The sequence below is a fragment of the Bacillus sp. JJ783 genome, assembly GCF_036963225.1.
Lineage (GTDB): Bacteria > Bacillota > Bacilli > Bacillales > Bacillaceae_G > Bacillus_A > Bacillus_A cereus_U.
The window spans coordinates 35344-81759 of the sequence record NZ_JBALMG010000007.1; the positions used below are offsets into that span (position 1 = coordinate 35344).

Here is a 46416-nt window from a genome sequence, read left to right on the forward strand (position 1 = left end):
GCCGCTTCTGCTTTTAGATGTTATCTAGCTCCAGCGGCTAGAACAGTCGGCCATTTCGCGCCTTCCTGTGAGGCAAAAAGCGCCTCACAGGAAGGAGCTCCAATGACCTCCTGTTCTGAACGAGCCGCTTCCGCTTTTAAATTAAAATACTTGTTCGACTTCGATAACGCCTGGTACTTCTTCAAGTAGTGCGCGTTCGATACCAGCTTTTAGTGTGATTGTAGAACTTGGGCAGCTTCCGCATGCACCCATAAGGCGTAGTTTTACGATACCTTCTTCAATGTCTACTAATTCAACGTCTCCGCCATCGCGAAGTAAGAATGGACGTAATTTATCTAATACTTCTAGTACTTGTTCTTGCATATGTGGGTTTTCCATTTTTATCGACTCCTTTCATCAGTTTTATTATAATCAAGATAGAGGGGAAAATCTATTTTTTCTGTTCTTGTTTTATTGTCGAAATATTTTATCATGTGTACAACGTGTTTTTTCAGTATAGGGGTATGGAATAAGTTTGTAAAATGATGTGCTTATGCAATAAGACATCTGAATATACTGTTAGAACGAGAAATGGGGGAGAAGAAATGGTTAATGTTCAAGTGTATGGGACGAAAGTAATTTGTGCGAGCTGCGTTGGAATGCCATCTTCAACAGAAACGTTTGAGTGGTTACAAGCGGCGATTGGTCGTAAATATGAAGGACAAGAAAATAAATTTAAGTTTGAGTATATTGATTTTCAAGAAGAACAAGAAGATGAAGATAAAAAAACATTCGCAGAGCGAGTAGTGGAGGAAGATTTATTTTATCCAGTCGTTCTTGTAAATGGAGAAATTGTTGGAGAAGGAAATCCTCGTTTGAAGGATGTTTACGAAGAAATCGAGAAATATTTATAAATCAGGAAGCCTTTGCGAATTTGCGAAGGCTTTTTTTTATTGGAGGGATCGACGTGGAGAATGGAATAAAACATGCTTTACCAGGAGAAGTGAAACAGTTAATGGAGCAGTACATAGTAGAATTAAAAGAAATTTTTTCGGATGAAAAAATAGTCGGGGTATACATTTACGGATCCATCGCGCTAGGAGTATTTCATATAGAAACGAGCGATGTTGATTTTGTTACGGTAATAAGTGATTCCGTGAATGAAGCTGAAAAACAGCAAATTATAGAACTGCATAAAAAAATTAGGAAAAGTACGTTAGGTAAAAGAATGGACGGTATGTATATTCCGCTTGATGACTTAGGGAAATACAATCATGAAATCAATGAGTACGTGTATTGTGCAGATGGTAAGGCTGATATTGGTCATTGGGATATTAACGCGGTAACATGGTGGACATTGAAAAACCAAGGCATTACAGTTATCGGGAAAGAAGCAGAAGACCTTCCCTTTCAAATAAAATGGGACGATGTAGTAAATACAATGAAATATAACGTAGAACATTATTGGCTTGAAAAAGCGAAGCGTCCTTATTTATTTTTCATAGAAGAATGGGTAGAATCAGCTGTCGTTACGATGGGACGCATTTTATATACGTTAGATCATAAAACAATCGTTTCAAAAGATAGAGGATTGCAATATATGTTGGAACTTTACTCTCATAAGTGGGAGCCTTTATTAAGAGAAGTAGAGCGAATACGGTATAATCCAAAGGGAAAGCGAAAGATCTCTAGTTGGAGACGGGCTGATATGACGAAGCGGTATTTACTTAGTGTGATTGAAGAGTGCAGGGAGAAGTGGTAGGTGAATAGTAAAAGCATCCTTCATATAAAGGATGCTTTTACTATTTTTATATAATGAAAAAGTACTTTACAAGGAATGAGAAGTCGGAAGATAATATTCAAAAACATATATATGCGGGGGAAGAGAATGAGTAAATATAACTTTCATATAAGTAAAGAACAACTATGGAAAGGATGTATTTTAAGATCGATTGCAGATGCAATTTTTGTAGCACATGCTCCTGATTTCTCACATGAAAGTTCGTGGGATGGTTTTAACTATAGTGTGCAAGATAGTCAAGGCGGAAGAGGTACAATTACCTTTCATCCGAAGTACACAATCGTATGTCTTCAAGATGTAAATAGTGAGAGAATTGATGAGTGGATTGATGCGGCAAATTATTTTGAAGGGGCACCTTCGGAAGTGATAGAAATTGCTAAAGAGGAAGCACTCCAATACGTATTAGAAGAGGTAGAGGGGGAAACAGTGCCTTTCATTACGACAGCATTTTGGATTGAGGATAACGGTGCATATTCAATCGATTCATTTGAAGAGATGGAAGAGAACGGTGGATTCTTATTAGAAATCCCATTACTTGATACGGAATCTGCAATTGAAAGATTGGAAGAAGAGTATGAACTGACAGAGGAGCAAATAGAACTTTTACAATTAGTGTATGAGAGAAAAATCGAAAATCCAAACGAGGGAATTACGTTGTCTAAAGAAGAAGTAGCGATGATTGGAACGGATGATGACGAAGGGTTGGAAGTGAGTAAGGAGTCATTTGAAGAAATGAATATTACTTGGGCGTTGTAGGGAGGATATAAAAGGGGACTAAATATGTAGAACTGTGATAAAAAACTAGTAGAAAACAAATTGTGTTTTCTACTAGTTTTTTCATATGAAGCCCACATTTGAACCTAATCGAAAATGATAGAAAAATAATACGAAATATGGGAAGTTTCATGTGAAACATTTTTTATTATAAAATATGTAAAATGTTTAACTTAGTGTATTAAATGCATCATTCATAAGTATTTTAATATATTTAAAAGTAAAATGAAATAAGAAACAGGTAATTGTCGGAATATATTCGATTTTCGTTCAATTTTATGAAATATAACTACTTTTTGTTAGATTACTTTGTTTTATTTCTTTACAATAAAATTTATATAGAAATAAGAGAAGGATGATGTACGTGAAAGACACTGTTTTACAAGAAACAATTTCTCCGCAAGAGTTACATAAAGTTGTTCAAAAGAATACAGCTTATTATGACTTTAAATGGGGCAAAGTAGAAAATCCAGCGCAAGGAAATACATGGAATTGGGTAGCCTTTTTCTTCCCATATTTTTGGCTAGCTTATCGAAAAATGTATAAGTTGTTTATTATACTTACATTATTGTCGGTACCTAGTATAGTTGTACCTCCTTTTATAGATATTTCAGATGGAATTTATTTATCTTTAAATTTAGTTCTTCATTTAGGAGTTATGATATTTACTGGATGGCAAGGAAACCGTTTATATTATAAGCACGCTGTTCGTATTTTACATAAGGCAGAAGATATGCCTGATCATGAGAAGGCGTATTACTTACAATCAAAGGGTGGCGCTAGTGTTGCTGGTATGATTGGTTTACAAGTTATAGTGGGGATAGTGTTTGGCGGGGCTATGTTCGGACTCTCCCTTTTACCAACTGAACCAAATATAAAAAATGTTGTTCGTTCAAGTGATGAAGGATTTACTTTAGAGGTTATGACTGATAATCCAACTTGGAAGTTTGTAAAGAAAGAAAAGGATTATGACGTAGTAGAGTTTACTGGTTATGACTATACAGAGAAGAAAAAAGTGAAAATTAAATTTGCTGTTTATTTCAGTGAAGATTATTTTGAATGGCAAGAAGTATATGAAAACAATAAGAAGTTAAGTGAAGAAGAAGCAGAAGAGTATCAAATTTACATTGAAGAAAATAGTTGGGGTTTCTAGAGAGAACTCGTTTATTTGGAAAAGAAGAATCTTGTGAAGGTTCTTCTTTTTGTTTATAAGAATCTGTAACATAATGGTAGGGGTGCGGCATACTACTTGAAATTTTGTAAAATACAATAAAAAATGAGAATTTGAGGTAGGCTTGTCAATAACGTGAGACTGTGGCAGTATAAAGAAATGCTATACAAATTTTATTTATCGACATGTAAACATCAGAAGTGATTTTTACGTATAAATAATGAACGGAGGAAATGAATTTATGGCTACTTTACCAAATTGTCCAAAATGTAATTCAGAATATACGTATGAGGATGGCGCTCTTTTCGTATGTCCAGAATGTGCCCATGAGTGGGGCCAAGAAGCGGAAGCTGAAAATAATGATGGTGCAAAAGTTGTAAAAGATGCGAACGGAAACGTTCTTCAAGATGGCGATGCTGTTACTGTAATTAAAGATTTAAAAGTAAAAGGAACTTCTTCAGTTGTGAAGATTGGTACGAAAGTAAAGAGTATCCGTCTAGTTGAGGGAGATCACGATATCGATTGCAAAATCGACGGTTTCGGAGCTATGAAGTTAAAATCACAGTTCGTTAAGAAGGCGTAAGTAAATAAAAAGAGGAGGCGAGTAGCCTCCTCTTTTTTTATTGTCAGTTTTTGTCGGTAAATCGATATTTCTAATAGAGTCGTTGATATATTTGGAGTTACGATAGATATATTTGAAAAATCGTTGATATATTGTAAGTTATGATAGATATATTGAAAAAATCGTTGATATAATTTCATTTACCTCGGCGCGCAACACTTAGTTTATGATTGTACTTCAACTTCTTTCAACTGACACCGCTTATTAAAGAACGTTTTATACCCAAGCTGTAAGAAGATAATAACAGAGAAAGCTGTACTTCCAGAAATGCCAAGTATAATCGCAATTTGATATTGGATAGCTGTAAATGGTGATACACCGGATAAAATTTGTCCTGTCATCATGCCGGGAAGACTTATAATTCCCATTCCGACCATAGAATTAATTGTTGGTAAAATAGCAGAATCGAAAGCATCCCGTATAAGCGGGGCGGCTGCTTGTTTTGGAGTTGCGCCAAGCATAAGTGCACCTTCAATATGGTCTCTTTGTGATTTCATACTGTTTAAAAAGGTGTTTGCCCCGAGGCAAATACCTGTCATAGCATTACCAATTAGCATGCCGGCAATAGGAACGATATACTGCGGAGCATACCAAGGATCGTGTCCGATAATGACAAAGATAAATAGTAGAAGAGGGCCAATTGATCCAGCAATCATGGAGAGGGCGGCTACTCGTTTTAATTCTTTTGACATTGGAATATTAATTCGTTTATAAATATTAAAAATTGCAAATGTAGTAATAGAAGTAATGAGAGCTATTGTATAAAACGGATTACTATTTTCAAATATGTATGTAAGAACATAGGCGACTAGTACAAGTTGAATCGTCATACGTAATGTAGCAATTGTAATTTGTTTCTCACGTGGTATTCCTTTTAATTTCACAAGCCCGATTAAAATAAGGATGAAAATATATGCAGCTGCAAGTTGCCAAATTTGTAATTCAATAACGCCCTTCAATTGATAGCACTTCCTTTCTAGTTGCACCGTTTGTTTTACTAATTTCAATAATATCGTCTGCAATTTCTTCCGGAAGTTGTTGTGAGTGTGTAATGAAGATAACTGTTTTTTTCTTTTCTCTTGCTAGTAGAGTGAATTGTTTCATAACGCGGCGTTCTGTATCACCATCTAGTGCCGAAGTTGGTTCATCTAATAAATAGACGGGCGGATCCATTAGTATAATGCGAGCGAAAGCAAGTCTTTGTTTTTCGCCACCTGATAAAGAAGAGGCGTTATCTTCTAATTTTTTATCTAGACTAACAGTCGTTAATGCGTCCCGCAGGGCATCGTCATTTGGAAATGGCTTTTCAGAAAATCGAAGTCCCATTAATAAATTATCTTTAATTGTTCCATCAAAAATAGGCGGAGTTTGTCCGAGCATGACAACTTCACGGCGTAATTGAATGGGAGGATAATCTAAAATAGATTTTCCGTTATATTCAATTGTGCCAGATGTTGGCGATTGTAAATCGTTTAACATACGAAGTAATGTGCTTTTTCCGCTACCACTTTCACCGATAATACAAGTTATTTTTTCTTGTTGAATTTGTAAGTAAGGAATGTGTAGAATATCTTTATATTTGATGTCTTTTAATATAAACATAAATTGCTCCTTTCTAAATAGACGTGAAAAGGCTGACTACATAGTAGACAGCCCTTAAAGTATTAACCCTTATGATATTTGTACATCCAAAGAAGACCGGATTTTAATAATCTCGGTACACGCCCCATTAATGGTTGGTTTGCTAGTAAACCAAATCCGTGTTTTTTACCGAGAGAACCGAGGACACCTTTTAATTTAATAACAGGAAGTTCATCAGGAAGTGGTTCGTTATTCCAACGTTTTAATAATATTTGGACAATTTGTTCTCCTTGACCTTCAGCAAGTTGAGCAGATGGTGCGTGTGGAAGTGCTGCACAATCTCCTACAACATAAACGTGCTCGTTATTCGGAATATTGTGATATTTAGTTAAAACAACCCGTCCGCTACCATCTTGTTCAACTGGAAGGTTTCGAACAACTTCATTTGCTTGAATACCAGCTGTCCATACGATTGCATCACATTCAAGTGGTTCATCATGGTTGTATACAATGTTTGGTTCCACTTTTGTAATGTTAGAGTTTCGTATAATGGTAACTTTATGTTTTACAAACCATTCTTCTACGTATCTACTTAATTTCTCTGGATACGGGAATAAAATTCTATCTTTTCGATCAAATAAATAGATTTTTAAATCTGAACGGCTCTCACGAAGTTCACTTGCCACTTCAACGCCGCTTAAACCAGCCCCAACGACAGCTACTGTTGCATTTGGTTCTAAGCTATTTAATTGTTCATATGTCTTACGTGTTTGTTCAATTGATTGTAGGCTATGTGTATATTCCTTCGCCCCAGGAACGTTGTGATATTTATCTTCGCACCCAAGTCCGATAATTAAATCATCATATGGGATTGCTTCGCCGCCATCGAGATGAACAGCCTTTTCTTCGAGATCAATATTTGTTATTGTGCCGTATTGAATATTGAGGCGTGGGTGTTCAGGAAACGGTATACGAATATGCGTTTCTGAAATTGTACCCGCAACTAATGCATAATATTCAGTTTTGAAGCAATGATATGGTACTTTGTCGATTAATGTCACTTGTACATCATTTGGAAGTTGATTGCTTGGAAGTAGCCGCTGCAGAATTCTCATTCCACCGTAGCCCCCACCCAGTATTACGAGGTGTTTCATGATGGATTACCCCTTTTCTGTTGAAATATCCCCTAATCATACAATTTTATATTAATAAAATATTTTGACTTTACACAATCAAATTATATCGAATTTGTGAACAAATAACAATGCATGAATGAATACTCTGTTGTACAATAAGAAGAAAAGTAAAGTAAACTGTTTTCATTTTCTAGTTACTATTTACTATTTCATTATGAGTAGTATGTTATATAAGGAAGACTATCTATTGTGAAGTGAAATAGTGAAGTAACTAAATAGTTTAGAATATATAACGAAAACAACAAGAAACAGCTTAGTTTTCTTCTTATAAATAAAGTGGAATGGTAACAAAGGGTTACTTATCCGTTTCACAAATTAGGTATGCACTTCATGCCTGCTAAAGTAAATGGTAATTTGTTTAGAGATACAGGGGGGAGAGTTTTGATTAAACCATTAATCGAATTTTGTGTAGGTAACCTTGCAAGCGGTTCGCAAGCAGCTTTAGAAAAATTAGAAAAAGATCCTAATTTAGACGTAATGGAATATGGTTGTTTAGGATATTGTGGCATCTGTTTTGAAGGTCCATTTGCACTTGTAAATGGTGAAGTTGTACAAGGTGCAACAGTAGAAGAACTTGTAAATAAAATATATGATTATATGGATGAAAATCCAATGTTTTAAAGCGTTGCAAAGAGGCAACGTTTTTCTTTTTTCATTTATTAGGAGTGTTTATTTCGAAAAAAAAGGCCCTTTTAGAAGGGCTTTTTTCTTACGCGATTTGTGTAAGAACGGCTTATTGCCAAAATACTGTCAAATATGAGAAAGGGGGGACATTCATATTGTGTTCTAAAAGCATGCATTTTATACTTGAAATAATAAATTATTTTTGGAGTGAATAAAAATGAGCCAATTTTCTTTTACAAAAATGCATGGTCTTGGAAATAGTTATATATATGTAAATATGTTTGAGGAACAAATTAGAGAAGAAGATTTAGCACTTGTAGCGGAAAAGGTTTCAAATATTAATACTGGTATTGGTGCAGATGGAATGATTTTAATTTGTCCTTCTGACGTGGCACCAGTAAAAATGCGCATGTTTAATAATGATGGTTCAGAAGGAAAGAGCTGTGGAAATGGTTTACGCTGCGTAGCGAAATATGCGTATGAGCATAAACTAGTAGAAGGTAAAGTTTTCACAATTGAAACGTTAGCTGGTATTGTTACGGCAGAAGTAACGGTAGAAGATGACAAAGTTACATTAGCGAAAATCGACATGGGGGCACCTCGTTTAACACGTGAAGAGATACCGATGCTTGGTGAAGGAGAAACACCATTTATTCGTGAAAACTTCTTATACAATAATCACCGTTATGCATTTACAGCTGTTTCAATGGGGAATCCGCACGCGGTTATTTTTGTTGATGATGTAGAAAAAGCGCCCCTTACAACGTTAGGACCAGTTCTTGAGACGCATGAAATGTTCCCAGAGCGAGTGAATGTTGAATTCATCGAGATTTTGAATGATGAAGAGATGAATTTCCGCGTTTGGGAACGTGGATCTGGTGTAACACAAGCTTGCGGGACAGGAGCATGCGCAGCTGTCGTTGCGGCAATTCTAAATGGAAAAATGGAACACGATAAAGAAATTACAGTTCACTTAGCAGGCGGCGACTTAATGATCGCATGGACAGAAGAAGGAAATGTATTAATGAAAGGACCTGCGGAAATAATTTGCCGCGGAGTGTATGAGTACAAGATAGAAGCGTAAAGATGTATAATAGAATGAGAACAGAAAGGATGGTGTATTTCATGATTGAAGTAACAGAACAAGCAGCTTTTCAAATTAAAGATATGTTAAAAGATGCTGAAGATGGAGAGAAGTACGTGCGCCTTGCTGTACATGGCGGCGGATGTAGTGGTCTTTCTTACGGCTTAGGATTTGAAGTAGAACCGAAGGAAGACGACACAGTTCTTGAGTTTTTCGGTGTTGAATTTGTTATCGATAAAGAAAGTGCTCCGATTGTAAAAGGAGTGAAAGTTGACTATAAACAATCTATGCTTGGCGGCGGATTCACAATCGACAATCCAAATGCGATCGCATCATGTGGATGTGGATCATCTTTCCGTACAGCGTCGAATGCTGGTAAGCCGGAAGAGTGCTAGGTTTTTTCATTCCGTTATTCTAAATGGAATGAATGGGTAGGTTGCATATAAAGATCTTCTTAGCGATGAAATCAAATCGTTAGAAGGTCTTTTCTTTTGCCTTTAAAAAGAAAAAGAGCAGGACAAAGATAGTGAATATATGCAAGAAGAAGGCTAAAGAGGATACATGAAGGGGAAGGCCAATTTCTAGAGTGAAGAAATAATTATATTTGAACGGTTGTACATACGGATTTTTACTATCTTACAAAAGTGTAATGTTCATGTCATGTTTTTGAATTTCTTCTTTAAAGCCCAGGCTTTAAGATAAGAATATAAGAAAAAACACATGAGGTGAAGGAAATGAAAAGATATATTGCACTTTTTAGCATTTTAGTTGTATTTGCAAGCCTTTTAGTTGGCTGTGATTTAAACCGTATGGGTAAAGATGAGTACTACGTTCAAATTACTACTGATGGAATCGAAAAGAATGAAAAAGCTGATAATGGTCAGCCGCACAAATCATTCGAGTATAAGTTACCTGCATTTGATAAAGAAGGTAAAGAAAAAGAGTTAGAATTTACAGCTGTGAAAAATCTTCGCAAGGAAGCATTCTTACGTGTATTCCATTCAGATAAGAAAGGCGTAACAGCTTGGGAAGAAGTGAAAAAGGATGAACTTCCTGCGAAAGTGAAAGAAAAATTAGGTGTGAAATAAGACAGAAAAAAGGAATTGACGAACAGGGTCAATTCCTTTTTTTGTTTTCAAATTCTTCTTCAGAAATTACTGTAAATCCATGTCTCCGGAATAGCGCTGTTGTCACTCCATAACCAGTTTGCTTATTTCTATTAAATTCTCCAGTGTAAATAGTGGAACTACCACAAGATGGACTACGTTCTTTTAAAATAATATATTCTGGATGTAAATCTTTAATTTGTTCTAGAGCTTTATAAGCACCGCTCACGAAAGCTTCTGTAACATCTTCTCCAGCTTTTGTCATTACTTTCGCTTTTCCGTCCAAAACGTCATCGCCATTCCCACCAATAATTTCAGCTGAAGGACGAGGCGTTGGTAATCCTCCTAATACTTCAGGACAAACGAGGATGGTGTCTTCCCTTTGTAATAACTCTTCTATTTTTGAAACGAGATTATCGTTGCCATCATACCGACAGGCGATACCACCTAAACAAGCGCTAATTACGATCATATTGTCATCTCCAATAAAAAATATTAACTATCACGCCAATTTCTCTTCCTGCCTCTTACTTATAAATGAGGTGATAAAAATGGGAAGCTTATATAATTTAATGAAACCATACAGTGAATTTCGAAGTAAAGAAGAGTTTAATGCACATCAAAAAAAAGTTTTTAAATGTTATCAGTTTCAACTAAATAAGACTGATTCTTTAGTTATTCATTTTTTAGGGAAATATGCGGTTAATGAGAAGAACGAAACAGTTGGTGTTGCTTGTCCGTTAATGGAGACAATTGCTACAAATGTTGGAAAGAGTATTCGTACGGTACGCCGCTCGATTGCGAAGTTAGAGGAGCTTGGAATTATAAAGCGTGTTGCGACAAAGGAAAGATATAAGCACGGCGGATATAGTGCAAACTTATATGTATTTCTTAAATCTGCGATTGACCGCATGGATGACCGTATGAAGATGTCCGCATGTGAAAGTGATGATCGTGCAGATGGCTGTAGTGGAAATGAGCAAAAACGCGCGGGAGAAACAATTCTTTCTAAAAACATTCCACAAATAAAAGAGAAAAGAAAAGTAACGTACGAGCTTGATGAAACGTATTGTCGTCACGATATACCGAAGCCTTTTATATACGCGCTCATACCGATGACGAGTAATCCGAAGAAGATTAATATATTTTGGAGTAAGGTGGAACTTGCTTATAAAAAGAGCGGATTACTAGAACAAGGTGCTGTATTAGAGGGAATATTAGCTGATGAAGAAGTGCGTGGAAATTTAATTTGGAGGGTGAAAAGTGTTGTGAGAGCGTATAAGTACGGAGAAATTCGTAAAGATGTTGGAGCACTGTTGTATAGTACGATGCGAGATTTATTTTTAGAAATTGGATTAGAGTGGGGAGCGGCATTAAGGAGAAGTAAGGGAATACCGTTATTCGATCCATTTAAAAAAGAGTCATGCGTATAATACATGACTCTAAGTAGCTAATCGAACTTTCTTACAACTGGAACACGAATTGCTACAAATAGTACAAAGACGATAACAGCGATTGCACCGCTTTTCATAACCGTTACAATTGGAATGCCGATCCCAAGTGCAAGCGATGTAAATGCGTAAGAGAGCGGAATGAATCCCATCGATGAAAGCATGAGTAAACTCATAACGCGTCCCATCATCTCTTCTTTTACTGTTGATTGAATCATTGCCATAAGTGGAACGATAGCCATCGCAATTGTAATACCGTAAAACATTCCGGCTAATAACGCTTGCCAAAGTACGGTGCTAAAGTTAATGGCTAGGAAGAATATACCAGACAGTAGCATCATGATAATACAAAATAGACCACGTCTGCGGTTAATGTTTTTTAATCCGACAATGACAGCTCCTATCGCCATCCCGCCGCCAACAGACGCTTCTAAGTAACTAAACTGAAGTGAATCACCGTGCAGAACGTTTTTGACGAAGAGCGGGAAGCCTACTTGCATTGGGCCGATTAAAAATAAGTTTAAAAAGGCGCTACATATGAGGAAAGTTGAAAGAAATGGTGATTCTTTTACATATGAAATTCCCTCTTTAATAGAAGTAAACATGCCTTTATCTGTTTCATTTTTTTCGGGTACTGTAAATTGTATTTTTTGAACGAGTATCGCAGCGATAATGAGTAGCAGGATTGTAATTGAAAAAATTGTTTCATAGTTCGTAAATTTAATGAGAATACCGCCAAGTACAGGTCCTAAAATGACAGATGCTTGGTTTGTCATTTGAGTAAGTGAATTTGCTTGTGTTAAACGGCTTTTTTCTACAAGTTCAGGCAGAATAGATCCATCTGCTGACCAGAAGAAAGCGTCAGCAAGTCCGAAGAACAAAGCGAACAAAGCAAATGTATATAGTGTTACATCACCGACGATGAACCAGGTGAGAATAGTTGCGACAAGAATAGCGCGAATAATATTAGAGTAAAACATAATATTTTTTTTCGGGAATTTATCAGCTAATGCTCCGCCGATAATCATAAAGATGAGCCTTGGAACACTAAGAGCCACGAAAACAATACCGAGTGAAGCCTCAAGGTTTAATGTTTTTGCTATGTACCATGTTTGTGAAAAAGTAAAAAAGGCTAAAGCAAAACTCGAAAAGAGAGTAGCTGCCCAAAGAAAAAGGAAGTTCGTATTTTTTAATAACGGTTTTCCGCTTCCTTCTAAAGCAGATTTATTTTGTTGTAGTTCCTCCATAGTGCTTCCTTTCTATGTACCGATTTTAGACTGAAAAACCTATTAATAATCGTTTTAGCCCGCTATTTGCGGGCAGTAAAACTCCCACCTCAAAATTCGGCTGGAGCAAAGAAGTTAGGTGGGAGATCACCCCTCCACTGATTATAGTTTCACTTTATACAGTTTCTAATAGTTCTATACTGCACTTTCTCATTGTAGACAATAATAATGAATTTGCACAGTGGCTATTTCACGACAAAAAAAGAAGATACCAAGGGTATCTTCTTTTTAATGTTTTAGGCTAATGCAATATAAATATTCAATTGTACGTTATTTGGATCTGTTGCTTTTTCATCATACAGTTCGAAATCTGTTGTAAAGGCACGTTTGTTTTCTTTCGACCATTGCCAAATATATTCCCAAGCCTCGCAAACGACTTCAGAAACTGGTCCCTTTCTCGTTGTAAATACCGCATACGTAGTAGCAGGGATTGTTAAAGTTGTCATATTTTCAGGAACGTCTTCTAATGAAGAAACGGGCATACCAATCGTAAATTGATACGTACCAGTTTCATCTGATTCGTAGTTTGAATAGAAGGCGAATGTTTCTTTTGTTTGTTGATTTGGAATTTGATGCATGATTTGTTCTTGAAAGTAGCGATTCCAAAGCATTGGAATCCTTCCTTCAGTCGATGCTTCTTTTTCGTTTGTAGTTGTAATAGAGACACCGATTGCTTGGAAAGCTTCTTTTTTTACGATAATAGGTTCTTTCATTAATAAAACCTCCCTTTATTAAATGAAACGTATGTTCTGTTTTTATTGTAACATATTTTGGAAGGAAGTAGTGTTTTTTTTATAAAATTGGAATGTATTTTAGTTAGGAAAAGGAGAGAGTATGAAAAGAACTCCTTTCATGTAAAAAGAGTTCTTTTCATTTCTATATTAAAACATACTTGAGCTGTGCATTGGTTGAAGTTTTGCGTTTGGATCGAAGTAAGCTTTTGCATTGTTTACTGCTGTCGGTGCTTCACCAAAGCCGCAAGCAATGAGTTTTACTTTTCCTTCATATGTACAAATGTCACCAGCAGCGTAAATGCCAGGAATATTTGTTTCCATTTTTGAGTTCACGAGGATGCTGTTCTTTTGAATATCTAAGCCCCAGTTTTTAATTGGACCAAGCGAAGACACGAAGCCGTAGTTTACGATTACGTCATCAACATCAAGGATAACTTTTTCTTCTGTTTTTACGTGCTGAAGAACAACTTGTTCAATCGTGTCATCACCGATGAGTTCAACTGGAACATACGGTGTACTTACTTCTGCACGGGAATTCATTAAGCTTTCTACGCTATGTTCATGTGCACGGAATTTATCACGGCGATGAACAATTGTAACTTTATCTGCAATCGGTTCTAACATCATTGTCCAGTCTACTGCAGAGTCACCGCCGCCGAAGACAACGACGCGTTTTCCAGCAAATTTATTCATATCATCAACGAAATAATGTAAGTTTTTCTTTTCGTATTTTGCTGTGCCTTCTAATTCTAAGCGGCGTGGTTGGAAAGCACCATTGCCAGCAGTAATAATGACAGATTTAGAGTAGTGAGTTTGTTTATTTGTAACAAGTTTAAATATACCGTCAGCTTGTTTTTCAAGCGTATCAACAGCTTCTTCTAAGCAAATAGTTGGATCGAACTTTTTCATTTGTTCTTTTAAGTTATCAACTAACTCTTGTGCGCGCACTTTTGGGAACCCAGCTACATCATAAATATATTTTTCGGGATATAATGCGGATAATTGCCCGCCAAGTTGAGGCAAGCTTTCAATAATTTTTACACTTGCTTGTCTCATTCCGCCATAAAATGCAGTGAATAGTCCTGTTGGGCCACCACCAATAATTGTTATGTCGTAAACTTTTTGATTTTCTGTCATTTTCATTCCCCCTATAGATGATGGAATTTTAATATTGATTTCATATATTGTTCATATGTACATGAAAATCCTGCAAATGATGACACATTCAAATAAATGATAGCATATTTCAGTTAATAATACTTCTGAAAACGACTGAATAATAAGTAAGTTTGCGCATAGATGTTTTAGAATCGTATAAAATATAGCGAAAGGAAAATACATGAAAAAAAGGCTGAAAAACCCTTGAAAACGCTATGTTATTTTAAAATATTGATAATTCTCTAGGTGCTTGAATTATGGAATGAAACCGACTAATATAGGGAAGTATTATGTTAAATTTCTATGACAAATTTCGTACGATTTTTTGACTGCGTTTTGTTATGATATAGAATGTGATAAATTCCACATTCTTGACAAATAGAGTTTTTAGTACTTGGTATTATTTTTTATTACTATTATATAAAGAAAAGGGTTGTGATTTAGTGAAGACTCCAAAAATCGTAGTTTTAGGTGCAGGTTATGGCGGGATGATTACGACTGTTCGTCTGCAAAAAACATTATCTGTAAGTGAAGCTGAAATTACGTTAGTAAACAACAATAGCTATCACTACCAAGCAACTTGGTTACATGAGAGTGCAGCTGGTACATTACAAGATGATAAAATCTGTCTAGATATTCAAGACGTTATCGATACAAATAAAGTGAACTTTGTACAAGATACAGTAGTAGAGATTAAAGCTGCTGAAAAACGTATTATCTTAAAAAATGGTGAATTAGAGTATGATTACTTAGTAATCGGTCTTGGTTTCGAATCAGAAACGTTCGGAATTAAAGGGTTAAAAGAGCATGCATTCTCAATCACTAACATTAATGCAACTCGTCAAATTCGTGAGCATATGGAAGAAAAGTTCGCTCAATATGCGACTGAAAAACGTGATGAGTTAGTAACAATCGTTGTTGGTGGTGCTGGATTTACTGGTATCGAGTACGTAGGTGAGCTTGCAAACCGTATTCCTGAACTTTGCAAAGAGTACGATGTTCCACGTGAAAAAGCACGTATCATCTGTGTAGAAGCTGCTCCAACAGCACTTCCTGGTTTCGATCCAGCATTAGTAGAGTACGCTGTAAAACAACTTGAGAAAAAAGGTGTAGAATTCCGCATCGGTACAGCAATTAAGGAAGCAACTGAAGAAGGTATTATCGTTGCAAACGGTGATGATGCTGAACTTCTTAAATCTGAAACTGTAGTTTGGGCTGCAGGTGTTCGTGGTAACGGTATTGTGGAAGAGTCTGGATTTGAAGCAATGCGCGGACGTATTAAAGTGGATGAGTACATGCACGCTCCGGGTCATGAAGATGTATTCATGGTTGGTGACGCAGCGTTAATTATCAATGAGGAGATTAACCGTCCATACCCACCAACAGCACAGATTGCAATTCAAGAAGGTTATAACATTGCACACAATTTAACTGTGTTAGTTCGCGGTAAAGGTGAAATGAAAAAGTTCGCATTTGATAATAAAGGATCTGTATGTTCATTAGGTCATGACGATGCAATGGGCGTTGTTATGGGTAAAAAGTTAACAGGTTGGAAAGCTTCATTCATGAAGAAAGTAATCGACAACCGTTACTTATTCTTACTAGGCGGACCTTTATTAGTTCTTAAAAAAGGTAAATTGAAGTTCTTTTAATATATAGTAGAAAAAGCAGAAACGGCTATGAGCTGTTTCTGCTTTTTTCGTATTGAAAATATAGTATAATATATAAAAAAGAAAGAATATTCTGTTCGTTCGGTGGAGGAGGTTATATTATGGGGAAGCGAGGGAAAGTGTGGTTAGCTGTCAGTGGCTTAGTAGCTACAAAAGATGGGAGATGGCTATTCGTTAAGAAAAAATACGGTGGATTGAAAGGGCAATGGTCTTTACCAGCTGGTTTTGTTAATGAAGGTGAGACTGTTGATGAAGCTGTGAAACGTGAAATTTTGGAAGAAACAGGAATTATTGCTCATGTAAAGGGGATTATTGGTATTCGCTCAGGTGTTATTCATAATGAAATTAGTGATAATATGATTATTTTTCTTCTAGAGCCAGAGGGAGAAGACATTATCGTACAGGAGAAAGAATTGTCGGAAGTAGCTTTTTTACATCCAGAAAATATTGCAGATGATCAAAATACTTCTGTACTCATCAAATATTTATTAGAAGGAAGAGCAGAGTCGCATTTTGAAATGGACAAAACATTAAATCCAGGAGAGCAATTTGGTTATACGGCTTATCATGTGTTTACGGCGTATGCGAAGGAGAGGGAGAAGAAGTGAGTATACCGGTACTACTTATTTCAATGATGTTGTTCTTTATTTTATTTTTTGGAATTGGATTTTTGCTCAACATGATTTTGCGAGCTACGTGGGTAATGGTTATTGTGTATCCGATTATTTGTATGCTTATTATTAATAAAGCGAGTGTATGGGACTATTTTTCAAAGCCAAAAGAAACATTTTCTTCATTTGGGACGAGTGTATCGCATTTAGGACACGCAGATGTGTTTATTCTATCTACTGGATTAGTAGGTGCTGCTTTAGCAGGAATCATAATTAAGAAACTTCGGAAAAGTGGATATCAAATGTTTTAATCTCCAATCAATTTGGAGATTATTTTTTTGCATATTCCTTCATCGTATAGGGAATGATTAACGATGAAGGAGTGTGGAATATAAAAATGTTAAAACGATATTGTATTCGCATTATGATGACTTGTTTACTTGCATTCGCATTATGCGTAACATGGAAGGCTTTCACAGGAGTTTCTTTATTAGAGATTATAAAATCATATGAAGGAACAAGTGCAAAAGAAGTACATGCAGCAGAAATTGAGAAAAAAGTTGCTCCGAGTAAAGAAGTGATAAATGCTTTAGAGCAGGCAAATGACTGGTCTAAATATCGTGTTATAGAAATGACTGCAACTGGTTATACATCAGGTATAGAGTCAACTGGAAAGAGACCGGGGCATCCAGAGTATGGCATTACATATTCAGGTGTTAAAGCAAAAAGGGATTTATATTCCACAATCGCTGCTGACTTGCGCGTATTCCCGCTTGGGACAATTCTATTCGTGCCAGGTTACGGATATGGTGTTGTAGCTGATAAGGGCGGTGCTATAAAAGGAAATCGTCTCGATTTATATTATGATACGGTGAAAGATGTTTATAGCCAATGGGGTAAGAAAAAAGTAAATGTGTATATGGTGAAAATAGGAAATGGTAAGTTTTCGGAAGAAGAGTTAACGATGTTAAATCAAGACGAAACGATGCAAGTGTTTCGCGGACAATATTTAAAATAGAATATATAATCGATAGGGCTTCCTCCTGTATTTTTGAGAAATATTAATATAGAGGAGAGCCCTTTATTATCGGTATTTAATAGCTGATTTTCAATGTTAAGTTTATATGTTATAATCTTTCCTGTACTAGAAGGAAATAACAATTGAATAGGGAGGGACGGAAGAGAGTGAAAGAAATAGAAGCTCTCTTATTATTATGAGAGAAGGAACTTTATCTCAACAGAATATAGTTGTATTGTTTTTTAAACAGTTACGCCCGAAGCAATGGACTAAAAACTTGCTTGTATTTGCAGCGCTAGTCTTTTCTATAAAACAAGTATCTTTAACTATGGTGGCACAAGCTACAATTTGTTTTGCGCTATTTTGTGCGATATCTGGTTGTGTGTATATTTTAAATGATTTTATGGATATTGAGGCGGATCGACAACACCCTGTTAAACGATACCGACCGATGGCATCAGGTGCATTAAATCCGTATTTTGCTATTACGGCAGGTTGTGTGATTTTAGTAGCATCTTTAGTAGTTTCATATGTATTAAACCCATTATTGTGTTTAGTGTTAGCTGTATATTTCACTTTAAATGTAGCGTATTCAATTCGTCTAAAGCATGTTGTAATAATTGATATTTTAATTATTGCATCTGGATTTGTTTTACGAGCATTAGCCGGGGGATTAGTCATTCAAGTGCCATTTACACCATGGTTTTTATTATGCACATTATTACTGTCACTATTCTTGGCTATTAACAAAAGAAGACATGAATTAGTGTTGTTACAGGCTAATAAAGGTTCTCATAGAAAAGTATTAGAAAGTTACTCTCCTGCTTTATTAGATCAATTAAGTACAATTGTTACATCAGCAACAATCGTTACTTATGCTATTTTTACTTTTAATGCAGGGAAAAGTATCTATTTAATGTGGACAATCCCATTTGTAATTTACGGGATCTTTCGTTATTTATATTTGGTTCACATGGAAGATAAAGGTGGAGAACCTGATAAAGTTTTATTAGAGGATCAGCATATTTTAATAACGGTGTTGTTATACGCGATAACAGTTATTATTATACTATTGAACTTTTAATTACTCTATTCGGGTTTGTTAAAACGTTTAAGAAGAGTGTCTTAAACGTTTTTTATTTGGAATAAAAACAGTTAAGGAGTATAGAGATGCAACAATTTTTAATGATTATCTTATCAGTTGGTATGGGAGTTGTAGGACAAATTTTATTAAAGTTTGGTGCAATGAAATCGCAAAGTTCAGCGGCTTTAGGTATTATGAATTTTGTTAATTTACCAAACTTTTTTGGATTAGCTTTTTACGGTTTAAGTGCATTATTATGGATGATTGTACTGAGAAAGGTTGATCTAAGTTATGCATATCCAATGGTGAGCTTCGGATATGTATTTGTTATTATTGCGTCAGCACTATTGTTTGGTGAAACTATCAATTTCATGAAAATTGCTGGAATGGTATGTATAGTGGTTGGAATTCTATTTATCGCAAAATCATAGGAGGTAAAGCAATGGGAACATATTTATATTGTGTACTTCCATTTATAGCTTGGGTGGCTTCGGGAGTATTGAAATTTTTAGTGAATTATCTTCGTTCTGGAAAAGATGCTTTTCGTTTAGTTGGAAACGGTGGATTTCCTAGTACACATACAACGATTTTATCAAGTATGGTCATGACAATAGGGTTTCACGAAGGTTTTAATACACCGATGTTTGGGATAGGGATGGCAATTTTAACGATTGTTATCATTGATGCCACAGGACTTCGACGTACGGTTGGTAAACATGCAAAAATGTTGAATAAACATATTAGTTCGGAAGAAGAGAAATTAAGAGAGCGCCAAGGACATCATTGGCATGAGATTTTTGGTGGATTGATGTTAGGAACAGTTATTGGGTATGTAGCACATTTAATTATGGTATTTTTACCTTAGAGAGGAGAAGAAGTATTGAATATTTGGAATGGTTATAAAGGAAAGGGAATATTAGCCCTTGTCCTTTTCGTTTTTTACTGGGCATTTTATTTTTTTATTGGCTGGAAAATGGATACTCACTCTAAGCTTTTTATTGAAGCGTGGGTGGTTGATACCTATTTTTCTTTTGATCAAGGATATTATATTATCTCCTTTTTCCTTGAAAAAGTAGATGTAGCAGCGGTGACCTGGTTCCGACATCCATTCCTTTATTATTTTATTCAAGGGTTTATGTGGATATTGGAGACAGTGAAAGTAGGGAATATTATACATGGTATTATATTCATTCAAACGTTCTTAAGCGCGCTCAGTGTAGTGATGATTTATACATTATGCTGTAAAATTTGTAAGAATACGCTTGTGTCTTTTTTACTAGCGGTCATGTATGGATTTTCAGCTACTATGTTAGTTATTACGTGGACACCAGAATCTTTTAGCTATGCAAATTTCACATTAGTACTTATGTGCTTTGTATGCTATCCATTTATTACAGGGAAAAAAGAAGCGAAAATAGGATTTAGTATTGCGAATGTATTGTTGGCAATAGGAATAACAGGGGTTACATTAACCAATTCGTTTATCTGGTTTTTAGGTAGTGTGATGAGTTATAAGAAACTGCAGAAAAAAATTATTTGGACTGGTATTTCGATTGTTATTGTCGTGGTCCTGTTTGTATTAGTAATGAACGCAAATAATGTAGTTCTTATCGAAGCAGTAAAGGCTAGTATGGGCTTTGCTGCGCAAGAACAGAATTTTTCACCAGAATACGTTAAGCCATCAGGTATATTAATATTTCATCTATTATTAGGATCTTCATTCATCTTTGGACCATTCTCGGAGGTTACTTTAAGACAAGGTGAGCAATTTGCGCAATTAAATATGCTCCCATCGCATACTATAATGGGTTGGATTGCGATTGTAACTGTGTATGCTTCTCTAATGGTAGTTGTCTGGAGAAATTTTAGAAAAGAACCTTTCGTAAGGTTTTTAAGTTTATGTTTATTATTTAATATCGTTTTACACGGAATTATTGGTTTTGGGTCATCTGAAGCATTTATATATGGTGCACATATGCTGTTTACAATACCGTTATTATTGGCATATGGTTTTAAAGTGATGAGACGTGTAAAAGTAGTTGCTTTATGTTTAATATTAATATTAATAATTATAAATAATTTTGAAAGTATGCTATATTTTTATCATTTTGCAGTCTCGAACTATTCTTTATAATAAAACGTATTTTTAATAAAAGGGTACTTTAGATAGGGTTTCTAAAGTACCCTTTTTACTATTTTTAAAAAATAGTATTCAGAGAATTAAATACAAAACAGAAGTCCGAATTATCGCATTTTATCGAAAATAAAGTTATAATGGACATAGAGAAATTTAGGGGGTCTGAACATGTTTCAAGTACAAAAAGAATTAGCAAGTCATGAAGCGGTAATTGTTGCCTTATTTGAAGAAGATAAAACGAGTAGCTTTGTACAAGAACTGGACAAAGCGTTTGAAGGACAATTACAAGTTTTATTAGAAGAAAAAGAACTTTCAACTAAGAAGAAAGCCATTTCAAAAGTACATAGCTTAGGAAAAACAAATGTTAAACGTTATTATTTTGTTGGTTTAGGTAAGAAAGAGTCATATACAACAGAAACGTTACGTGCGGCTCTTAGTAAAGCTTTTAAATCGTTACAATCAGCAAAAGTAAAAGACGCAGCAATCTTACTTGATTCTTTCGTAACAGAGAAATTAGATGCGATTGATGTAGCTCATATTGCAACGGAAGTATATTGCCTTGGTACATACGGATTACAAACATATAAAACGGATGAAAAAGAAAGAGTAGAGTTAGAAAAACTGATTGCTATTACAGCAGAAGATGCACAAGAAATTGAAGCAGCATTAACGGTAGGATACGTACATGGACGTGCAACGAATTCAGCTCGTACACTTGTAAATATGCCGCCAAATGTATTAACAGCGACAAAGCTTGCTGAGTATGCAGTTGAATTAGCGGAAAAATACGATATGGATTATAAGGTTCTTGAGAAAGAAGAGATGGAAGAGCTTGGTATGGGTGCATTACTTGCAGTAAACCAAGGATCTACTGAACCGCCAAAAATGATCGCTCTTATTTATAAAGGAAAAGAAGAGTGGAAAGATGTAATTGGATTTGTTGGAAAAGGGATTACATATGATACTGGCGGCTATTCTTTAAAACCACGTGAAGGCATGGTTGGTATGAAAGGTGATATGGGCGGCGCTGCAGCTGTTCTTGGCGCGATGGAGATCATCGGTGAACTTCGCCCAGAGCAAAATGTAATTGCTGTTATTCCATCAACTGACAATGTTGTAAGTGGTACAGCATTTAAGCCAGATGATGTTATTACATCTATGAGCGGAAAAACAATTGAAGTATTAAATACAGATGCAGAAGGTCGCCTAGCGTTAGCTGACGGTATTACGTATGCGAAGAAACTTGGTGCAAATTACTTAGTTGATGTTGCAACATTAACAGGCGGTGTAATTGTTGCACTTGGAAATCATACAACAGGTGCAATGACAAATAATGAAGAATTGTTTGAACAAGTGTTAGAGGCTTCTATGGAAACGGATGAGCCAATTTGGCAATTGCCGATTTTTGAACGTGATAAAGAACGTGTCAAAAACAGTAAATTTGCTGACTTAAATAACTCACCAGGCCGTGAAGGACATGCGGTTATGGCTGGGACATTCCTTGGTGAATTTGCAGAAGAAACACCATGGGTACACTTAGACATCGCTGGAACATCTGAAACAACAGGAACACATGATTTAGGACCAGCTGGAGCAACAGGTGCAATGGTGCGTACACTTGCAACACTTGTTGAGCGTTTCGGAGAAGAATAAAGAATGCAAAAAAACTGTCTGGAAAGGTCATTACATAATGAACCTTTCCGGAACAGCTTTTTTTATTTTATAGGTATTCTATAAAGAAATCGTATATAACGTCCCATTTAAAGCGAATGAAGTACGACCAGTTTCTTCAGAGACAACTAATATAAGTGAATCACTTTTCTCTGATAAGCCAATTGCAGCCCTGTGACGTGTTCCTAGCTCAGGATTGATTTCTGTGCTTTTTGTTAATGGAAGAATATTAGCTGCTGAGAGAATATGATTATTTTTAATGAGAACGGCTCCGTCATGAAGAGGGTTCCCTGGATAAAAGATCGATTCAAGTAGTGGCGCGGTTAAGTGTGCGTTTAATGTCGTTCCAGTTTGAATGAAAGAATCAAGAGCTTCACTTCGTTCCACGATAATAAGAGCACCGTGTTTTCGAGCGCTTAAATGTTGGACAGCTGTAGTGATGAAATGTGAACTTTCCGTATAAGGTGATAAATATGCTTGAATATAATATGTAGCTGCTAACGTCTGTACATTTGTTAACATATGATGAATATCTTCCATTTTACATAAAATACATTCATCTTCTTTATCGATTGCATGCTTCATGTTTGATCATTCTTTTTCAGCAATTTCAATCATCTGCTTTGTTTTTATTTTGAGCTCTTCTGACAAGCCCCATTCTTGCATAATCCTCATTCCCTTTGGTGGAGTATTTAACCATAGTGTATACAAATATTTATAGTAAAATCCTGTTAGATTTTAAAAAATATTGAGATGCAGGTTGTTTTTTTCATATAATGAAGATACGACAGGCTAGAGGAGATGGAAGTATGAATTGGAAACAAGAATTTAGTCGCTGGCTTTCATATGCAGAATTAGATGTAGAATTAAAAGAACAGCTAGAAAACATGAAGCAAGATGAGAAGAAAATCGAGGATAGCTTTTATAAAAATCTAGAGTTCGGCACAGGTGGTATGCGTGGTGAACTTGGTGCTGGTACGAACCGTTTAAATGTATATACAGTTCGTAAAGCAACAAAAGGATTAGCTAGGTTTATTGAAAAATTAGGTAAAGACGCGAAAAAACGTGGTGTTGTTGTCGCGTATGATTCTCGTCATAAATCACCTGAATTCGCAATGGAAGTAGCTGCTACTCTTGGTGCACAAGGTATTACAACATATGTATTTGAAAGCTTACGTCCAACACCAGTGCTTTCTTTCGCAGTTCGTCATTTACATACAGTAAGTGGAATCGTTCTTACGGCAAGCCATAATCCGCCCGAATATAACGGTTATAAAGTATATGGTGAGGATGGTGGGCAGTTGCCTCCAAAAGAAGCTGATGAGTTAATTAGCTACGTAAATGCAGTAGAAAATGAATTAACAGTTGAAGTAGCTGATGTTGAGCAATTAAAAGCTGACGGTTTATTACATATAATTGGACAAGAAGTAGATGATGCATATGCGGCAGAATTGAACAATGTCATTATTAATAAAGAGATGGTGAAAGAAGTAGGAAAAGATTTAAAAATCGTCTTTACACCATTACATGGAACATCAAATATTTCGGTACGTCGTGGTTTAGAAGAAGTTGGATTTACAGATGTAACAGTTGTAAAAGAGCAAGAGTTACCAGATCCAAACTTCTCTACAGTAAAATCACCAAACCCAGAAGAGCATGCAGCGTTTGAGTATGCAATTCGCGACGGTGAAAAAGTAGGCGCTGATGTGTTAATCGCAACAGATCCTGATGCAGATCGTCTAGGTGTAGCAGTTCGCAATCATGATGGTGAGTTCCAAGTATTAACTGGTAACCAAACAGGTGCGTTGATGCTTGATTACTTATTATCACAAAAGAAGGAAAACGGAACGCTTCCAGAAAACGGTGTTGTTTTAAAAACAATCGTAACGTCTGAAATTGGCCGTACAATCGCAAAAGCATACGGTTTAGATACAGTTGATACGTTAACTGGATTTAAATTTATCGGTGAAAAAATTAGACAGTATGAAGAAAGCGGACAATATGAATTCCAATTCGGTTATGAGGAAAGCTATGGGTATTTAATCCGTCCATTCTGCCGTGATAAAGATGCGGTTCAATCTGTCCTATTTGCATGTGAAGTAGCTGCGTACTACAAATCACAAGGTAAAACGTTATACGATGGTTTGTTAGAAGTATTTAAGAAGTATGGGTTCTTCCGTGAGGAACTTGTATCGTTAACGTTAAAAGGAAAAGATGGTGCCGAACAGATTCAAAAGATGATGGCAACATTCCGCGGGAATCCTCCGAAAGAAGTAGCTGGTTTAACAGTCGTTGCAGTTGAGGATTATAAGGAAAGCATCATTACAACGTTACAAGATGGAAATAAGGAAGAGATTCACTTACCGAAATCAAATGTGTTAAAATATCAATTAGCAGATGGTTCTTGGTTCTGCTTACGTCCATCTGGAACAGAGCCGAAAATTAAATTCTACTTTGGTGTACAAGATGATTCCTTACAAAATAGTGAACAAAAGTTATTTACTATTAAAGAAGATATTATGAATCGTTTATAATAGAATAGAGTGCTACTGATAGGAAAAGGGGAGAACGGAGAACGGCCTCCTCTTTTCTTGTAGTTTTGTTTGATGTAGAGGATTATTACGAGCGAGTGTTATAAATTTGCACTTTACTAAGAGAATTAGAATGAAAAGCGAGGGTATTTGTCATGAAAAAAGTGAGAAAAGCAATTATTCCGGCAGCGGGATTAGGAACACGCTTTTTACCAGCAACGAAAGCAATGCCAAAAGAAATGCTTCCAATTGTAGATAAACCAACAATTCAATACATCGTAGAAGAAGCAGTAAAATCAGGCATCGAAGATATTATTATCGTTACTGGTAAAGGAAAGCGCTCTATCGAAGATCATTTTGATAACGCATTTGAATTAGAGCAAAACTTATTAGAGAAGAAAAAGTATGAGTTACTTGAAAAAGTACAAGCTTCTTCTAAAATGGTAGATATCCATTACATTCGTCAAAAAGAACCAAAAGGATTAGGACATGCTGTTTGGTGTGCGCGTAAATTCATTGGTGATGAGCCGTTTGCAGTATTATTAGGCGATGATATCGTTCAAGCTGAAAAACCATGTTTACGTCAATTAATGGACGAGTATGACAAAACACTTTCTTCTGTTATTGGTGTACAAACTGTTCCTGAAGCAGAAACACATCGCTATGGAATTATTGATCCGTTAGAGCAAGAGGGACGTCGTTATCAAGTTCGTAATTTCGTTGAAAAACCAACGCAAGGTACTGCGCCTTCAAACTTAGCGATTATGGGACGTTACATTTTAACTCCTGAAATCTTTATGTTCTTGGAACAGCAACAAGTTGGAGCGGGTGGCGAAATTCAGTTAACGGATGCAATTCAAAGCTTAAATGAAATTCAACGTGTATTTGCTTACGACTTCGAAGGAAAACGCTACGACGTAGGTGAAAAGTTAGGATTCGTTCAAACGACAATCGAAATGGCATTGCAACACCCAGAATTACGTGATGATATGCTAGTAATGATGAAGAAAATTTTAGAAGAGCAAATGAAGCAAGAGTCTTAATATAATAAACAAGGAGCTGTTCCTATAGGAACAGCTCCTTGTTTATTATGAAATCGTCGAATGAGAATGCTGATAAGCCGAACGACGTACAGCATAGTATATACGAGGTGCGATAATAGCGCCGATGATTGTAAACGCAATATCTTTTACTGCAAACCACATCATAATCATCCAGGCAGCTTTATAACTCATATTACCACCCATGAAAATATTGACCGCCCCGTACATATAAGTAGTACCGATAATATAAGTTAAAATGATTCCGACGAAAGAAGCGATTGCAAAGGTGCTGAATGTTGGTCGTTCTTTTTGTTCTACTAGTTTTCCTGATACGTAAGCAACGATAATAAATGCGATAATAAAACCACCAGTAGGATCTAAAAGTGCTCCGAATCCAGCTTTGAAGTTAGCGAATATTGGCGCACCTGCTACTCCAACAAGCATGTAAACAGTCATTGATAATGCCCCGAGTCTACTTCCAAGAAGAAGACCTGCTAAAATTGCGAAAAATGGTTGCATAGATAATGGAACGCCCGCTACCTGTAAGAATGGTGCCCACGATACAATATTTGCACCAATAGCCATAAGAGCGACGAACATGGCAGCTAATGCTAAATCTAAAACATGAAGCTTCTTCATAATGTTAACCTCCAGTTGTATTTAGGTTAACATTATCGTAGCGAAAGTATTTACTTGTTGTCAATCAAAATATTTTGATAAGAAGGCTTTAAATAGTCTCTAAGCAATGTGTATGGAATACGAAATTGCGGAATTCCGCTTGAATAAGGAGCAATTTCATATAAAGGGAAATAAATTACAAGATTATCCGGTTCTAAAAAGTAGTGAAACTTTTTAGTGCTCGTTACCTTTTCGGCTGCATCAGGAAAATAAATGCTTTCATTGTGTTTAATTTGTCTTATAATCTCTGTGCGAATTATTTCTTTATATTTATCCTCTTGCTGAAATAAATCGTCTAAGTGTAATAATTTTTTTTCGTTTAAATCAAATGTATTTGCCTTCCACGTATAAAGTCCGTGCGCTCCGCCTGTATATTGATAGTAATTCACATATAGACTTAGGAAAGGTGGTTTGTTTAAAGCTACTTTATAGTCAACATTTGCAACGTATGGATGAAAAGGTGTGCTAGATCCTTCTGTTTCTTTATAATATTTCTTCGCTTCTTTTTCTAATTTACTTTTAAATGTAGCAGTAGAGTTTTTGTAATAGGAATTTAGCTTATTTTGAAATTTCAAATCAGAAAAGTTGTGAAAGGAAGGCCTATTAATTTGATATTCTATATAAGGTTTCTTACCTTTTTGCGTTACAGTCTTAACATTGATTGTCAGGTTGGATGCTTTGGCTGCTATTGCACAATTTGGTACAATAGTCAGGAAGGAGAACATAAGCAATAGTATACAAAATTTCTGTTTCATTTAGGTGAAACCTCCTTATATAAGTGTTATAGGTAGTTTGAAATTAAACAGGTAAAATTATACATTTGATTTAAAGTGAGAGAGGTTGAAAACGATATGGCAAAAACTTTAATGGATTCGCTTGGAATTGAACTATTAGAAATGACAGAGGATAAAGTAGTTGCTACAATGCCTGTTGATGAACGTACGCATCAGCCGTTTGGATTTTTACATGGCGGTGCATCTGTTGCATTAGCAGAAACTGTGGCAAGTGTTGGTTCATACAATTTAATTGATCAAGAGAAATGTATTTGTTTCGGATTAGAAATTAATGCAAATCATATTCGCTCAAAGCAAGATGGAATTGTAACAGCAATTGGAACACCGATACATAGAGGACAATCGACAATGGTTTGGGATATTCGCATCATTGATGAAAATGATGATTTACTATGCGTATCAAGATGTACAGTAGCAATTAAAGAAAAACGTGAAAAATAGAAAAGAGGCGGCTCTTATGAGCTGCCTCTTTTTTATCCCGCATTAACGGGCAGTAAAACTCCCACCTCAAAATTCGGTTGGAGCAAAGAAGTTAGGTGGGAGATTAACTGCCCGTAAACGCCCGATTGGTTCAACTAATAATCAGTGGGGGATGAACAAAACCCCCACTGATTAAAGTTTCACTTTATAATTAGAACTGGATTTTTTTCTCTAAGAAACCTTTTAGTTCGCTAATTGGCATACGAACTTGTTCCATAGTGTCACGGTCACGTACTGTAACAGCTTTGTCTTCAACAGAGTCGAAGTCGTATGTGATACAGAATGGTGTGCCGATTTCGTCTTGACGACGGTAACGTTTACCGATAGAACCAGTTTCATCAAAGTCTACCATGAAGTCTTTAGCTAGTTCTGCGAATACTTCAGTAGCACCTTCAGATAGCTTTTTAGATAATGGTAAGATAGCTGCTTTATATGGTGCTAAAGCAGGGTGGAAACGAAGAACTGTACGAGAATCGTTTTCTAATTGCTCTTCTTCATATGCATCACATAAGAATGCTAATGTTACACGGTCTGCACCTAGAGATGGCTCGATGCAGTATGGCACGTAACGCTCATTCGTTTGTGGATCGATATAGTTAAAGTCTTCGTTAGAGTGTTCCATGTGACGTTTTAAATCGAAGTCTGTACGAGATGCAACGCCCCATAGTTCGCCCCAACCGAATGGGAATCGGAATTCAATATCAGTTGTTGCGTTACTGTAGTGAGATAATTCGTCTTCACCGTGGTCACGAAGACGCATGCTTTCTTCAGTCATACCAAGTGAAAGTAACCAGTTTTTACAAGTTTCACGCCAGAATGCAAACCACTCTAAATCTTCACCAGGCTTACAGAAGAATTCAAGTTCCATTTGTTCGAATTCACGTGTACGGAATGTGAAGTTACCAGGTGTGATTTCGTTACGGAAACTTTTACCGATTTGGCCGATACCAAATGGAAGTTTCTTACGCATAGAGCGTTGTACGTTTTTAAAGTTTACGAAAATACCTTGTGCTGTTTCAGGACGAAGGAAGATTTCGTTTGTGCTAGACTCTGTAACACCTTGGAATGTTTTGAACATTAAGTTGAACTGACGGATTTCAGTGAACTCTTCACTACCGCAATCAGGACATTTTACTTCATGTTCTTTCATTAAGTCAGCCATTTGGTCGAAAGTAAGACCGTCAACGACCATTTCGATGCCTTTTGCGTCTAATGCATCTTCAATTAATTTGTCAGCACGGTGACGAGCTTTACATTTTTTACAGTCGATCATTGGATCATTAAAGTTACCAACGTGACCAGAAGCGATCCAAGTTTTTGGGTTCATTAAAATAGCAGCATCTAAACCAACGTTGTGTGGAGATTCTTGAATGAATTTTTTCCACCAAGCTTTTTTAACGTTATTTTTTAATTCGATTCCAAGTGGACCGTAATCCCATGTGTTTGCAAGACCACCGTAAATTTCAGAACCAGGGAAAACGAAACCGCGATGTTTTGCTAAGTTTACAACTTGTTCCATTGAATACATAATAAAATCCTCCTTTTGAAAGTTAACGTATTTGCGATGACGTGATGGGTACTTTGGAAGCGGGAAATATATGCTTTAAAAAACATAAAAAAACGCTCATCCCAAGGCTTAATCGCCTAGGGACGAGCGTTTGCCCGCGGTTCCACCCTAGTTGATACACAAAATGTGCATCCACTTTATCACGTATTGCTCGAGACTGCCGTTTCCTCGCAGCTTCAGGCTTTCACTATCCCTGAATCGCTTTTTATGCAAGTACTTATAAGTCCGTCATCGCTACTTATATTAATAATAATGAACATATTCTAACACGTTCTTTTTTAAATCTCAATAGAGGAACGTGCCTATCTAGGATAGAGTCTCGCCTATTTTTTCGTTATTTATTCCGTAATTTTGCTTAATATGCTTAATTGCTTCGCGTTTACTTAATGGAGCGAGCTCGTTAGTTTGAACGTATTCCCAAACTACATCTGGCTTTGTTTTTGCATATTCGCGAAGGACCCAGCCGATTGCTTTTTGAATGAAAAATTCTTTTGAAGAATGTAGTTGTCCGATAATCCAGAAAAGGAGTTCTTCATCCATTTTTTGTTTATATTTCAGCTGGAATAAAATAGCGGCACGTTGTAACCATATGTTTTCTGATGCAATCCATTTTGGAATATAGGCAGAAATTAATTCTGGATGTTTTAAAAAGATGGCACCTAAAAAGGTAGGAACGATGCTATCAACAGAGTCCCACCAAGATTTTGTGACAATAAGTTCTTCTAGAAATGGGATATGAGTTTCGTTTATATGTTTTTTATATTTTTGCATGATATCGAGTGCGGCAGCTTGAAATTCACGTTCTGGTAAGTCCCAAAGCTCACGTATGATAATTTGGAAGTCCTTTTTATCTGGGAGAGTATGTATTTGAATGACGTCTTTCAATAATTGTCTTCTCTCAGGAGTTTGAATACCGAGAAACGGGAAGTGATTTTTCATATAACGTGCCATCGGTTCTGCTTTTTCGGGATTTTGATGAGCTATGAAATGCTCTTGTAATGCTTTTACAAATGGATGCATAAGTACGTTCTCCTCTCTTATTATCTTTCTTATATTTATTATACAGAGAGTTTGGTTAAATTTTAAAACATAACTTGCACTGTAATGAAATATGTTGAGAAGAGAGAGGAGAGGATAAGATGGAAGATCAAGGCGTACTAGCAGGTTTCTTTGCTCTTAGTTTTGCGTTTATTCTTGTTATAATAATTTGGGCAATTATTTCGTATTTGTTAACAGCTTTTGCACTTTATACGATGGCGAAAAATGATGGTGCAACTGATGGTGTTCTTGCGTTTATTCCTTTTTTGAATAGTAAGACGTGGGGGGACTTAGCGAAGGATAAATTACCGGATTTCTTGAAAGAAGAAGCAGGATGGAAAGTATTCGGCATATATGTCGCATGTTTCATCTTTAATTTCGTACCGATTATAAGTTTACTAGCAACAGCTGTATCGATTGTACTGTCTATTTATCTCATTTACGCTATTTTAGATAGATACGGAACGAACGCTATATTATTTACGATTATTCATGTAATCACATTTTCGGTTTTCTTGCCGATTCATTTATTTATCATTCGGAATGAGCCGGAGAGGTATAACGAGTAGATATAGGGGGAGCTGTTTCGAAGATGTTTTGGAACAGCTTCTTGCAACTATTGTCGCACCTTGTCGGTAAATCGATATTTTGTGTAGAATCGTTGATATATTGTAAGTTTTGATAGATATATTTGAAAATTCATTAATATAATTTCATTTACCAAAAAAAGGGCTGTCCTATTTGACAGCCCTTTTTTCTATTACATAAGGTAACGTAAGTAAATGTAAATGTGAGAAATGATTAATGAAACGATCATAATTGGGAAGCCGACTTTAAGGAATTCCATGTAGCTGAATTTATGTCCTTCACGACTTGCGATTCCGGCTACGATTACGTTAGCAGAAGCCCCGATTAATGTTCCGTTTCCACCTAGGCAAGCACCTAATGCTAATGCCCACCATAGTACATCGACTTGTGCGTCAGAAGGTGATAAACCTAGCCCAACTGCCATATCGTTAATAAGCGGAATCATTGTTGCAACGAATGGAATGTTATCGATTGTTGCAGAGGCGATACCAGATACCCATAGAATAAGGATAGATGCTTGAGAAATATCTCCGCCTGTTATTCCAATTACTTTTTGAGCTAACGTTTTGATAAGACCGATATCGATAAGTCCTCCAACGAGTACGAATAGTCCCGCGAAGAAGAAGATTGTTACCCATTCTACACTTGCGAATACCTCTTCAATTTCATGTTCTTTCACACCGATTAACATAAGGACAGTAGCACCAGTTAAGGCGATGATAGCTGCATCAATATGGAAGATGGAATGAGTCATGAAACCTAAAATAGTAAGTCCAAGTACTGTTAAAGATTTTTTCATTAATACTGGATCTTTAATATATTGTTTTTCATCTAAGCTCATTAGCTTTTTAATTTGTACAGGATCAGCAATTAATTGCTTACGGTACATGAAGTAAAGCATTGTTGCTGTAACAGCAATAATGATGATTACGATAGGTGCTAAGTTGAATAAGAAAGCATTGAAGTCTAAATGTTTATTAGCAGAACCAATCATAATATTTGGTGGATCACCAATTAATGTTGCTGTTCCTCCGATGTTTGAAAAAATAATTTCAGAAAGTAAATATGGAACAGGATTTACTTTCAAGATGCGCGTAATAGATAAAGTAACTGGAACAACAAGAAGTACGGTTGTAACGTTATCTAAAAATGCGGAGCCAAGCGCGGTAAGTAAGGAAAGTGAAATTAAAATTTTAATTGGATTTCCTTGTGCTCCTTTTGCGGCTTTAATGGCAACGTATTGGAAGACACCTGACTTACTTGTAATGTTTACCAGTATCATCATACCGATGAGTAATGTAATTGTTCCCCATTCAATATGTTTCGTAAAGGCATTGTGTAAGTCAACGACCCCGGCAATTACCATGAATGCTGCACCAAGAAGTGCGATGACAGCGCGGTTAATTTTTTCAGAAATAATAATGGCATATGTAATTAAAAAGACTGCGATAGCGAAATAATACTGCCAGTTTGCGAGTTCTTGCGTTGTTTCGTGCAAAACTCTCATCTCCTTTCATTCACTTTTCTTAGTGTGTCAAAAAATTAACTAGATGAAACACACATAACGTCATTATAAAGTAGAAAAATGGCGGATGTAAATGAAAGGGTTTATTTTGTCATATTTTCTGCATAGGTCATTTTTTCTTATTTTTAAAAATATTTGTGGGCATTTGACATATATATAAGATACATCCAATCTGAATATTTAAAATTGAATCAGCATTCGAGCTTGTTCGTGTAGGAGTGTCAAATAGAAAGGAATGACAAAGATGATAAGGAAGGGATCGTATGGATGAACAACGATTTTTGTTTTTAGACTTTGAGTTTACGATGCCCCAGCATAGAAAAAAGCCAAAAGGTTTTTTCCCAGAAATTATTGAGGTCGGACTCGTTTCAGTTGTTGGTTGTAAGGTGGAAGATACGTATTCATCGCATGTTAGACCGAAAACATTTCCGTCTTTAACGGATCGATGTAAAAAATTTTTAGGAATTAAACAGGAAGTAGTAGACAAAGGAATTTCTTTTCATGAACTTGTTGAGAAACTTGCAGAATATGAAAAGAGTTGTAAACCGACAATTGTAACGTGGGGAAATATGGATATGAAAGTCTTAAAGCATAATTGCGAAATGGCGGGAGTAGAATTTCCATTCTTTGGACAGTGTCGTGATTTATCGCTTGAGTATAAGAAGTTTTTTGGAGAGAGAAATCAAACAGGGCTGTGGAAAGCAATTGAGGCGTATGGAAAAGCAGGAACAGGAAAGCATCATTGTGCGCTTGATGATGCGATGACGACATATAATATTTTTAAGTTAGTAGAAAAAGATAAAGAGTATTTAGTCAAACCAGCACCTCCAACATTAGGGGAACTTGTTGATTTTTCGAAAGTGTTAAAGAAAGTAAGTACACAGTAACGACCAAATTGCAAAATATGTAATTTGGTCGTTTTGTTTTTTAAAGTTTGTAATCTTGCTTCAATTGCTGAAGTGTTTCTAGACTACGCCCCGCAAAAGGTGAATCATCTTCAGAAAATGAATTCATTTGAGTTTCTAATGCTAATTTTAGTGACTCTGTATAATCCGGAATTTCTCCTTCATATTTCTTCACCATTTGCTCTGGAATGTTCGTCTGTTCACGAAAAGCTAAAGCACGTCTTTCGTGGAAGAATGGTACTTCAGCTTGTTTTACATTATGTAAATCCCCTTGCACTGGATGTTTTAAAACAGCTAATACTTTTACGACGTAACTGCCAGGACGGCTATTTGTAATTTCGCCGATGTATTTTCCAGTTTTATAAATACCAGTAACGATTTCACCAATTTCAAATGTTTCTCTCATATTTTTCACCTCAAGTTTATAGTAAGGAAAGTGCGCGAAGGAGTCAAAGAAATCATTCGCTTTCGGAACGCCCCCCTTGAGAATATGACAGGCTTCAATTATAATTTAAGGTAATAAAACAGAAAATTCTGATGTTTATTTTCGCCATAAATTCCTCGATAAGGAGTGTTCTGTATGATGCCTTTATATTTTCCTGAAGATAAAACGGAGTATATTATTCCAGGTATTGTTTGCGTTCTATTTATCATCGGTGCGGTTGCTACGTGGCGTATGTTTATTCGTGTATCAAAACGAGAAGCAGAGCGATTACAGAAAGTAGAAGAAAAGCTTTTAGCTGAAAAGAAACAGTAATTCATTTTTGCATGTTTCCCTCTATGCTCGGACAATCTAAGGGCAGAAAGTATTTTGGAGGGAATTGAATGAAAAGACGGCTTTTTTTCAGTTGTTGTTTATTATTTCTAATGGCGGGTTGTGACCAAGGGAAGCCGAAAGAAATTGATGTAAAATTACATAATGCTTCAGGTGATGAAGTTGGGACTGCAAAAGTAGCGCAGCAAACAAGTGGAGTGAAAATTACGATTAAAGCGGAAGGCTTTACACCAGGATCACACGGGATACATGTACATGAAATTGGAGAATGTAAAGCGCCACGTTTCGAATCATCTGGGAATCATTTTAATCCGGATAATAAAGAACATGGGCTCTTGAATCCGAAAGGTGCGGAAAATGGTGATTTACCGAACGTAGTTGCAGACGGTTCGGGAAAGATTAAAGCAGAAATCGATGCTCCGCATATAACGCTTGAAGAAGGAAAAACGACGATTCATAGAAAAGATGGAGCGTCTATTATTATTACAGAAAACGCTGATGATGGTATGACACAACCAGCAGGTAAATCTGGTGGCCGAATCGCTTGCGGTGTTATTGTTAAAAAAGCGTCGGATATGAAGAAAAAATAGAATCTACCGCGAATGGTAGATTTTGTTCTAAAACCACATGATGGTAAGTGGAATTATATCGATTTACCGAAAAAAGGAGGTTGTCCCAAAATCATTTTGGGATAGCCTCCTTTTTTGTTATGAGAATGTATGGTGTAGTCTGTTTAAAATTTCTTCTAAAACAGATCTAGGACAGCCAATGTTAATTCGGATATGGGCTTCTCCACCTGTTCCGTATTTCTCACCAGGCTCAACGATGATTTTACCTTCCTCTTCAAGCAATGCTGTTCGTTCATCTTGAGAAAGATCCAAGTGGGAACAATCAATCCACAGTAAAAAACTACCTTCTGGTTTAATTACAGAAAGAGCTGGTATGTGATTTTGAATATACTCACAAGCAAATTGAGCGTTATCTTCAACGTACAATCGAATTTCATTTAGCCAATCATTACATTCTGTATAGGCACTTTGCATTGCTGTATAAGCAAATGTATTTAATCCGTGGAATCCTTGTCTATATTGGATAGACATAAAGGCATTACGGAGATTTTCATTCGGAATAATGATGATCGATGCTTGCAATCCAGCGATATTAAATGTTTTGCTCGGAGCCATACAAGTAATAGTGCGTGCTGCTAATTCTTCAGATAAAGAAGCAAACGGTGTATGAGTATGGCCTTTATAAATAATATCGGCGTGAATTTCATCCGCGACAACGGTTACATTATATTGCGTACATAACGTACCGAGTTTTATTAGCTCCTCTTTCGTCCAAATGCGTCCGATAGGATTGTGAGGGCTGCAAAGAAGCATTAGTTTTACACCTTGTTTAAATTGAGTTTCTAGATGCTCGAAGTCTATCTTATATATGCCATTTTGTTTAAATAAGGGACTCTCACATAATTGTCTATTATTTGTTTTGACCATTTCAAAAAATGGTGGATAAATAGGAGGTTGTACGAGTACGGCTTCTCCTTCTTTCGTTATAGCTTGTATGCTCGTACTAAGAGCTGGAACGATACCTGCGCTAAATACAATCCATTCTTTTTGTATTTCCCAATTGTATTGGCTTTTCGTCCAATTACAAATGATATCCCCAATATTTTCAGGAGGAAGTGTATAGCCGAAAATAGGATGTTCTGTGCGTTTTTGCAATGCAGTTTGAATTGGTTTTGGTACTTCAAAGTCCATATCGGCAATCCAAGCGTGGATGAGCTCTTCATTTTTATATGTATCCCATTTTGTACTATGTGTTCCGCGACGATTTACCGTTTTATGAAATAGTTGCATATGTTTGCTCCTTTCTTCTGTCAAACTGTTAAGTTATGAAAATTCTCACTCTTCTTATAGAATAGCTGATATGATACGATAAAGAAAAGCATTAAAAAGTGAAAAGGCGGGAAGTAGATGGGTGCATATGACAAAATGATTGAGGTTGTGAAAAATTGGGATCCGTTTCAAATGGGACCGGAGTTTTATGAAACAGAAGCGAGCGATGTCGTAAACGTCGTAAGTGTGTTTGATGATCCGAAATACATCGCAAAGAAAATTCAACATATATACTTTATGTCTTTTGAAGAAGTACCTGCACTTGAAAAATGCGAAAAATTAGCAGTAGAGTTACTCGTACTAAAAGAAGGCGGAAGTTGTTCATTATAGGCTGTCGGAATTTACGACAGCCTTTTTGTTTATTTTCATTTGTGTGGTTTGATTAAAGCTTCACTTTATCCCGTTTTAACGGGCAGTAAGACTCCCGCCTCAAAACTCGGTTGAAGCAAAGAGGTTAGGTGAGAAATCAAACTGCCCGTAAAAACCCGATTGGTGAAGGCTAATAATCCGTGGGGATAGAACCTCCCACGGATTAAAGCTTCACTTTATTGCGCCGCAAACGCAATAATTTCTTCATAAACATGATCGGGCTTTTCTTCAGGTAGTAAGTGTCCTGTATTTTCATAAGAAATGAAAGTGGAATTAGGTAGGTCTTTATGGAGACGGTGTCCTACATGTACAGGGACGACGCGATCTTTTTCACCCCAAATGAGTAATACTGGGGTTTCGATTTTTTGTAATTCAGTTGAAGATAAGTCACCTTCACGGTCTCTTATCATTCGAGTTAAAGCAGGGAATATACGATCATCATAAAAAGGAGCAGCATAGCCTTCCATCATTTCATTGTCAATTAATGAATGGTCATGAACGACATTCATTAAATTATGAACGATGCCCCTTCGAATAATCCAGTTCTTCACGTATAAGTGGAAGAACGGTAAATAAGAGGAGTACAGTAAAGGGAAGTTTGCGCGTGCTAAATAACTAGAGCTACATAGTAAAATCGTCTTTGAAATTAATTCAGGGCGTAGTCGGTTTACAAAGAGTGAAATTTGTCCGCCCATAGAATGACCAACTAATACAATATTTGAGAGAGATAAATGTTCGATTAAATCGATAATAATAGCTGCTAAATTGTGATAAGAATATTTAAAGAGATGAGATTTATCACTTTTTCCGAATGGTGGTAAATCAAGGGCAATTACTGTACCTTCCTTTGTTAGTAAAGGAATGAGTCGTCGATAGCTAAATGAGGAAGAGAGGAAGCCGTGAACGAGTACGAAAGTAGGTCGTTCTTTTTTAGTATTATGTTCATACAATTCGTAATGAATAGTAGTCCCGCGAGTGGAAAAAGTGAAGTAAGGGCATTTGCATTCATGGTTCATTTTTTGTCACTCCATTGATTTTTGTTCATATCATCTCCCGGCAAGAAACAAAATATGTTAACAAAAAAAGGCAAGATGACATCGTCATCTTGCCTTTTGCGTATTTATCCCGCTATTCGCCGGGCAGTAGACTCCCACCTCAAAATGCGGCGAATGCGAGGAAGTTAGGTGGGAGATAACTGCCCGTAAAAGCCCGATTGATGAGGGCTAATAATCAGTGGGGGATGGACAAAACCCCCACTGATTAAAGTTTCACTTTATAATTACCCACGCACAATATTAGGTGGTGTTTTTCCTTGTAATCCTGCCACTAAATTTTCAGCAGCTGTCATTGCCATTTGCTGCCGAGTTTTTAATGTTGCAGATCCGATGTGCGGTAAAGTTACAACGTTTTGTAATGATAAGAGCGGATTCTCTTTTTGAATCGGCTCTTGTGTAAATGTGTCGATGCCGGCTGCAAATATTTTCTTTTCTGTTAACGCATGAATTAATGCAGTTTCATCTACTGTTTTCCCGCGAGAAGCATTAATGAAAATTGCTGTTTCTTTCATTAGTGAAAATTCCTTTTCACCGATAAGATGATACGTTTCATCTGTTAATGGAGTAAGAAGAATAATAAAATCAGATTGCTTGATTAGAGTTTGTAAATCACAATATGTAGCATCAAATTTTTGCTCAGCTTCTTCTTTACGGCGACGGTTATAGTAAAGGACATTCATATCAAATCCGAATTTCGCTCGTTTTGCGACAGCTTCTCCAATTCGTCCCATTCCGATAATACCGATCGTACTATGATGTACATCTAGTCCGAAGTGTTCTTTTCCGATTTCAGCGTTCCATTCACCATTTTTTACATAGGAATTGAGTTCGCAAACACGGCGACCAGCAGATAACATAAGAGCGAAAACAAGATCGGCTACTGTATCATCTAACACATATGGAGTATTCGTTCCGATAACATTTTGTTTTTTCATCGCTTTTAAATCAAAGTTATCATGGCCAACAGAAATGTTACTTACTACTTTTAAATTAGGAGCAGCCTGCAATAATTCTTCATTTATAGCAGATCCGAAATTTAATAACCCATCTTTATCTTTTATTTTTTCCAATAGAACATCACGAGGTACTTTCTCGTTTTGATCCCATTTTTCAAAATCACAGTGTTCTGATAAATAGTTTTCTACAAATGTTGGAACTGGTTCGGCAATATATACTTTTGGTTTCACGGTTCCATCCCCTTTCCTCTTTCCCCGGATGGGTGTGTGCTAATAATCAGCGGGTATGAACCCTACCACTGATTAAAGTTTCACTTTACCCCGCTATTAACGGGCAGTAAGACGCCCACCTCAAAAAACGGCTGAAACAAAGAGGTTAGGTGGGAGATTAACTGCCCGTAAAAGCCCGATTGGTGAAGGCTAATAATCAGTGGGGATGAACCCTCCCATTGATTATTAGCCTTCACTTTATTTTGACATAATTCTCAAAAAAAATCTTCTTTTCAAACTGGAAAGAGTATTTGTATAATTTAGACACAAACTAAAAGGAAGGATGATTTATATGGTGACAGAGAAAGAATTGGAATTATTAGCTTGTCTTGAAAAGAATAGTCGTTTATCTGTAGATACATTAGCGAAGTTGTTAAATATAGAAGTAGAAGAAGCGAAAAAAATGGTTGCGAAATTAGAAAGTGAAAAGATTATCGTGGACTATGTAACACATATCGATTGGACAAAAGTGAAAGAACATACTGGTTTAACGGCGATGATTGATGTGAAAGTTACACCGAAGCGTGGTGTGGGTTTTGATGCAGTAGCTGAACAAATTTATCGCTATTCAGAAGTGAAATCCGTTTATTTAATGTCTGGGACATATGGACCTTTCTATTACATTAGAAGGGAAGACGATGGGAGAAGTAGCAATGTTTGTTTCTGAGAAATTAGCAACAATTGAATCTGTCGTTTCAACGACAACTCATTTTATTTTGAAGAAGTATAAACATGAGGGGATTATTTATGAAAAGACAGATGATGATAAGAGAATTGTGGTGACACCGTGAAGCAATTTGAACTATCTAGATTAGCAGAATCTTTACAACCGTCCGGTATACGAAAGTTTTTTGATTTAGCGGCAAGTATGAAAGGTGTTATTTCACTTGGAGTGGGAGAGCCGGACTTTGTTACACCTTGGAATGTAAGGCAAGCATGTATTCGTTCTTTAGAACAAGGATATACGTCATATACAGCAAATGCAGGATTATTGGAGCTCCGTCAAGAAATAGCAAAGTATCTAAAAAAACAATTTGCAGTATCTTATGATCCGAATGATGAAATCATTGTTACAGTTGGAGCGAGTCAAGCGCTAGATGTAGCGATGCGTGCTATTGTAAACCCTGATGATGAAATACTTATTATTGAACCAAGTTTCGTTTCGTATGCACCACTTGTTACGTTAGCGGGCGGGGTCCCAGTTCCAGTAGTGACTTCATTAGAAGATGAATTTAAAGTACAGCCAAATCAAATTGAAGCAGCTATTACAACGAAAACAAAGGCAATATTACTTTGTTCTCCCAATAACCCAACAGGCGCAATGTTAAATAAATCCGAATTAGAAAAGCTAGCAGTTATTGTTGAGAAGTATAATTTAATCGTGTTATCTGATGAAATTTATGCAGAGCTCGTATACGACGAAGCATATACGAGTTTCGCGAGTATTAAAAATATGCGTGACCATACAATTTTAATTTCAGGGTTTTCAAAAGGATTTGCGATGACGGGATGGCGTCTTGGGATGATTGCAGCCCCTGTGCAATTTTCAGAATTAATTCTCAAAATCCACCAGTATTCAATGATGTGTGCACCGACGATGTCTCAATTTGCAGCACTTGAAGCATTACGCGGGGGAAATGATGAAGTAATTCGAATGAGAGATAGCTATAAAAAACGTCGTAACTTTATGACGACATCTTTCAATGAAATGGGCTTAACATGTCATGTGCCAGGCGGGGCATTTTATGTCTTCCCTTCTATAGCTTCAACCGGACTATCTTCAGCAGAATTTGCAGAACAATTATTATTAGAAGAAAAAGTGGCTGTTGTTCCTGGAAATGTGTTTGGCGGGAGTGGTGAAGGATTTATTCGTTGTTCATATGCAACATCGCTTGAGCAACTTATGGAAGCAATGAAGAGAATGGAACGGTTCATAGAGAATAAAAAAAGGACAAAACACAATACGTTTTGTCCATAAAAAGGGGGGGAATACTAGAAAGCCATGTGTTAGTATTCTATCCTAATATTGGAGAATTATACGTATTACAGGAAATTTTTTCATGAATTTTGAATGAGTTCTATCAAAGTGGTATAATTTACTAATATAAGGTGGGAGTATCCTCGGTGTTTTACTTAGGATACTTACTCACTAATCGGATATTTAACAATAAATACATCTGCTTTGCTATTTACAATTGTAGAGAAAATGGTAAACGTATGGGAGTGTTTCACATGTCAGAACAATATACAACGGGAGTGGTTGTAACAGGGAAAGTAACTGGAATTCAAGATTACGGTGCATTTGTAGCTTTGGATGCAGAAACACAAGGACTTGTGCATATATCTGAAATCACAAATGGGTATGTAAAAGACATTCATGACTTTTTAAAGGTCGGAGATACAGTAGAAGTAAAAGTACTTTCAATTGATGAAGAACACAGAAAAATGAGTTTATCGTTAAAAGCGGCGAAAAGAAAGCAAGGACGAATTCTTATACCGAATCCATCTGAGAACGGATTTAATACGCTGCGAGAAAAGCTAGCAGAATGGATTGAAGAGTCGGAGGTAATAAAGTAAAAGAGGAACGCATATGAGCGTTCCTCTTTTACTGTGACTTATGATATATATATTTGCAAATATGATTGCATGCAATCATATTCGTATGTCGGAGGCGAAAAAGACATACTGACTATTGAATTTCATGTGTTTCTGGGTGAGTACCAAGATTCTCGGATGGTTTAAATAGTAAGCCGAGGTTGATAAGCCCAGAAATACCAACGATGCCGTAAATAATACGTGCAAGAGCTGAGTTTTGTCCACCGAAAATGGCTGCTACTAAGTCAAACTGGAAGAACCCGATCAGTCCCCAGTTAACAGCGCCGATTACAGTGAAGACTAATGCGATACGTTGCAAGGTACTCATGAAAAGTCCCCCCTTAATGTGAAGCGTGAGCAAGCAAGGAGTTAATAAGAAAATTTAACTCCTTTATAGAATGGTATAGTTTTGTTGTTTTTATACATGAAAAATGTACGAAAAAAGGATGTATATACATCTATACCGAAAAATGCGAATTTTTATGCAAAAAATGAACTTTTTCTAAAAAATAAATAATGGTTACGTTTACAATTGGTGAATCGCTTGATTTACAACTTTAGTTTCGCTAAAGTGAATACAGAAATACATATACATAATTGGAGGGAAAAAGATGAGTACACATGTAACGTTCGACTATTCTAAAGCGTTATCCTTCATCGGTGAAAATGAACTAACTTATTTACGTGATGCAGTAAAAGTAACACATCATGCAATCCACGAAAAAACTGGAGCTGGGAACGATTTCCTTGGGTGGGTAGAGCTTCCGCTTCAATATGATAAAGAAGAATTTTCTCGCATTCAAAAATGCGCAGAAAAAATTAAAAATGACTCTGACATTTTACTTGTTGTAGGTATTGGTGGTTCTTACCTAGGAGCACGCGCAGCAATCGAAATGTTAAACCATTCTTTCTATAACACGCTTTCTAAAGAACAACGTAAAACTCCACAAGTGCTATTTGTTGGACAAAACATTAGCTCCACTTACATGAAAGATTTAATGGACGTACTAGAAGGTAAAGACTTTTCTATTAACGTTATTTCCAAATCAGGTACAACAACAGAGCCTGCAATCGCATTCCGTATTTTCCGTAAATTATTAGAAGAAAAGTATGGAAAAGAAGAAGCTCGCAAACGTATTTATGCAACTACAGATAAAGCGCGTGGTGCATTAAAAACATTAGCTGACAATGAAGGTTACGAAACATTTGTAATTCCAGATGATGTTGGCGGTCGTTTCTCTGTATTAACACCAGTAGGATTATTACCAATCGCAGTAAGTGGCCTAAACATTGAAGAGATGATGAACGGTGCAGCTGCTGGTCATAATGACTTCGCGAAATCAGAACTTGAAGAAAACCCAGCTTACCAATACGCAGTAGTTCGTAATGCCCTATACAATAAAGGGAAAACAATTGAAATGCTTGTTAACTATGAGCCAGCACTTCACTACTTCTCTGAGTGGTGGAAACAGTTGTTTGGTGAAAGTGAAGGAAAAGATCAAAAAGGTATTTTCCCATCTTCAGCAAACTTCTCAACTGACTTACACTCATTAGGTCAATACATTCAAGAAGGTCGTCGTGACCTATTCGAAACAGTTCTTAAAGTAGGTACATCTACACACGAACTAAAAATCGAATTAGACGACAACGATTTAGATGGATTAAACTACCTTGCTGGTGAAACGATAGACTTCGTAAACACAAAAGCATACGAAGGTACATTACTTGCACATAGCGATGGCGGAGTACCGAACTTAATCGTAAACATTCCAGAACTAAACGAGTACACATTCGGTTACCTTGTATACTTCTTCGAAAAAGCATGTGCGATGAGCGGCTACCTATTAGGCGTAAATCCATTTGACCAACCAGGAGTAGAAGCGTACAAGAAAAATATGTTTGCTCTACTTGGAAAACCAGGATTTGAAGAGTTAAAAGCAGAATTAGAAGAGCGTTTAAAATAATAAAAAGCGATCGGGTCTCCGATCGCTTTTTATTATTTTATTGAAAGGTACATCGGTATATTCAAACTAGAATGGGTATGCTAAAGGAAAAGTCTAGGAGGGATGGGCTTGATTCCGATTCAATCAAAATTAGAAGGATGTACATATGCGTTATATAAGTTAGAAGAGGTTATGAAACCACTTGGATATAGTATTGGCGGCAATTGGGATTATGCTAAAGGATGCTTTGATTATAAAATCGACGAAGAAGAAGGGTATCAATTTTTACGCGTACCATTTACAGCGGTGGATGGGGAACTAGATGTGCCTGGTGTAATAGTCCGTCTTGAAACACCGTATATTCTTTCGCACGTATATCAAGACGAACTAGATGATAATGTTAATGCTTTAACAGCTGGAACGAGTGGATTGGATCAATTTGCGGAGCCGCAAGATCCAGATGGAGATGTGAAAAGAAAGTATGTCAATATTGGTAAAGTATTGGTACAAGAACTAGAAAATCATTTTTTTAATGGTGAATAACGATGAGTATGTCGCTTTCTATGAGAATGAAAGAATGAACTGGATTGATCATATATTGTTCGTCGCGCTTTACACCTAGTAAGAGAATGTTTTGTTTTAAAAGAGTATAGCTACAATTTGCAAAGGATTGTCCGGTGCAGGACGGGGAAATCTCCATCAGTTGTAATTTGTTATCAGAGATTTCATCGTAAAGTGAGAATAGTACACCTGAAATGGAAGGGAATAAAAGAGAAGCGGTAAATACATAGCTCGTTAATTTATTTCCTTCTATAATTTCTGATACGCCAGCTCTCATTGCATTTTGGATTTGTTCAGAAGTAAGAAGTTCAGCGATGCAGTGAATGTTTGGATTAAGTCCTTTTGCAGTTAAAATATTTAAAATGGACTGTGTATCTGCTAAGCTTTCGTTCTTCTCTTTATCTGATGTTATTAATATAGTGTGAGCTGTTGTAATGTTAGCTTTTAATAAAGTTTGATCGTGATGCGGACAACCTTTTATAAATTCTAAATGATGAAATGGCTTTGGAAGTAAAGAAAGTGTTTCATCAATTAAAACGATATCAAGGTTCGGTTGTAATATGTGCATTTGTTTTACAACATGTTTTGCGCGTTCATTCCAGCCAACGATAATCATATGACCATTAGAGGTAGCAGCTTCTTCTCCTTTAATTTTCATATATTGTTTATTAATCATATCGGTAGCGAATAGAACCATATAATAAGAACAAAATCCCGTTCCTAATAAAATGATGCCTATCCCGATAATTTTTCCTATCGTTGTATGGGGGGCGAAATCGCCGTATCCAACGGTGAAAATGGTAACGATTGACCACCAAATCCCGTCGAACCATGTGGTGAAGTGATCTGGCTCTAATATATGTATAAGAAAGCCGGAGAAAGCAGTAAGTACAATAATAAAACAAATTAAACGAAAAATAATGGAATCACGAAATGTATCTACTAAATTCGGACGGGATTTCAAGTTCCTATTCCTCCTTACGTTTCAGGACTACATTCATTGTTACCATTATAGAAAAAAGAAAAACTCTCTAATTAAAAAGAGAGTTCGTTTCATAATTAATACATACTTTCAACTTCAGTTTGTTGAACACTTTCAAGATGTTGGAGGGCATAGTAAACATCGGCAGTATGTCTTTTTTGATCGATAGACAATTTAAGATGTAAGTAGTGAGCGCCGCTTTCTAATGTTTTAAGCTTCATATTTTTAACCTTTATATCCATTTCTTTTATTTCTTCAATTACAATGGGGATATTGTCCATATTTCGTACAACAAGTTTCACTGCGATATCACGTTGGCGAAATGATCTAGGACCGACGAATTTCATCGTTAAGGGTATAAGTTCTACACTAATCATAAGGAAACACATTCCAAAAGTAGCCTCGATATAGAAACCAGCTCCAACGGCAATGCCAATACCAGAAGCACCCCAAATCATAGCGGCGGTCGTTAATCCCGCAATACTATCGTTTCCTCTGCGTAAAATTACACCGGCACCTAAAAAACCGATTCCTGATACAATTTGAGCGGCAAGTCGAAGTGGATCCATATTCATATGATCGGTATGTGGTAAGTTGTAAGCAGCTTTAATAGAAACAATCGTCAGGAGGCAACTAATTATAGAAATAACTAAACACGTTTTTAAACCGAGTGGTTTACGTTTTAATTCGCGCTCTAAACCGATGGCGAATCCTAAAATAGCCGAGAGACCTAGTTTTATTAATAAGTCGGTGTAGTCCATGTATATTCCTCCTTGTATGATATGGTATATGAATAAAACGTTTATATAGAAAGAAACGCTTTTTGGCAGAGTGACTTTATATAGAATATATGTAGGAATTACTTAGAAATGAAAGAGATATTTCGTTTAAGTATATGATATTAAAAAAGAAATGTAGTTGGTTTGAAAAAAGTTTTCAAAAGGTGTTGCATTTCATTTTTTCACATGATATATTAATAACCGTCGCTGATGCGGAAACGCAGAAAACGACAAAAAAGAAATTGAAAAACTTAGTTGACATCGAAAAACGAAGATGTTAACATAAGGAAGTCGCAAATGAGCGACTAAGTAGTTCTTTGAAAACT

51 protein-coding genes and 2 pseudogenes are annotated in these 46416 nt (G+C 36.3%); 32 read left to right on the top strand and 21 right to left on the bottom strand.

Going from position 1 to position 46416, the window contains the following annotated elements:
- Positions 1-141 precede the first annotated feature (141 nt).
- A complete protein-coding gene (locus V7038_RS01765; RefSeq protein WP_000431159.1) occupies positions 142-378 on the bottom strand; it encodes a NifU family protein in 237 nt (78 codons plus the stop codon).
- 206 nt (positions 379-584) lie between these two features.
- On the opposite strand from V7038_RS01765, the gene V7038_RS01770 reads away from it, so the two are divergent.
- From V7038_RS01770 to phnA, 5 genes are all read left to right on the top strand, one after another.
- The gene (locus V7038_RS01770) at positions 585-893 is read left to right on the top strand and encodes a YuzD family protein (RefSeq protein WP_002198966.1); all 309 of its coding nucleotides are present in this window, start codon (positions 585-587) and stop codon (positions 891-893) included.
- Positions 894-946: 53 nt separating this feature from the next.
- Entirely contained in the window at positions 947-1741 is a 795-nt protein-coding gene (locus tag V7038_RS01775; RefSeq protein WP_070129130.1) for a nucleotidyltransferase domain-containing protein, read from the top strand.
- Between the two features lie 126 nt (positions 1742-1867).
- A complete protein-coding gene (locus V7038_RS01780; RefSeq protein WP_070129117.1) occupies positions 1868-2536 on the top strand; it encodes a hypothetical protein in 669 nt (222 codons plus the stop codon).
- A 376-nt stretch (positions 2537-2912) separates the two neighbouring features.
- Complete coding sequence (locus V7038_RS01785; RefSeq protein ID WP_033714047.1) at positions 2913-3707, top strand: DUF2628 domain-containing protein; 795 nt, start codon at positions 2913-2915, stop codon at positions 3705-3707.
- Positions 3708-3966: 259 nt separating this feature from the next.
- Positions 3967-4308, top strand: coding sequence for an alkylphosphonate utilization operon protein PhnA (gene phnA / locus V7038_RS01790; protein ID WP_002112620.1), 342 nt, complete (start codon positions 3967-3969; stop codon positions 4306-4308).
- 203 nt (positions 4309-4511) lie between these two features.
- Here the strand turns inward: phnA and V7038_RS01795 are convergent, their stop codons facing one another.
- The 3 genes from V7038_RS01795 to V7038_RS01805 form a co-directional block, all read right to left on the bottom strand.
- Positions 4512-5306 (bottom strand): ABC transporter permease, encoded by a 795-nt coding sequence (locus V7038_RS01795; protein ID WP_070140083.1) that lies wholly within the window; start codon positions 5304-5306, stop codon positions 4512-4514.
- Positions 5290-5949 carry an ABC transporter ATP-binding protein gene (locus tag V7038_RS01800; RefSeq protein WP_002112619.1) on the bottom strand — a complete coding sequence of 220 codons (660 nt, stop codon included), beginning with the start codon at positions 5947-5949 and terminating at the stop codon, positions 5290-5292. The genes V7038_RS01795 and V7038_RS01800 overlap by 17 nt, the downstream gene beginning before the upstream one ends.
- 62 nt (positions 5950-6011) lie before the next feature.
- Positions 6012-7082 (bottom strand): NAD(P)/FAD-dependent oxidoreductase, encoded by a 1071-nt coding sequence (locus tag V7038_RS01805; protein WP_002160022.1) that lies wholly within the window; start codon positions 7080-7082, stop codon positions 6012-6014.
- A 423-nt stretch (positions 7083-7505) separates the two neighbouring features.
- On the opposite strand from V7038_RS01805, the gene V7038_RS01810 reads away from it, so the two are divergent.
- The 4 genes from V7038_RS01810 (at position 7506) to V7038_RS01825 (ending at position 9920) form a co-directional block, all read left to right on the top strand.
- A complete protein-coding gene (locus V7038_RS01810; protein WP_033714046.1) occupies positions 7506-7745 on the top strand; it encodes a YuzB family protein in 240 nt (79 codons plus the stop codon).
- A 220-nt stretch (positions 7746-7965) separates the two neighbouring features.
- Complete coding sequence (dapF, locus tag V7038_RS01815; RefSeq protein WP_002145090.1) at positions 7966-8832, top strand: diaminopimelate epimerase; 867 nt, start codon at positions 7966-7968, stop codon at positions 8830-8832.
- 41 nt (positions 8833-8873) lie between these two features.
- Positions 8874-9227, top strand: coding sequence for a HesB/IscA family protein (locus V7038_RS01820; protein WP_000573823.1), 354 nt, complete (start codon positions 8874-8876; stop codon positions 9225-9227).
- 339 nt (positions 9228-9566) lie between these two features.
- Positions 9567-9920 (top strand): YxeA family protein, encoded by a 354-nt coding sequence (locus tag V7038_RS01825; protein WP_070140082.1) that lies wholly within the window; start codon positions 9567-9569, stop codon positions 9918-9920.
- Positions 9921-9948: 28 nt separating this feature from the next.
- Here the strand turns inward: V7038_RS01825 and V7038_RS01830 are convergent, their stop codons facing one another.
- Positions 9949-10410, bottom strand: a complete 462-nt coding sequence (locus V7038_RS01830) for a DUF523 domain-containing protein (protein ID WP_070178992.1) — start codon at positions 10408-10410, stop codon at positions 9949-9951.
- Positions 10411-10489: 79 nt separating this feature from the next.
- Here V7038_RS01830 and V7038_RS01835 point away from each other — a divergent pair, with 79 nt between their 5' ends.
- Entirely contained in the window at positions 10490-11371 is an 882-nt protein-coding gene (locus tag V7038_RS01835; protein WP_335468896.1) for a helix-turn-helix domain-containing protein, read from the top strand.
- Between the two features lie 17 nt (positions 11372-11388).
- On the opposite strand, the gene V7038_RS01840 is transcribed toward V7038_RS01835, so the two are convergent.
- The 3 genes from V7038_RS01840 to V7038_RS01850 all read right to left on the bottom strand — a co-directional run bounded on the left by V7038_RS01840 (position 11389) and on the right by V7038_RS01850 (position 14546).
- Entirely contained in the window at positions 11389-12636 is a 1248-nt protein-coding gene (locus V7038_RS01840) for an MFS transporter (protein WP_078173464.1), read from the bottom strand.
- Between the two features lie 275 nt (positions 12637-12911).
- Positions 12912-13388 carry a GyrI-like domain-containing protein gene (locus tag V7038_RS01845; protein ID WP_002112609.1) on the bottom strand — a complete coding sequence of 159 codons (477 nt, stop codon included), beginning with the start codon at positions 13386-13388 and terminating at the stop codon, positions 12912-12914.
- Between the two features lie 168 nt (positions 13389-13556).
- Positions 13557-14546: an NAD(P)/FAD-dependent oxidoreductase gene (locus V7038_RS01850; protein WP_002112607.1), complete on the bottom strand. Its 990-nt coding sequence runs from the start codon at positions 14544-14546 to the stop codon at positions 13557-13559.
- A 464-nt stretch (positions 14547-15010) separates the two neighbouring features.
- On the opposite strand from V7038_RS01850, the gene V7038_RS01855 reads away from it, so the two are divergent.
- From V7038_RS01855 to pepA, 9 genes are all read left to right on the top strand, one after another.
- On the top strand, positions 15011-16219 hold the full coding sequence (locus V7038_RS01855) for an NAD(P)/FAD-dependent oxidoreductase (protein ID WP_002112603.1): 1209 nt from the start codon (positions 15011-15013) through the stop codon (positions 16217-16219).
- Between the two features lie 119 nt (positions 16220-16338).
- Positions 16339-16845: an NUDIX hydrolase gene (locus tag V7038_RS01860; RefSeq protein ID WP_002112602.1), complete on the top strand. Its 507-nt coding sequence runs from the start codon at positions 16339-16341 to the stop codon at positions 16843-16845.
- Positions 16842-17159 (top strand): YuiB family protein, encoded by a 318-nt coding sequence (locus V7038_RS01865; protein WP_002089308.1) that lies wholly within the window; start codon positions 16842-16844, stop codon positions 17157-17159. The genes V7038_RS01860 and V7038_RS01865 overlap by 4 nt, the downstream gene beginning before the upstream one ends.
- An 86-nt stretch (positions 17160-17245) precedes the next feature.
- The gene (locus V7038_RS01870) at positions 17246-17866 is read left to right on the top strand and encodes a 3D domain-containing protein (RefSeq protein WP_335468900.1); all 621 of its coding nucleotides are present in this window, start codon (positions 17246-17248) and stop codon (positions 17864-17866) included.
- Between the two features lie 196 nt (positions 17867-18062).
- Positions 18063-18950 (top strand): decaprenyl-phosphate phosphoribosyltransferase, encoded by an 888-nt coding sequence (locus V7038_RS01875; protein WP_002198979.1) that lies wholly within the window; start codon positions 18063-18065, stop codon positions 18948-18950.
- A gap of 86 nt (positions 18951-19036) precedes the next feature.
- Positions 19037-19381 (top strand): EamA family transporter, encoded by a 345-nt coding sequence (locus V7038_RS01880; protein WP_002112598.1) that lies wholly within the window; start codon positions 19037-19039, stop codon positions 19379-19381.
- Positions 19382-19392: 11 nt separating this feature from the next.
- On the top strand, positions 19393-19815 hold the full coding sequence (locus V7038_RS01885) for a divergent PAP2 family protein (protein WP_033714045.1): 423 nt from the start codon (positions 19393-19395) through the stop codon (positions 19813-19815).
- 15 nt (positions 19816-19830) lie between these two features.
- Positions 19831-21084: a DUF6080 domain-containing protein gene (locus V7038_RS01890; RefSeq protein WP_335468902.1), complete on the top strand. Its 1254-nt coding sequence runs from the start codon at positions 19831-19833 to the stop codon at positions 21082-21084.
- A gap of 171 nt (positions 21085-21255) precedes the next feature.
- Positions 21256-22740, top strand: coding sequence for a cytosol aminopeptidase (gene pepA / locus V7038_RS01895; RefSeq protein ID WP_002112593.1), 1485 nt, complete (start codon positions 21256-21258; stop codon positions 22738-22740).
- Positions 22741-22818: 78 nt separating this feature from the next.
- Here pepA and cdaS read toward each other — a convergent pair.
- Positions 22819-23424 (bottom strand): annotated as a pseudogene (cdaS, locus tag V7038_RS01900) (sporulation-specific diadenylate cyclase CdaS).
- A gap of 143 nt (positions 23425-23567) precedes the next feature.
- Between cdaS and V7038_RS01905 the strand changes: the two are divergent.
- Positions 23568-25292, top strand: a complete 1725-nt coding sequence (locus V7038_RS01905; protein ID WP_335468903.1) for a phospho-sugar mutase — start codon at positions 23568-23570, stop codon at positions 25290-25292.
- Positions 25293-25444: 152 nt separating this feature from the next.
- Positions 25445-26332: a UTP--glucose-1-phosphate uridylyltransferase GalU gene (gene galU, locus V7038_RS01910; RefSeq protein WP_002067929.1), complete on the top strand. Its 888-nt coding sequence runs from the start codon at positions 25445-25447 to the stop codon at positions 26330-26332.
- A gap of 45 nt (positions 26333-26377) precedes the next feature.
- On the opposite strand, the gene V7038_RS01915 is transcribed toward galU, so the two are convergent.
- Both V7038_RS01915 and V7038_RS01920 read right to left on the bottom strand, forming a co-directional pair.
- Complete coding sequence (locus tag V7038_RS01915; protein WP_002112590.1) at positions 26378-26971, bottom strand: biotin transporter BioY; 594 nt, start codon at positions 26969-26971, stop codon at positions 26378-26380.
- A gap of 50 nt (positions 26972-27021) precedes the next feature.
- Complete coding sequence (locus V7038_RS01920) at positions 27022-27765, bottom strand: DUF3298 and DUF4163 domain-containing protein (RefSeq protein ID WP_335468906.1); 744 nt, start codon at positions 27763-27765, stop codon at positions 27022-27024.
- Positions 27766-27861: 96 nt separating this feature from the next.
- On the opposite strand from V7038_RS01920, the gene V7038_RS01925 reads away from it, so the two are divergent.
- Positions 27862-28245: a hotdog fold thioesterase gene (locus tag V7038_RS01925; protein ID WP_002112586.1), complete on the top strand. Its 384-nt coding sequence runs from the start codon at positions 27862-27864 to the stop codon at positions 28243-28245.
- Between the two features lie 190 nt (positions 28246-28435).
- Here the strand turns inward: V7038_RS01925 and V7038_RS01930 are convergent, their stop codons facing one another.
- Both V7038_RS01930 and V7038_RS01935 read right to left on the bottom strand, forming a co-directional pair.
- Positions 28436-29812, bottom strand: a complete 1377-nt coding sequence (locus V7038_RS01930) for a glycine--tRNA ligase (RefSeq protein WP_002112585.1) — start codon at positions 29810-29812, stop codon at positions 28436-28438.
- A 345-nt stretch (positions 29813-30157) separates the two neighbouring features.
- A complete protein-coding gene (locus V7038_RS01935) occupies positions 30158-30871 on the bottom strand; it encodes a DNA alkylation repair protein (protein ID WP_335468909.1) in 714 nt (237 codons plus the stop codon).
- Positions 30872-30990: 119 nt separating this feature from the next.
- Between V7038_RS01935 and V7038_RS01940 the strand changes: the two genes are divergently transcribed.
- The gene (locus V7038_RS01940; RefSeq protein ID WP_002112583.1) at positions 30991-31458 is read left to right on the top strand and encodes a hypothetical protein; all 468 of its coding nucleotides are present in this window, start codon (positions 30991-30993) and stop codon (positions 31456-31458) included.
- Between the two features lie 191 nt (positions 31459-31649).
- Here the strand turns inward: V7038_RS01940 and V7038_RS01945 are convergent, their stop codons facing one another.
- Complete coding sequence (locus V7038_RS01945; protein WP_199661562.1) at positions 31650-32975, bottom strand: SLC13 family permease; 1326 nt, start codon at positions 32973-32975, stop codon at positions 31650-31652.
- A 290-nt stretch (positions 32976-33265) separates the two neighbouring features.
- On the opposite strand from V7038_RS01945, the gene kapD reads away from it, so the two are divergent.
- The gene (gene kapD / locus V7038_RS01950; RefSeq protein WP_199661561.1) at positions 33266-33889 is read left to right on the top strand and encodes a 3'-5' exonuclease KapD; all 624 of its coding nucleotides are present in this window, start codon (positions 33266-33268) and stop codon (positions 33887-33889) included.
- 40 nt (positions 33890-33929) lie between these two features.
- Here the strand turns inward: kapD and V7038_RS01955 are convergent, their stop codons facing one another.
- Positions 33930-34313, bottom strand: coding sequence for a kinase-associated lipoprotein B (locus tag V7038_RS01955; protein WP_002112579.1), 384 nt, complete (start codon positions 34311-34313; stop codon positions 33930-33932).
- Positions 34314-34487: 174 nt separating this feature from the next.
- Between V7038_RS01955 and V7038_RS01960 the strand changes: the two genes are divergently transcribed.
- Both V7038_RS01960 and V7038_RS01965 read left to right on the top strand, forming a co-directional pair.
- The gene (locus V7038_RS01960; protein ID WP_000982763.1) at positions 34488-34664 is read left to right on the top strand and encodes a hypothetical protein; all 177 of its coding nucleotides are present in this window, start codon (positions 34488-34490) and stop codon (positions 34662-34664) included.
- A 68-nt stretch (positions 34665-34732) separates the two neighbouring features.
- On the top strand, positions 34733-35272 hold the full coding sequence (locus tag V7038_RS01965; protein ID WP_002112578.1) for a superoxide dismutase family protein: 540 nt from the start codon (positions 34733-34735) through the stop codon (positions 35270-35272).
- Between the two features lie 117 nt (positions 35273-35389).
- Here the strand turns inward: V7038_RS01965 and V7038_RS01970 are convergent, their stop codons facing one another.
- Positions 35390-36541, bottom strand: coding sequence for a MalY/PatB family protein (locus V7038_RS01970; protein ID WP_070129112.1), 1152 nt, complete (start codon positions 36539-36541; stop codon positions 35390-35392).
- 117 nt (positions 36542-36658) lie between these two features.
- Here V7038_RS01970 and V7038_RS01975 point away from each other — a divergent pair, with 117 nt between their 5' ends.
- A complete protein-coding gene (locus V7038_RS01975; protein WP_002015854.1) occupies positions 36659-36910 on the top strand; it encodes a YugE family protein in 252 nt (83 codons plus the stop codon).
- 215 nt (positions 36911-37125) lie between these two features.
- On the opposite strand, the gene V7038_RS01980 is transcribed toward V7038_RS01975, so the two are convergent.
- A complete protein-coding gene (locus tag V7038_RS01980; protein WP_002112576.1) occupies positions 37126-37965 on the bottom strand; it encodes an alpha/beta fold hydrolase in 840 nt (279 codons plus the stop codon).
- Between the two features lie 263 nt (positions 37966-38228).
- Entirely contained in the window at positions 38229-39221 is a 993-nt protein-coding gene (locus V7038_RS01985; RefSeq protein ID WP_335468923.1) for a 2-hydroxyacid dehydrogenase, read from the bottom strand.
- 301 nt (positions 39222-39522) lie between these two features.
- Between V7038_RS01985 and V7038_RS01990 the strand changes: the two are divergent.
- The 3 genes and pseudogenes from V7038_RS01990 (at position 39523) to yugI (ending at position 41807) form a co-directional block, all read left to right on the top strand.
- Positions 39523-40021: pseudogene (locus V7038_RS01990) on the top strand (Lrp/AsnC family transcriptional regulator).
- The gene (locus tag V7038_RS01995; protein ID WP_335468912.1) at positions 40018-41208 is read left to right on the top strand and encodes an aminotransferase; all 1191 of its coding nucleotides are present in this window, start codon (positions 40018-40020) and stop codon (positions 41206-41208) included. Before V7038_RS01990 ends, V7038_RS01995 begins: the two are co-directional and overlap by 4 nt.
- A 254-nt stretch (positions 41209-41462) precedes the next feature.
- Complete coding sequence (yugI, locus tag V7038_RS02000) at positions 41463-41807, top strand: S1 domain-containing post-transcriptional regulator GSP13 (RefSeq protein ID WP_002015848.1); 345 nt, start codon at positions 41463-41465, stop codon at positions 41805-41807.
- Between the two features lie 112 nt (positions 41808-41919).
- Here yugI and V7038_RS02005 read toward each other — a convergent pair whose 3' ends face one another.
- Positions 41920-42153, bottom strand: coding sequence for a DUF378 domain-containing protein (locus tag V7038_RS02005; RefSeq protein ID WP_002034535.1), 234 nt, complete (start codon positions 42151-42153; stop codon positions 41920-41922).
- Positions 42154-42436: 283 nt separating this feature from the next.
- Here V7038_RS02005 and V7038_RS02010 point away from each other — a divergent pair, with 283 nt between their 5' ends.
- Both V7038_RS02010 and V7038_RS02015 read left to right on the top strand, forming a co-directional pair.
- Positions 42437-43789, top strand: a complete 1353-nt coding sequence (locus tag V7038_RS02010; RefSeq protein WP_335468917.1) for a glucose-6-phosphate isomerase — start codon at positions 42437-42439, stop codon at positions 43787-43789.
- Between the two features lie 108 nt (positions 43790-43897).
- Complete coding sequence (locus V7038_RS02015; protein WP_002112567.1) at positions 43898-44311, top strand: YugN-like family protein; 414 nt, start codon at positions 43898-43900, stop codon at positions 44309-44311.
- Here the strand turns inward: V7038_RS02015 and V7038_RS02020 are convergent.
- Positions 44298-45293 carry a potassium channel family protein gene (locus V7038_RS02020; RefSeq protein ID WP_335468919.1) on the bottom strand — a complete coding sequence of 332 codons (996 nt, stop codon included), beginning with the start codon at positions 45291-45293 and terminating at the stop codon, positions 44298-44300. The two genes, V7038_RS02015 and V7038_RS02020, sit on opposite strands and share 14 nt — an antisense overlap.
- A gap of 95 nt (positions 45294-45388) precedes the next feature.
- On the bottom strand, positions 45389-46072 hold the full coding sequence (locus tag V7038_RS02025; RefSeq protein ID WP_002160049.1) for an MgtC/SapB family protein: 684 nt from the start codon (positions 46070-46072) through the stop codon (positions 45389-45391).
- Between the last annotated feature and the right edge of the window lie 344 nt (positions 46073-46416).

What these genes read in the sequence shown, in the direction of transcription:
- V7038_RS01765 (WP_000431159.1), bottom strand. Translation starts at nt 378, where the DNA reads ATGGAAAACCCACATATGCAAGAACAAGTACTAGAAGTATTAGATAAA.
- V7038_RS01770 (WP_002198966.1), top strand. Translation starts at nt 585, where the DNA reads ATGGTTAATGTTCAAGTGTATGGGACGAAAGTAATTTGTGCGAGCTGC.
- V7038_RS01780 (WP_070129117.1), top strand. Translation starts at nt 1,868, where the DNA reads ATGAGTAAATATAACTTTCATATAAGTAAAGAACAACTATGGAAAGGA.
- V7038_RS01785 (WP_033714047.1), top strand. Translation starts at nt 2,913, where the DNA reads ATGTACGTGAAAGACACTGTTTTACAAGAAACAATTTCTCCGCAAGAG.
- phnA (WP_002112620.1), top strand. Translation starts at nt 3,967, where the DNA reads ATGGCTACTTTACCAAATTGTCCAAAATGTAATTCAGAATATACGTAT.
- V7038_RS01800 (WP_002112619.1), bottom strand. Translation starts at nt 5,949, where the DNA reads ATGTTTATATTAAAAGACATCAAATATAAAGATATTCTACACATTCCT.
- V7038_RS01805 (WP_002160022.1), bottom strand. Translation starts at nt 7,082, where the DNA reads ATGAAACACCTCGTAATACTGGGTGGGGGCTACGGTGGAATGAGAATT.
- dapF (WP_002145090.1), top strand. Translation starts at nt 7,966, where the DNA reads ATGAGCCAATTTTCTTTTACAAAAATGCATGGTCTTGGAAATAGTTAT.
- V7038_RS01820 (WP_000573823.1), top strand. Translation starts at nt 8,874, where the DNA reads ATGATTGAAGTAACAGAACAAGCAGCTTTTCAAATTAAAGATATGTTA.
- V7038_RS01825 (WP_070140082.1), top strand. Translation starts at nt 9,567, where the DNA reads ATGAAAAGATATATTGCACTTTTTAGCATTTTAGTTGTATTTGCAAGC.
- V7038_RS01830 (WP_070178992.1), bottom strand. Translation starts at nt 10,410, where the DNA reads ATGATCGTAATTAGCGCTTGTTTAGGTGGTATCGCCTGTCGGTATGAT.
- V7038_RS01835 (WP_335468896.1), top strand. Translation starts at nt 10,490, where the DNA reads ATGGGAAGCTTATATAATTTAATGAAACCATACAGTGAATTTCGAAGT.
- V7038_RS01840 (WP_078173464.1), bottom strand. Translation starts at nt 12,636, where the DNA reads ATGGAGGAACTACAACAAAATAAATCTGCTTTAGAAGGAAGCGGAAAA.
- V7038_RS01845 (WP_002112609.1), bottom strand. Translation starts at nt 13,388, where the DNA reads ATGAAAGAACCTATTATCGTAAAAAAAGAAGCTTTCCAAGCAATCGGT.
- V7038_RS01850 (WP_002112607.1), bottom strand. Translation starts at nt 14,546, where the DNA reads ATGACAGAAAATCAAAAAGTTTACGACATAACAATTATTGGTGGTGGC.
- V7038_RS01860 (WP_002112602.1), top strand. Translation starts at nt 16,339, where the DNA reads ATGGGGAAGCGAGGGAAAGTGTGGTTAGCTGTCAGTGGCTTAGTAGCT.
- V7038_RS01870 (WP_335468900.1), top strand. Translation starts at nt 17,246, where the DNA reads ATGTTAAAACGATATTGTATTCGCATTATGATGACTTGTTTACTTGCA.
- V7038_RS01875 (WP_002198979.1), top strand. Translation starts at nt 18,063, where the DNA reads ATGAGAGAAGGAACTTTATCTCAACAGAATATAGTTGTATTGTTTTTT.
- V7038_RS01880 (WP_002112598.1), top strand. Translation starts at nt 19,037, where the DNA reads ATGCAACAATTTTTAATGATTATCTTATCAGTTGGTATGGGAGTTGTA.
- V7038_RS01885 (WP_033714045.1), top strand. Translation starts at nt 19,393, where the DNA reads ATGGGAACATATTTATATTGTGTACTTCCATTTATAGCTTGGGTGGCT.
- pepA (WP_002112593.1), top strand. Translation starts at nt 21,256, where the DNA reads ATGTTTCAAGTACAAAAAGAATTAGCAAGTCATGAAGCGGTAATTGTT.
- V7038_RS01905 (WP_335468903.1), top strand. Translation starts at nt 23,568, where the DNA reads ATGAATTGGAAACAAGAATTTAGTCGCTGGCTTTCATATGCAGAATTA.
- galU (WP_002067929.1), top strand. Translation starts at nt 25,445, where the DNA reads ATGAAAAAAGTGAGAAAAGCAATTATTCCGGCAGCGGGATTAGGAACA.
- V7038_RS01915 (WP_002112590.1), bottom strand. Translation starts at nt 26,971, where the DNA reads ATGAAGAAGCTTCATGTTTTAGATTTAGCATTAGCTGCCATGTTCGTC.
- V7038_RS01920 (WP_335468906.1), bottom strand. Translation starts at nt 27,765, where the DNA reads ATGAAACAGAAATTTTGTATACTATTGCTTATGTTCTCCTTCCTGACT.
- V7038_RS01925 (WP_002112586.1), top strand. Translation starts at nt 27,862, where the DNA reads ATGGCAAAAACTTTAATGGATTCGCTTGGAATTGAACTATTAGAAATG.
- V7038_RS01930 (WP_002112585.1), bottom strand. Translation starts at nt 29,812, where the DNA reads ATGTATTCAATGGAACAAGTTGTAAACTTAGCAAAACATCGCGGTTTC.
- V7038_RS01935 (WP_335468909.1), bottom strand. Translation starts at nt 30,871, where the DNA reads ATGCATCCATTTGTAAAAGCATTACAAGAGCATTTCATAGCTCATCAA.
- V7038_RS01940 (WP_002112583.1), top strand. Translation starts at nt 30,991, where the DNA reads ATGGAAGATCAAGGCGTACTAGCAGGTTTCTTTGCTCTTAGTTTTGCG.
- kapD (WP_199661561.1), top strand. Translation starts at nt 33,266, where the DNA reads ATGGATGAACAACGATTTTTGTTTTTAGACTTTGAGTTTACGATGCCC.
- V7038_RS01955 (WP_002112579.1), bottom strand. Translation starts at nt 34,313, where the DNA reads ATGAGAGAAACATTTGAAATTGGTGAAATCGTTACTGGTATTTATAAA.
- V7038_RS01960 (WP_000982763.1), top strand. Translation starts at nt 34,488, where the DNA reads ATGATGCCTTTATATTTTCCTGAAGATAAAACGGAGTATATTATTCCA.
- V7038_RS01965 (WP_002112578.1), top strand. Translation starts at nt 34,733, where the DNA reads ATGAAAAGACGGCTTTTTTTCAGTTGTTGTTTATTATTTCTAATGGCG.
- V7038_RS01970 (WP_070129112.1), bottom strand. Translation starts at nt 36,541, where the DNA reads ATGCAACTATTTCATAAAACGGTAAATCGTCGCGGAACACATAGTACA.
- V7038_RS01975 (WP_002015854.1), top strand. Translation starts at nt 36,659, where the DNA reads ATGGGTGCATATGACAAAATGATTGAGGTTGTGAAAAATTGGGATCCG.
- V7038_RS01980 (WP_002112576.1), bottom strand. Translation starts at nt 37,965, where the DNA reads ATGAACCATGAATGCAAATGCCCTTACTTCACTTTTTCCACTCGCGGG.
- yugI (WP_002015848.1), top strand. Translation starts at nt 41,463, where the DNA reads ATGTCAGAACAATATACAACGGGAGTGGTTGTAACAGGGAAAGTAACT.
- V7038_RS02005 (WP_002034535.1), bottom strand. Translation starts at nt 42,153, where the DNA reads ATGAGTACCTTGCAACGTATCGCATTAGTCTTCACTGTAATCGGCGCT.
- V7038_RS02010 (WP_335468917.1), top strand. Translation starts at nt 42,437, where the DNA reads ATGAGTACACATGTAACGTTCGACTATTCTAAAGCGTTATCCTTCATC.
- V7038_RS02025 (WP_002160049.1), bottom strand. Translation starts at nt 46,072, where the DNA reads ATGGACTACACCGACTTATTAATAAAACTAGGTCTCTCGGCTATTTTA.